The organism is Pseudomonas sp. W15Feb34 (genome assembly GCF_023127765.1).
Lineage (GTDB): Bacteria > Pseudomonadota > Gammaproteobacteria > Pseudomonadales > Pseudomonadaceae > Aquipseudomonas > Aquipseudomonas synxantha_A.
The window spans coordinates 348554-406224 of record NZ_SPKN01000044.1 but is presented as its reverse complement, the minus strand read 5'-3'; the positions used below and the strand labels follow the sequence as shown (position 1 = coordinate 406224).

At 57.7% G+C, this 57671-nt stretch carries 47 protein-coding genes and 2 pseudogenes (1 of these 49 cut by a window edge); 35 read left to right on the top strand and 14 right to left on the bottom strand.

Translation table 11 applies throughout. The annotated features are described in order from the left end of the window. On the bottom strand, positions 1–278 hold the 5' portion of the coding sequence (locus tag E4O97_RS21815; RefSeq protein WP_248162229.1) for a DUF3142 domain-containing protein. It extends 427 nt beyond the left edge of the window; the window shows 278 of its 705 coding nt (coding positions 1–278); its start codon is at positions 276–278; the stop codon falls past the left edge of the window. Then, on the bottom strand, positions 275–2437 hold the full coding sequence (locus E4O97_RS21810; RefSeq protein WP_248162227.1) for an outer membrane assembly lipoprotein YfiO: 2163 nt from the start codon (positions 2435–2437) through the stop codon (positions 275–277). Before E4O97_RS21810 ends, E4O97_RS21815 begins: the two co-directional genes overlap by 4 nt. Positions 2438–2616: 179 nt before the next feature. Here E4O97_RS21810 and E4O97_RS21805 point away from each other — a divergent pair, with 179 nt between their 5' ends. The 26 genes and pseudogenes from E4O97_RS21805 to E4O97_RS21680 form a co-directional block, all read left to right on the top strand. Continuing rightward, positions 2617–4197, top strand: a complete 1581-nt coding sequence (locus E4O97_RS21805; protein WP_248162225.1) for a glycosyltransferase family 39 protein — start codon at positions 2617–2619, stop codon at positions 4195–4197. Positions 4198–4234: 37 nt separating this feature from the next. Continuing rightward, positions 4235–4480 carry a DUF2789 domain-containing protein gene (locus E4O97_RS21800; protein ID WP_148854214.1) on the top strand — a complete coding sequence of 82 codons (246 nt, stop codon included), beginning with the start codon at positions 4235–4237 and terminating at the stop codon, positions 4478–4480. A 96-nt stretch (positions 4481–4576) separates the two neighbouring features. Beyond that, the gene (locus E4O97_RS21795; protein WP_248162223.1) at positions 4577–6070 is read left to right on the top strand and encodes a Fic family protein; all 1494 of its coding nucleotides are present in this window, start codon (positions 4577–4579) and stop codon (positions 6068–6070) included. Positions 6071–6143: 73 nt separating this feature from the next. After that, positions 6144–6797 (top strand): hypothetical protein, encoded by a 654-nt coding sequence (locus E4O97_RS21790; RefSeq protein WP_078819973.1) that lies wholly within the window; start codon positions 6144–6146, stop codon positions 6795–6797. Beyond that, positions 6794–7210, top strand: coding sequence for a hypothetical protein (locus E4O97_RS21785; protein WP_078819974.1), 417 nt, complete (start codon positions 6794–6796; stop codon positions 7208–7210). The genes E4O97_RS21790 and E4O97_RS21785 overlap by 4 nt, the downstream gene beginning before the upstream one ends. A 309-nt stretch (positions 7211–7519) precedes the next feature. Beyond that, positions 7520–7780, top strand: coding sequence for a short-chain dehydrogenase (locus E4O97_RS21780; protein WP_248162222.1), 261 nt, complete (start codon positions 7520–7522; stop codon positions 7778–7780). A 262-nt stretch (positions 7781–8042) separates the two neighbouring features. Then, the gene (locus E4O97_RS21775; RefSeq protein ID WP_005783580.1) at positions 8043–8462 is read left to right on the top strand and encodes a MarR family transcriptional regulator; all 420 of its coding nucleotides are present in this window, start codon (positions 8043–8045) and stop codon (positions 8460–8462) included. Then, positions 8459–10537, top strand: coding sequence for an FUSC family protein (locus E4O97_RS21770; RefSeq protein WP_005783581.1), 2079 nt, complete (start codon positions 8459–8461; stop codon positions 10535–10537). The genes E4O97_RS21775 and E4O97_RS21770 overlap by 4 nt, the downstream gene beginning before the upstream one ends. Continuing rightward, entirely contained in the window at positions 10534–10743 is a 210-nt protein-coding gene (locus E4O97_RS21765) for a DUF1656 domain-containing protein (protein ID WP_003187469.1), read from the top strand. The genes E4O97_RS21770 and E4O97_RS21765 overlap by 4 nt, the downstream gene beginning before the upstream one ends. Then, the gene (locus E4O97_RS21760) at positions 10740–11630 is read left to right on the top strand and encodes an efflux RND transporter periplasmic adaptor subunit (protein ID WP_032878498.1); all 891 of its coding nucleotides are present in this window, start codon (positions 10740–10742) and stop codon (positions 11628–11630) included. Before E4O97_RS21765 ends, E4O97_RS21760 begins: the two co-directional genes overlap by 4 nt. Beyond that, the gene (locus tag E4O97_RS21755; protein WP_032878497.1) at positions 11627–13069 is read left to right on the top strand and encodes an efflux transporter outer membrane subunit; all 1443 of its coding nucleotides are present in this window, start codon (positions 11627–11629) and stop codon (positions 13067–13069) included. Before E4O97_RS21760 ends, E4O97_RS21755 begins: the two co-directional genes overlap by 4 nt. Before the next feature lie 81 nt (positions 13070–13150). Beyond that, positions 13151–13783 carry an NADH:ubiquinone oxidoreductase subunit N gene (locus E4O97_RS21750; RefSeq protein WP_248162221.1) on the top strand — a complete coding sequence of 211 codons (633 nt, stop codon included), beginning with the start codon at positions 13151–13153 and terminating at the stop codon, positions 13781–13783. Between the two features lie 146 nt (positions 13784–13929). Next, a complete protein-coding gene (locus E4O97_RS21745) occupies positions 13930–15426 on the top strand; it encodes a YdgA family protein (protein WP_032878495.1) in 1497 nt (498 codons plus the stop codon). 338 nt (positions 15427–15764) lie between these two features. Continuing rightward, on the top strand, positions 15765–18245 hold the full coding sequence (gene pgaA, locus E4O97_RS21740) for a poly-beta-1,6 N-acetyl-D-glucosamine export porin PgaA (RefSeq protein WP_216090542.1): 2481 nt from the start codon (positions 15765–15767) through the stop codon (positions 18243–18245). A gap of 12 nt (positions 18246–18257) precedes the next feature. Beyond that, the gene (pgaB, locus tag E4O97_RS21735) at positions 18258–20261 is read left to right on the top strand and encodes a poly-beta-1,6-N-acetyl-D-glucosamine N-deacetylase PgaB (RefSeq protein ID WP_248133315.1); all 2004 of its coding nucleotides are present in this window, start codon (positions 18258–18260) and stop codon (positions 20259–20261) included. Positions 20262–20263: 2 nt separating this feature from the next. Next, a complete protein-coding gene (gene pgaC, locus E4O97_RS21730) occupies positions 20264–21604 on the top strand; it encodes a poly-beta-1,6-N-acetyl-D-glucosamine synthase (protein ID WP_032878491.1) in 1341 nt (446 codons plus the stop codon). 2 nt (positions 21605–21606) lie between these two features. Continuing rightward, positions 21607–22089 (top strand): poly-beta-1,6-N-acetyl-D-glucosamine biosynthesis protein PgaD, encoded by a 483-nt coding sequence (gene pgaD, locus E4O97_RS21725; protein WP_078819978.1) that lies wholly within the window; start codon positions 21607–21609, stop codon positions 22087–22089. A gap of 477 nt (positions 22090–22566) precedes the next feature. Next, entirely contained in the window at positions 22567–24288 is a 1722-nt protein-coding gene (locus E4O97_RS21720) for a ShlB/FhaC/HecB family hemolysin secretion/activation protein (protein WP_248162220.1), read from the top strand. 30 nt (positions 24289–24318) lie between these two features. Next, positions 24319–32232 carry a DUF637 domain-containing protein gene (locus tag E4O97_RS21715; protein WP_248162219.1) on the top strand — a complete coding sequence of 2638 codons (7914 nt, stop codon included), beginning with the start codon at positions 24319–24321 and terminating at the stop codon, positions 32230–32232. Next, on the top strand, positions 32232–32705 hold the full coding sequence (gene comJ / locus E4O97_RS21710) for a competence protein ComJ (RefSeq protein ID WP_116666376.1): 474 nt from the start codon (positions 32232–32234) through the stop codon (positions 32703–32705). The genes E4O97_RS21715 and comJ overlap by 1 nt, the downstream gene beginning before the upstream one ends. A gap of 243 nt (positions 32706–32948) precedes the next feature. Beyond that, the gene (locus E4O97_RS21705) at positions 32949–33305 is read left to right on the top strand and encodes a hypothetical protein (RefSeq protein ID WP_003187492.1); all 357 of its coding nucleotides are present in this window, start codon (positions 32949–32951) and stop codon (positions 33303–33305) included. A 234-nt stretch (positions 33306–33539) separates the two neighbouring features. Next, entirely contained in the window at positions 33540–34121 is a 582-nt protein-coding gene (locus tag E4O97_RS21700) for a DUF1629 domain-containing protein (protein ID WP_248162218.1), read from the top strand. 114 nt (positions 34122–34235) lie between these two features. After that, positions 34236–34679 carry a hypothetical protein gene (locus E4O97_RS21695; RefSeq protein WP_248162217.1) on the top strand — a complete coding sequence of 148 codons (444 nt, stop codon included), beginning with the start codon at positions 34236–34238 and terminating at the stop codon, positions 34677–34679. Between the two features lie 152 nt (positions 34680–34831). Continuing rightward, a complete protein-coding gene (locus E4O97_RS21690; protein WP_128876260.1) occupies positions 34832–35302 on the top strand; it encodes a DNA/RNA non-specific endonuclease in 471 nt (156 codons plus the stop codon). Continuing rightward, complete coding sequence (locus tag E4O97_RS21685) at positions 35299–35604, top strand: hypothetical protein (protein ID WP_122482199.1); 306 nt, start codon at positions 35299–35301, stop codon at positions 35602–35604. The genes E4O97_RS21690 and E4O97_RS21685 overlap by 4 nt, the downstream gene beginning before the upstream one ends. Positions 35605–35856: 252 nt before the next feature. Then, positions 35857–36093 (top strand): annotated as a pseudogene (locus tag E4O97_RS21680) (IS4 family transposase); the annotation flags it as partial. Positions 36094–36208: 115 nt separating this feature from the next. On the opposite strand, the gene E4O97_RS21675 reads toward E4O97_RS21680, so the two are convergent. Next, entirely contained in the window at positions 36209–36466 is a 258-nt protein-coding gene (locus tag E4O97_RS21675) for a hypothetical protein (protein WP_005783616.1), read from the bottom strand. A gap of 256 nt (positions 36467–36722) precedes the next feature. Here E4O97_RS21675 and E4O97_RS21670 point away from each other — a divergent pair, with 256 nt between their 5' ends. From E4O97_RS21670 to E4O97_RS21655, 4 genes are all read left to right on the top strand, one after another. Beyond that, a complete protein-coding gene (locus tag E4O97_RS21670; protein WP_216090549.1) occupies positions 36723–37415 on the top strand; it encodes a hypothetical protein in 693 nt (230 codons plus the stop codon). A gap of 359 nt (positions 37416–37774) precedes the next feature. Continuing rightward, entirely contained in the window at positions 37775–38455 is a 681-nt protein-coding gene (locus tag E4O97_RS21665) for a CsgG/HfaB family protein (RefSeq protein ID WP_005783620.1), read from the top strand. A 29-nt stretch (positions 38456–38484) separates the two neighbouring features. Continuing rightward, the gene (locus E4O97_RS21660) at positions 38485–38847 is read left to right on the top strand and encodes a DUF4810 domain-containing protein (RefSeq protein ID WP_248133311.1); all 363 of its coding nucleotides are present in this window, start codon (positions 38485–38487) and stop codon (positions 38845–38847) included. Further along, positions 38844–39494, top strand: coding sequence for a DUF799 domain-containing protein (locus E4O97_RS21655; protein ID WP_043049149.1), 651 nt, complete (start codon positions 38844–38846; stop codon positions 39492–39494). Before E4O97_RS21660 ends, E4O97_RS21655 begins: the two co-directional genes overlap by 4 nt. Positions 39495–39500: 6 nt before the next feature. Here E4O97_RS21655 and E4O97_RS21650 read toward each other — a convergent pair whose 3' ends face one another. Further along, complete coding sequence (locus E4O97_RS21650) at positions 39501–41702, bottom strand: M10 family metallopeptidase C-terminal domain-containing protein (RefSeq protein WP_248162215.1); 2202 nt, start codon at positions 41700–41702, stop codon at positions 39501–39503. 224 nt (positions 41703–41926) lie between these two features. Between E4O97_RS21650 and E4O97_RS21645 the strand changes: the two genes are divergently transcribed. The 3 genes from E4O97_RS21645 to E4O97_RS21635 all read left to right on the top strand — a co-directional run bounded on the left by E4O97_RS21645 (position 41927) and on the right by E4O97_RS21635 (position 44880). Beyond that, positions 41927–43555: a VWA domain-containing protein gene (locus E4O97_RS21645; RefSeq protein WP_248162213.1), complete on the top strand. Its 1629-nt coding sequence runs from the start codon at positions 41927–41929 to the stop codon at positions 43553–43555. A 153-nt stretch (positions 43556–43708) separates the two neighbouring features. Continuing rightward, entirely contained in the window at positions 43709–44281 is a 573-nt protein-coding gene (locus E4O97_RS21640; protein ID WP_032878478.1) for an RNA polymerase sigma factor, read from the top strand. Beyond that, the gene (locus tag E4O97_RS21635) at positions 44278–44880 is read left to right on the top strand and encodes a hypothetical protein (protein WP_248162211.1); all 603 of its coding nucleotides are present in this window, start codon (positions 44278–44280) and stop codon (positions 44878–44880) included. Before E4O97_RS21640 ends, E4O97_RS21635 begins: the two co-directional genes overlap by 4 nt. 244 nt (positions 44881–45124) lie before the next feature. Here E4O97_RS21635 and E4O97_RS21630 read toward each other — a convergent pair whose 3' ends face one another. Further along, positions 45125–45346, bottom strand: coding sequence for a hypothetical protein (locus E4O97_RS21630; RefSeq protein ID WP_248090709.1), 222 nt, complete (start codon positions 45344–45346; stop codon positions 45125–45127). Between the two features lie 151 nt (positions 45347–45497). Continuing rightward, positions 45498–45707, bottom strand: a complete 210-nt coding sequence (locus E4O97_RS21625; protein ID WP_056847258.1) for a DUF1508 domain-containing protein — start codon at positions 45705–45707, stop codon at positions 45498–45500. Positions 45708–46778: 1071 nt separating this feature from the next. Between E4O97_RS21625 and E4O97_RS21620 the strand changes: the two genes are divergently transcribed. After that, complete coding sequence (locus tag E4O97_RS21620; RefSeq protein WP_248162209.1) at positions 46779–47648, top strand: hypothetical protein; 870 nt, start codon at positions 46779–46781, stop codon at positions 47646–47648. Positions 47649–47771: 123 nt separating this feature from the next. On the opposite strand, the gene E4O97_RS21615 is transcribed toward E4O97_RS21620, so the two are convergent. From E4O97_RS21615 to E4O97_RS21605, 3 genes are all read right to left on the bottom strand, one after another. Next, positions 47772–48758 (bottom strand): restriction endonuclease, encoded by a 987-nt coding sequence (locus E4O97_RS21615; protein ID WP_248162208.1) that lies wholly within the window; start codon positions 48756–48758, stop codon positions 47772–47774. A 400-nt stretch (positions 48759–49158) separates the two neighbouring features. Further along, on the bottom strand, positions 49159–50184 hold the full coding sequence (locus E4O97_RS21610) for a hypothetical protein (protein ID WP_248162207.1): 1026 nt from the start codon (positions 50182–50184) through the stop codon (positions 49159–49161). After that, entirely contained in the window at positions 50168–52084 is a 1917-nt protein-coding gene (locus E4O97_RS21605; RefSeq protein ID WP_248162206.1) for a DUF3696 domain-containing protein, read from the bottom strand. Before E4O97_RS21605 ends, E4O97_RS21610 begins: the two co-directional genes overlap by 17 nt. A 122-nt stretch (positions 52085–52206) precedes the next feature. On the opposite strand from E4O97_RS21605, the gene E4O97_RS21600 reads away from it, so the two are divergent. Then, complete coding sequence (locus tag E4O97_RS21600; RefSeq protein WP_248162205.1) at positions 52207–52518, top strand: alkyl sulfatase C-terminal domain-containing protein; 312 nt, start codon at positions 52207–52209, stop codon at positions 52516–52518. Positions 52519–52955: 437 nt separating this feature from the next. Here the strand turns inward: E4O97_RS21600 and E4O97_RS21595 are convergent, their stop codons facing one another. The 5 genes and pseudogenes from E4O97_RS21595 to E4O97_RS21575 form a co-directional block, all read right to left on the bottom strand. Then, complete coding sequence (locus E4O97_RS21595; protein ID WP_248162204.1) at positions 52956–53135, bottom strand: hypothetical protein; 180 nt, start codon at positions 53133–53135, stop codon at positions 52956–52958. Positions 53136–53228: 93 nt separating this feature from the next. Next, positions 53229–54071, bottom strand: coding sequence for a chromosome segregation protein SMC (locus E4O97_RS21590; protein WP_348984554.1), 843 nt, complete (start codon positions 54069–54071; stop codon positions 53229–53231). A gap of 98 nt (positions 54072–54169) precedes the next feature. Beyond that, a pseudogene (locus E4O97_RS21585) lies at positions 54170–57058 on the bottom strand (DUF927 domain-containing protein). After that, positions 57055–57327 carry a DUF3077 domain-containing protein gene (locus E4O97_RS21580; protein ID WP_017735121.1) on the bottom strand — a complete coding sequence of 91 codons (273 nt, stop codon included), beginning with the start codon at positions 57325–57327 and terminating at the stop codon, positions 57055–57057. Before E4O97_RS21580 ends, E4O97_RS21585 begins: the two are co-directional and overlap by 4 nt. Then, positions 57324–57608 carry a hypothetical protein gene (locus E4O97_RS21575; protein ID WP_248162200.1) on the bottom strand — a complete coding sequence of 95 codons (285 nt, stop codon included), beginning with the start codon at positions 57606–57608 and terminating at the stop codon, positions 57324–57326. The genes E4O97_RS21580 and E4O97_RS21575 overlap by 4 nt, the downstream gene beginning before the upstream one ends. Positions 57609–57671: the final 63 nt, after the last annotated feature.

Sequence of the window (57671 nt, the reverse complement as noted above, 5' to 3'; positions counted from 1 at the left end):
TCCGGCCAGTGCAAGGTGTGGGCGCGATAGACCACCCAGATTTCGCCTTGGCTAATGCGTGGCACGCTGATGCCTTGGGCGATCAATTGCACGCCGCGCTGGGGGGCGCGGCGGGTGGAGTTGATCTGGCCTTGCAGGATGTACAGGGTTTTTGCCTGCTTGATCACAGGCTGCGGCGTGACACCACTCCACAGCCAGAAAGCGTCATAGTCGCGGGCGTCGACGGCGCCGAAAGCCGGGCTCGCCAGCAACAACAAGCCCAGCCACAGCGACTTCACCAGTAGTACTGCAGCGACTTGCCCCACTGGGTATCGGCAAAACCGGTCTTGAGTTGGCGGAACCAGGCTTTGCGCACCGCTGGCGCAACGTCTTCACCCCCGCAGCTGTTGTAACCGGCCGGCGCGTAGCAGTTGATGGCGCGGAACAACGCGTACGCCTTGTCGGTTTTCGGTGCTTTGGCGTTGGCGATCACCTGTTTGTAGCCGTCCAGCCGCGAGAAGGTTTCACCCTTGAACTGCGATTCGGTGCTGCCCAGGCTGTCGGCGGCGCGGGGTTGTTCCAGTGGCATGCCGTCCAGGCCGTTGCGCAGGATGAACTCACCGAAGCAGTTCAAGGCGTGGGGGTTTTTGGCCTCATCCTGCAAGGTCGCGGCGGTTTGCGCGATGCTTGGGCAGGCGTAGCCGGATTCGGCCTTGTCACCATTCCACTGGAACAGCTTCAAGGTCTGGCCGCTGGTGTAGGTGTAGCCCAGGCTGGTGCCGAGCTTGCCATCAGAGAGCGAGGCCTGCTTGAGGTCATCGGCAAAGGTCGCGAACTGGCGGTGCAGCAGGTCTTTGTAGAGCAGCACGAATTGCGCGCTCTGGCGTTCGGTCGGGTCGCTGGCGTTGGCGATCTGCTGGCGCAGCAGGTCGGGCCCGGCGACGTTGCGCAGCAGGATGTAGCGCACTTGCTTGGCGCTGATCGGCGAATCGGTTGCGAACACCTTGGCCAGTTGGCCGCTGCGCTCATAGTTCATCGCCAGGGCTAACTCCAGTTGGTCGCGTTGCAGCGGTTGCTTGGCCAGCGGTAGCATTTGCAGCCACAGGCTCTCGGCGCCCTTCCAATCTTGCTTGGCCTCCAGTGCCAAGGCGCGCAAGGTCTGCTGGCTGAAGGCAAAGTAGTCGAGGTTCGACGGCATATCCGCAGGCAGATGCTTGAGGGCAGCATCAGGTTGATGCTCGACGTACAGGGCATACGCCGCTTGCAGGTAGTCGAACAACGCCGGTTCGTTGGCGAATGTGCTCTTTTGCTTGTCGAGGTCTTCGCGGCTCAACAGGGGCGGCGTATGGGCGCGCATCGCCATCAGGTCGCTGACCACTTGCAGCATCGGGCTGTTCGCCGAGTTGTTGCCGACCATGAGCAACTTGAGGTCGGCTTCTTCGACCAACTCGTCGACGCTCACGTTACGCTGGGCGTCAGTGGCCTCGGTGAATTGCCAGGTGAAGTCTTCGGCGAGCTTGGCGTCGTCGTTCGCCAGCCAATGCACGCGGCGCAACAGGCCACGGGCGGACGCAACGTAATCGCCTTGTGGATAATGTTTCAGGTAACCGAGAAAGCCTTCTTCAGCGTCGCTCAAGGCAGACTTATCCACATGCTCGCGTTGCGGCATCCCGTACTCATCGAAGGCTTCGGCCTGGGCCCGGTTCAACGAGGTGCGTGCGGTCATGTACAGCGCGGTTTCTTTCAGCCAGGGCACCTCGCTGGTCGAGGCGGCGGCGAAACCGCGCTCGGCGTAAACGAAGCGACCGCCGTAGAAATCGGCGGCGGCCTGCAGGTAAGTGCGAAACAGCTGGGCATTGGCCGAGGGCGTCAACTGCGCGTCCACCACCTGGCCTGTGAAGTCACAGGTGGTCAGCAACTGCAACCGCGCTTTCACCAGCACGTCGCGCTCGGCTGGCGGCATATCGGCTTTGATCACCTGACTGATAAACGCCGTGGCGCTGTCATCGCTGTTGCTGCGGCAGCGGCTGCCTTCGCCATTCAGGAACGCTTCACCGGCAGTCTTGTATTCCTCGCGCTTGATGCCCAGCGGTTGGAGCAGGGTGTCGAGTTCGGCCGTGCGTGAATCGTCCGCTTTGTTATCGGGCTCATCATTCGCGGCCGGCACCGGCACCAGGCGATACACCGGAAACGGCACCGGGCCGAGACCCTGGGCCAAATCGTCTTCGCCCAAGGCATTGGGCGTCAGCGGCGCGGCTTTTTTGTCGGCCAGCAACAGGCGCAGGTTGACCCGGCTGTCGTTGCCCGGGCTGAGAAAGGGCTGGTTGCTGCACGGTTCGAGGCTGTCACGCGAGACGCGCCAGTCGGGGTAGCATGAATCGTCGGAACTGGCCTGGGCCTGTAGGGAAATACCGGCCAGCAGGGCCAGTGCCAGAGGTGACAAAAAACCGATGCGCATGACGTGTCCTTGATCCTGAGTCCTTGGAGGGCCCCAATAATAGCCTGTTCTGAGCGGTGCTTCGGTGAGGTCCTACGCAAAATACCGATTTGTCCGATTCCAGCGGCGAAGCCTGGGCTTTTGTCCTAGAGTGGCGGTGTTTGCGCTCAGGCAAGCGAGCTAATGCCAGGGGTATTGAAGTGCGTCGGTCTGTGGTTGAGCAAAACGAAAAAGCCGGAGCGCTGCCAGCCTTGCAGCGCCTGGCCTGGCAAGGTGCTGGTCGACTCAGCCGTCTCTGGTGGGTACCGATCTTGGCGCTGGCCATGGCCCTGCGGTTTTACCACCTCACCTCGGCGGCGATCTGGGGCGATGAAGGGTCGAGCCTGTTGCTCAGTGAATACGCCGTGGCCGACCTGTGGTTTCACGCGGCCCATGATGTGCATCCGCCGCTGTATTTCTTCCTGCTGCGCGGCTGGATCGAAGTGTTCGGCGACAGCATCGGGCCCATTCGCAGCATGAGCGCGCTGCCGGGCGTAGCCGTGGTTGGCTTGGGCATCTGGCTGACGCGGCAACTGTCCACCCGGCGCACGGCGGTGCTGGCGGGCATCCTGCTGGCGCTGTTGCCGACGGCGGTGCGCTACAGCCAGGAAGTGCGCATGTATTCGCTGCTGGGCGTGTGGCTGCTGGGCGCCACGCTGGCGCTGGTGTACTGGATGCGTCAGCCCGAACGCACGCGCTATTTGGCCGCGTATGTGCTGTTGATGAGTGCCGGTTTCTACACGCATTACTTCACCGCGCTGTGCGTGCTGGTGCATTGGGCTTATCTGGGGATGCAGGCGCCAGGCCAACGTTTGATAACGCGGCCTGCATGGTGGGCGGCCAACGTGGTGATCGTGTTGTTGTACCTGCCTTGGCTGCCGAACCTGTTGGACCTGGTGCAGCATGTCGACCAGCTCAAGGTGGGCGGCGACATCGGCTGGGAAGAGCCGGTCAACCTGCTGTCTGTGCCCTCGATGATCTGGCAGTTCGTGTTGCAGGATGCCGGCGATGATTTGTGGACGCCGCTGTTCTGGATATTTCCGCTGCTGCTGATTGCGGTGGTGTGGATGACGGCCTGGCGCCACCCGGGAGCTCGTTTGCCGGCGTTGTTTTTCTTGTTGCCGTTGCTGTTGGTGTATGGCGTGTCGTTTATCTCGCCGGTCTTTATCGAGCGCTACCTTACGGTGTATGCCCTGGGTTTGCCGATCGTCCTGGCGCTTGCCATCGACCGCTTGCCGTCACGCTTGTCATGGCTGGGCGCAGCGCTGTGGGTGCTGTTTGTGGGCATGGAACTGCTGGGCCTGAAGAACAACTTCGAGGTGGATGAGCACGACCAATTCAACGTGCCGGTGGAGTTCGTCAATCGCAATTACCAGGAAGACGACCGCATCGTCCTCAGCGATATGATGTGGTATCTGAGCTACGTGTACTACGACGAAACTGACGCCCAGTTGCAGCTCTACACCCCGCCCAAACCCGACGGCACGTCGACCCGGCCAAATGCCTACGGCTTCGGCACCCTGGTAGATCAGGATGGCGGGCGCATCTATCTGGATTCTTTATCGGCATTACCGGCCAATACCCGGCGCGTATGGCTGATCAGCAGCAATGAAGCACCGGACGACTTCGCCCCGCTCCCCGAAGGTTGGCGCGAGCTCAGTCGCCAGGACGGCGGTGGCGCACGGGCGCGTCTGTTCGTGCTGTGCAAGGTGCCGGCGCCGCAACCTGAGGGTTGCCGCTAGACTCGATTAACCCTTCTCTATCAGGCAGGAGCTCATCATGGAATCGCCAGTGCATAGCTTGCCGTCGTTGTTCAAACAGCTTGGGCTGGACGATGACCCGGTCAGTATTGAAAAATTTGTAGCCACTCATTCGCCGCTCAAGCCCGAATTGGAACTGGCGGATGCGTTTTTCTGGACGGCCAGCCAAAAAGCGTTTTTGCGTGAGGAGATTCTCGAAGATGCGGATTGGGCGGAGGTGGTGGATGAACTGAACTTGATGTTGCGCGGTGGGCGAGGGGTGTAAAAAACTTAGCCGTTACGCTGAAACTTGAAAAAATCTGGTGAGGCTTGAAAAAATCTGGGTTTTAATCGCTTCAGTGAGCTTTTTCTGAGGTTACGGATGTCTTTGGTCGGTTATGCCCATCTCCATCAGACCCTCGGGCTGAAAGCCATTGCGCCTGCCCGTACCGCAATGATCAAGCCTGTCACGCGGATCTCGATGATTGGCGATTGCCTGGCCGTTCCCCATGGAGTGGCGCCTGCTGCTGATTCAGTGCTCGACCATATTCTCTTTGCCCTCAAACACGAAGGCATCAACCTCGGCATCCTTGCCCAGGCACTTGAAGCGGTCAGCGCGGACCAACTGCTGCAAGAGCTGGATAAAGCACCCAACGGCGTATTCATCCGCAAAGCCTGTTATTTATGGGAGGGCCTGACCCTCCAACGGTTGGACTACAGCAAGCCAATCAACAGCCGCGTTTCCCCTCTGTTTGATCCGCAACGCTACGTAACCGGGCCTTCTACGCGAAATTCCCGCTGGCGGATCGACTTCAACGGTTTGGGTTCTTTGGCCTACTGTGCGACTGTTGAGCGTACGCAGGAAATTGATGCCTTGATGAGCCTCGATGTCCTGGGCCGTGCCAAATCCTTCATGGCCAGCCTCCCACCCGAAATGATGGACCGCGCCATCCAGTGGGCGTACCTGCACGAAACCCGCGATTCATTTGCCATCGAAAAAGAACAACCCAGCGAAGAAAAATCCCGCCGTTTCGTCCAACTACTGCGCCAGTCCCATGAAGGCCGTTTGCTCACCGAAGACTACTTGGTCGAACTGCAAAACAGCACCGTCTCCAATCCCTTCGACAAAGCCGTTGCGTTTCGCCACGAACAAAATCATCTGCACAACGGCCTGCGCGGCGGCGCCGGTGTGAGCTACGTGCCGCCAGCACCAGAGCTTTGCCAGGAACTGATGGAAGAGCTGATGGCCTTCGCCAACCAACCCGTGCGAGACGTTGATCCCTTGGTCGCGGCTGCCGTCACTGCTTTCGGCTTCGTGTTCCTGCACCCGTTCATGGACGGTAATGGCCGCCTGTCTCGCTTCCTGATCCACCAGACGCTTTGTCATTACGGCGCACTGGGAAATGGCTTGTTGCTACCAGTCTCCGTCGCCATGAAGCACGAGGAACAAGCCTATCTGGAGGCGCTCAAGACCTTCTCCCAGCCGACGCGGGAATTCTGGAACGTTACTTGGCTGGACGGCGACCACATGGCGTTCGACTTCATCGGCCACCCCTCGATCTACCGCTACTGGGACGCCACCCGCTGCGTCGAATTCACCCTGCAAATGGCCCGCCGCGCACTGGAAGTCGAACTGCGCGAAGAAACCGAATTCCTCGACCGCTACGACCGCGTGATCAAGGCCGTGAATCAACGCTACGACGTGCGTGGCAGTGATTTGTCGAAGCTGGTGATGATGTGCCTGGATAACGAGGGCAAGCTTTCCAAGCATCGGTGCAAACAGTTTCAGTACAGCGTGGCGGAGGAGGTGTTTGGGTTTATTGAGGAGGAGGTGGGGCATGCTCTGCGCGAAATCGGGAAATTTCCTATCGAGTAAACGGAAGTGGACGATAGTGGTCGGTGCGGCAGGTCGTTATTAACAGGCGCTGACTCCCTGCTCTGGACACAATATGAAACGCCTGATTCCCCGCGACGAAATTGAAAACTATGAACTCACAAAGATCGAGAGTCCCTATTTTGCGAGAATAAGAATAAGGGAGTTTTTTCGTGCGCCGTATGCGTTGCCCGGACTGCGTGGGCTGCTCAGGGAGTGCAATATTTCTCCGGTGTGTTGCTCCACGGAACAAGAGCAACGGCGGGTTATAGACAAACTGGCAGTTGGTGATTGGTTGTTTGTGACGGACCGCCCCTTTCTCCCCTTAAGTAGGGAATGTCGCGTCAAGTACGGATATTTAATGGGTCAGCGGCTGTATGTCGGGCCTGGCAAATGGGAGAAGGTAAGCATCGATTACGATGGAATTAAAAATACCGCGATTCTCGCCGCTAATCGGTTAGTTTCAGCAGCTGATGAGGGTCGGGTGTTTTTATCGGATGGAAAGGATCTTGCGAACACCACCAGAGTTATGACTCAGCGGTGGGTAAGGCTTGATAGTCGAGATGATCAACTCACCCACAGATCAGTTGAGCGTCGATATGGAGAGCTGCGGCATATAAAGCAGCGTTATTTGGAGGGCGATGACAACTGGCAAGTGGGTGGTAAGTCGTGGCATTGGCAGCCTGTAACACCGGATGTGGTTTATGAATACAAGGAGGCAGGAAAGTGACGCGCAAGCATGTTTTTTGGTTTTGGGGGGCAATGGATGCCCTTTATCTGATTCGGTATGCAGTGACCAGCGCAATGGAGGGAAGGATTCCTTATTTAAGCGATATTGAAAGTGCTTCGTGGGTGCTGCGTGAGCATAGTGTTGTGCAGTTGTACATGTTCGGTTTTGCCATGCTGCTGCAAGTTTCCATCGTTCTCTCGTGTCTGCTGTTCTTTCTTGGTCGTGAACAGGTGAGGTGGGTTACTTACTTTCAAACACCCTTGCGATTGGCTTTTATTGTGCCTTCTGTTTCGCTGTTGCTGGTAGGTGCTCAGCTTGTTCCTAACTACAATGTGGTGTTGATGGCTGTGCTAGTGGCTGGCTCTGAAGGCGTTAAGGTGTGGAGCGTATGGCGATGGAGGAAAAAATCTTGACCAGCCAAGAGGCATGACGATCAACCGAGCCGGTTGCACATCCTCGACCATCCCCCCTATAGTTCGCCCCGTCGCCGCACATCGGCGATCGGATTTGGCGATCCGCGTTCTACGAAGCGTTACAGCGTTCAAATTCCGTGCTTTCCCCGTGGGTGAAGGCACGCAGTTTTATGGCGGCTGTGCGCGGGAGATCTTCGGATCTGCCGGGTTTCGTAGATTACCGGTTCGCCAACCTGCGTACAGCTGCCACCCTTTCTCGTTTGGCGACGAGCAATGGTGATTTTGAACTCAATCTTCGAGATTTAACTCATGGAACAATTTTCTGCTTTCAAGTCCAACCCCACCAGCGTTCCCGTCCTCGCCTTCAACACCTTTGCCCCCTCGCATTTGCTCCACGAAACAGCTCGCAGTCGCGTGCGTATCGGCACTGAGCTTTTGGAGACCCTCGTCTCAACAAGCGACAACCCAAACCTCCATCACTTGGTCACTGCCGCATTGGTTTCACTGCGCGATGGCCTGGACATGCTGGGCGAGATCCAGCGTCGCCTCGATGGTCAGGCTGAAAAATAGCCCGGGCATCCGACGCTGATCCAAATGTGGGAGGGGGCTTGCTCCCGATGAGGGCGTGTCAGTAAATGCATCAGTGGCTGACCCCTCGCCATCGGGAGCAAGCCCCCTCCCACATTCGCCCGGCGGTGTAGCCGCTGAATCGCTCCATCCATCGAGAAATTGTTTCAAAACTTGACGGCTCTTCCTCCCTCCACCATATTAATAGTTAGCAAACTAACTGTATGCGAACTATCCAGTGTCCCAATCCCTCGAACAACTTCAGATGAACCTGAGCAGCAGCATGGTGGTGGGCGCCCGTAACTGGCGCAAAATCTGCCAGACCACGCTGGTCAGCTATGGCATCTCCGAAGCCTGCGCCGTGCCGTTGTTGATGATCGGTCGCTTGGGTGACGGTGTGCACCAGGTCAAAGTAGCCCAGGCCTCCGGCATGGAAAGCCCGTCATTGGTGCGCCTGCTCGATCGTCTGTGCGGCGACGGCTATGTGTGCCGCACCGAAGACATCCACGACCGCCGCGCCAAGGCCCTGAGCCTCACCGAGCGCGGCCGTGAACTGGTGCAGGCGGTAGAAGCCCAACTGGTTCGCCTGCGCAAGGAAGTCCTTGTGGATATCGCGCCCACCGACCTGGAAGCCGCACTGCGCGTGCTGCGCGCCTTCGAAGCGGCCGAGGCTGTGGCGCCTTGAACGGATTTTTTACCGGCTTCCCGCCCGCCCGCGACTGGTTCTACGGGGTCCGCACGTTCGCCGCGTCGATGATTGCGCTGTACATCGCCATGCTGATGCAAATGCCGCGTCCGTACTGGGCGATGGCTACCGTGTATATCGTCTCCAGCCCGTTTGTCGGGCCCACCAGTTCCAAGGCTTTGTACCGCGCCATTGGCACCTTTATGGGGGCAGCGGCGGCGGTGCTGTTTGTGCCGATGTTCGTGCAGTCGCCTTACCTGTTGGTGGTAGTGATTGCGTTATGGACGGGCACCTTGCTGTTCCTCTCCATGCACCTGCGCACGGCCAATAATTACGCCCTGATGCTGGCCGGCTATACCTTGCCGCTGATCGCCCTGCCAGTGGTGGATAACCCCCTGGCGGTGTGGGACGTGGCTGAAGCGCGTACCGAAGAAATCTTCCTTGGCATCGCGGTCGCAGCGGTGGTGGGCGCAATGTTCTGGCCACGGCGCCTGATGCCGGTGTTCGATGGCTCGGTGGCCAAGTGGTTCAGCGATGCTCAGGTCTATAGCCAACGCTTCCTCACCCGCCAGATTGACCCTGAAGCGGTCAGCAACCTGCGCGGTGGCATGGTTGCCACCTTCAACACCCTTGAGTTGATGATCGGCCAGTTGCCCCACGAAGGCGCGCGGCCGCAAACGGTGCGCAACACCAAAGAACTGCGCGGGCGCATGATTCATCTGCTGCCGGTAATCGACGCGCTGGATGACGCGGTGTACGCCATCGAGCATCGCGCACCGGAGTTTCTCGACCGGCTCAAACCGTTGCTGGAGGAAGCCAACGCCTGGCTGCAAAGCACCACTGAACAAGCGCCCCTGGAACGCTGGCGTGTGCTGCGTGACCAGATCGACGCCGCGCAACCCCAGGGCGAGGCGCTGGATGACCGCCACACGTTGCTGTTCTCCAACGCCCTGTACCGCCTCGGCGAATGGGTCGACTTGTGGCAAGACTGTCGCAGCCTGCAAGCCGCCATCCAGTGTGAAAGCCAGGACACCTGGCGCGCCGTCTACCGCCACTGGCGCCTGGGCCGGCTCACGCCATTTCTCGACCGTGGCCTGATGTTCTACTCGGCGTTTTCCACCGTGACCGCGATCATCGTCGCCTCGGTGCTGTGGATTCTGCTGGGCTGGACCGATGGCGGCAGCGCCGTGATCCTGGCCGCCGTCGCCTGCAGCTTCTTCGCTTCGATGGACGACCCGGCGCCGCAGATCTACCGGTTCTTTTTCTGGACCGCCATGTCGGTGCTGTTCGCCAGCCTGTATCTGTTCCTGGTGCTGCCCAACCTGCACGATTTCCCCATGCTGGTGCTGGCCTTCGCCGTGCCGTTTATCTGCATCGGCACCCTCACCGTGCAGCCACGCTTCTACCTGGGCATGTTGCTGACGCTGGTCAACACCTCGTCGTTCATCAGCATCCAGGGCGCCTATGACGCGGATTTTCTCAACTTCGCCAACGTCAACCTGGCTGGGCCCGTGGGCCTGCTGTTCGCATTTGTGTGGACCTTGATCGCCCGGCCCTTCGGCGCCGAACTGGCGGCCAAGCGCCTGACCCGTTTCAGCTGGCGTGACATCGTTGGCCTGACCGAGCCCGCAACCCTGAACGAACACCGGCACATGGCCGCACAAATGCTCGACCGCCTGATGCAACACCTGCCGCGCCTGGCCCTTACCGGCCAAGACACCGGCAGCGCCCTGCGCGACCTGCGCGTAGCGCTGAACCTGCTCGACCTGCTGGCCTACTCGCCGCGCATCCTCGGTGTGCCACGGGTGTTGCTCAACCAGGTGGTGGAAGGGGTGGGCGGTTACTTCAAAGCGTGCCTCAAGGCCGGTGAACGCTTGCCCGCACCCAGCGGTCTGCTGATGACCCTGGACCGTACGCGCCGCGCCCTCAACGGCCAGGGCCTGCAAGACGAAGACGACACCCGCCTGCACCTGCTGCACGCCTTGGCCGGCCTGCGCCTGGCGTTGTTGCCCGGTGTGGAATTCATTGGCGGCACGGAAATGGAAGCGCCGCTACCCGATGGAGCGCCTTTATGATCGGTGATCTGGATATCAGCGGGGTGTTCCTGCCCACGCTGCTGGTGCTGATGGGCATTACCTATGTGTTGTTTCTGGTGGTGCACGGGCTGTTGACGCGCATGCACTTCTATCGCCTGGTCTGGCACCGGGCATTGTTCAATGTGGGGCTTTACGCGCTGTTGCTGGGCGCGGTGGACTCACTCAGTCGATATTTGATGACATGAAAAAACCTTTTTTGACTATCGGCCGTGTCGTCCTGACGTTGTTGATCGTGAGTTTCGCGGTCGTCGTTGTGTGGCGCATGGTCATGTACTACATGTTTGCCCCCTGGACCCGTGACGGCCACATCCGCGCCGACATCGTGCAGATCGCCCCGGACGTCTCCGGGCTGATCCAGCGGGTGGACGTGCGTGACAACCAGTTGGTGACCAAAGGCCAGGTGCTCTTTGCCGTCGACCAGGACCGCTTCAAGCTGGCCCTGCGCCAAGCCCAGGCCGCCGTGGCCGACCGCCAGGAAACCCTGGCCCAGGCCCAGCGCGAGTACAAGCGTAACCGTGGCCTCGGCAACCTGGTGCCCAGCGAGCAGTTGGAAGAAAGCCAGTCCCGCGTGGCTCGCGCCCAGTCCGCCCTGGCCGAAGCGCAAGTGACGGTGGACTCCGCCCAACTCAACCTCGACCGCTCGGTGATCCGCAGCCCCGTGGACGGCTACGTCAACGACCGCGCACCGCGCACCCAGGAGTTCGTCACTGCCGGGCGCCCGGTGCTGTCGGTGGTGGACAGCAACTCCTTCCACATCGACGGCTACTTCGAAGAAACCAAGCTCGACGGCATCCACGTCGGTATGGGCGTGGACATCCGCGTGATCGGCGACAACGCTCGACTGCACGGGCATGTGCAGAGCATCGTCGCCGGTATCGAAGACCGCGACCGCAGCAGCGGCTCGAACCTGCTGCCCAACGTCAACCCGGCGTTCAGCTGGGTGCGCCTGGCCCAGCGGATCCCCGTGCGCATTGCCTTTGACGATGTGCCGGCGGACTTTCGCATGATCGCCGGGCGCACGGCGACGGTGTCGATCATCGACGACAAGGTTAAAGACGGGGACAAACCATGAAGCGGCTTCTGGCAACCGCTTCCCTGGGATTGTTGCTGTCGGCCTGCCAAGTAGTGGGCCCGGATTACAAACTGCCGGAGCAGGCCGCAGTCAACCGTGGCGACCTGCAAGGACCGATCATGGGCGAGGGCAGCAACGTGGTCTCGGCGCCGGTTCCGGCCGATTGGTGGAAGCTGTATAACGACCCGCGCCTGGACCAGCTGGTGCAGCAGGCCATGGCCTCCAACACCGATCTGCGCGTGGCCGCCGCCAACTTGCAGCGTTCGCGTTACCAGGTGCAGCAGGCTGAATCCGCCGGCGGCTGGAGTGCCGGCGCCAAGGCCGAGGCCCAGCGCTTGCAGGAATCTGGCGAAGCATTTTTGCTGCCGGACAAAGTCCCGGTCGGCAACATCGGCAGCGTCGGCATCACCACGTCCTATCAGTTCGACCTGTTCGGCACCTTGCAGCGCGGCATCGAAAGCGCCAAGGCCAGCGCCGATGCAACCCAGGCGGCGGCGGATATCGCTCGCATCACCCTGGTGGCCGATGTGGTGCGTTCCTACACCCAGGTGTGCGCGGCCAACGAAGAGCTGGCGATTGCCAACGAATCCCTCGATCTGCAAGCGCAGAGCACCAAGCTGACCCAGCGCCTGCGGGATGCCGGGCGCGGCGACGAAACCCAGGTGACCCGCTCGCAAACCCAATACAAATCCCTGCGCGCCGACATTCCGCGCTATGAAGCCTCGCGCCAGGCCGCACTGTTCCGCCTGTCGATGCTGCTGGCCAAGCCCGTAGACCAACTGCCGGCCGGCACTGGCACCTGCGCCGAGCTGCCACACATCGCCCAGTTGCTGCCGGTGGGCGACGGTGCCACGCTGCTCAAACGTCGCCCTGATGTGCGCCAGGCTGAGCGCCAGTTGGCTGCCGCGACCGCACGTATCGGCGTGGCCACCGGCGCGCTGTATCCGGATATCAGCATCGGCGCCACGGTAGGCACCGTGGGCCTGCTGGAAAACCTCGGCACACCGGCCACCAACCGCTGGGGCTTTGGCCCGATGATCAGTTGGACCGTGCCGACCAACGGCGCCCGTGCGCGTATCCATGAAGCCGAAGCTGCGACCCAGGGCGCTTTGGCGCACTTCGACGGCGTGGTGCTCAATGCCATCCGTGAAACCCAGACCGGCCTGGCGCAATACACCGCGGTGTTGCAGCGCCGCGACGCCCTGGCCGAAGCCGAACAGTCGGCGCGAGAAGCCGCAGGCCAGACCCATCGCTTCTTCCAGGCCGGCCGCGAATCGTTCCTGGCCGACCTGCAAGCCACGCGCACCTACACCGATATGCGCGCGCAATTGGCGACGGCCAACACCCAGGTTGCCATGAGCCAGATCGATCTGTTCCTGGCCCTGGGCGGCGGCTGGGAAAGCGGACGAACGCAAGGGGTAAAACCCGGCAAACCGTGAGGTGATTGCTATGCTTTGTCAGGTGAGGCGCCGTGACGTCTCACCCGACAAAGCTCGCGTTTGCTCATGGGGATTCCAATAATGAAAAACCCTTATGCTCCCGCTTTCTGGTGCGTGCTCTTCGCACTGGTATTGTTATCGGCCGCGTATTTCTACGGTGTCATGCTCGCCCATCAACTCGACAAGGCCATGGTGTTCCTGGACAGCGCCTGCCTGGTGATCGGCACCTTGTCCATCGGCGTGGTGGCCTGGGCGTCTTATCAAAACCAGCGAGTGAAGAAAAAGCTCCTCGAACAAGGCAAGACCCGCGTCGCGATCTGGGACACCAAGGTTGCCCTGCGCCGCGTCGAAACCGTATTCGACCGCTATTTCTGGGGCAGCTACTGGCAGCCCGGGCGCACCTTCCAGGAGGTCATGGGCGACCTCACCGGCACGCCGCTGGAAAAAAGCCTCGAAGTCCTGAAAAAGCAGTGCGTGCTGCTGGATCGACAGGTCGCAGACGGTAGGCACTGGCTCGATAACGCGCGGGAATTGTCCGACGTGGCCACGCAAATGGCCCGCGAGCGCTACCAACTGGATTTTTTCGACCCCAAGACCGACACCCCCGGCAATGCCGTGATCCACCGCGAGTTCGAGGTGCTGGTGTACACCTGGACCGCCCGCTTGAAGAGTTTTGATCACCAGTTGGATGAAGTCGAACAGGAGTACTCCTGAACTCCTACGGAACTGATCCCTCTGAAAGGCTGGGCCGTTTGCGCTCGCCAGTGCTAATCTTCCCCCGTTTTCGGCGGGCTTGAGCCAACCCCTTCGGGGTTCAAGGAAGACAGCCCACTTCTCACAGGATTTGATCAGGTCACTTCATGAATAAGCCAGCAGTTGTTTTCTTGGGTTTTGTTGTCGCCATCGGCGCCGTCAGTGCGGGCGGCGCCTGGTACACCGGTAAACAACTGGAGCCGGTCCTGCAAACCGCCATCCAGAACGCCAACAAAGAGTTGCAGACCTCCATGGCCGGCGTCGACGGCAGCGTGGCTCTGGAACTGGTGTCTCTGGACCGTGGCGTGTTCAGCAGCACGGCGCACTATCGCCTCAAGGGCCAGGGCAGCGTGTTCGGTGAAGACAACCCGAACCCTGAGTTGCTGTTCGTCGACCATATCGAGCACGGCCCGCTGCCGTTCTCGCGCCTGGTGACCCTCAAGTGGTTGCCGGTCATGGCCACCAGTCACTACGAACTGGAAAAGAACCCCACCACTGAAAAATGGTTCGCCGCCAGCAAAGACGTGTCGCCGCTCAAAGGCGTGGCGAACATCGGCTACAGCCGTTCGGTCAGCGGCAACATCGAATTGCTGCCGCTGGAGTTCAAGGACGACACCTCCTCGGTGAGCTTCTCTGGCGCCAACCTGGAATTCGACAGCAGCGCCGAAGGCCAGAAGGTCAAGGCTGATGGCTTCATGAACAGCCTCAAGGTCGCGGCGATCGATGCCAATGGCGCACCGTTCGAAGCGGAACTGGCTGGCCTGACTGTTGCCAGCAACCTGGAGAAATCCACCTTTGGCTTCTACACCGGCCAGAACACCGTGGAACTGACCGATACCAAGGTCACCTTCGGCCCGCAGAAAGCCGTGCTGACCCTCAAGGGCTTCGAGCAGAAAGACTCTACCCAAGCCAAGGACAACAACCTGGCCGGTCGCGTCGACTACAAGATCGACGAGATCGGTTATCAGGGCAAACCAGTCGGCTCGGCTGCCATGGCCGTGAGCATGAAGAACGTCGATATCCCGGCGATGCTGGTGCTGACCAAGCTCTACCAGGACAAGATGCAACCGGTGCAAGCCGCGGCCGCCGCTGGCCAACCCGTGCCGGAACTGCAATTGACCGAAGCCGAGCAGGCCCTGGCCGAAGCCAACGTCAACCAGGTACTGGCTGCCAAGCCGCAACTGGCGGTGGAAAACCTGTCGCTTAAAACCACCCACGGCGAAAGCAAGTTCAACCTGGTTGTGGACCTGGCCAAGCCGACGTCCATGGAGCTGCCGCCGGTTGAACTGGGCAAGCAGATGATTGCGCTGCTGGATGCCAACCTGACCCTGTCCAAGCCAATGATCAGCGACGTAGCCGCCCTGCAAGCCCAGGTCGGTGGTGTGACTGACCCCAAAGCCATCGAGCAGCAATCGCAGATGGCGGCCGAGATGGTCAGCGGCATGGCAGTCGGCACGCAACTGGCAACCCTGGTGGGCACCGATGTGGTTTCCAAGCTGCACTACGCCAACAACGAAGTGACCTTCAACGGCCAGAAGATGACCGTTGAGCAGTTCATTGGCTTTGTGATGTCGAAAGTCGGTGCGGTGAGCGGCGCCCAGTAAGCGCTGAAAATGCAGTAAAAAAATGTGGGAGCAGGCTTGTGTGGGAGCTGGCTTGCCTGCGATAGCATCGCCCCGGTCTGGCTGAACGACCGCGGTGCCTGCATCGCGGGCAAGCCCGACTCCCACACAAACCCGGCTCCCACATTCGTTTTGTGTGAGGGCAAAAAATCGCGACCGCACAATTCTGAACAATTGTTCTGAATTGTACTTCCCCCTACTTTGCTAAGAGATAGTTCTTACAGGAAAGCTAGGTCGGGTCCCGAGACGCCGACACCCTGATGCGTTTTGCTCAGGACCATCTATCGTTAGGGCTTTCCGTGTGTAAGGAAGCTCACGATATGCTGCGAAACCTCCCCTACAGTGCTTCAGGCCGGTTGCGTCTGCTTATCGGGGCCGCCCTGTGCAGCCAATTGCTGGTTCCTGGCCTCGCATTTGCCGATCCCGCCTACGATGCCCTGATCATCCAGGCCCGCAACGGTCACTTCACGCCGGCGTTGACGCAACTGCGCCAACTGTCTGCCGAACGCCAAACCCCAGGCCAGGTCAGTGACCACCTGGTGATTGCCGGTTGGGCCGGGCAAGACGACGAAGTGCTCAAGGTGTACGAAGCACAAGGCAAGCACCGCAACCTCACCACCCAGGCACTTGCCACGGTGGCGCGCACCTATCGCAATCAAAAACAATGGGCTCAGGCCGAAGCGGTCTATCGCCAGGCTCTGCTGCGTGAACCGAATAACGTCGACTTGCAACTGGGCCAGGCCCTGACCCAGGCCGATGGCGGCAAGGCCAACGAAGCGGTGCAACGCTTGCGCACGATGGTGGCGGCGCAACCCAATGACCCGAACCGCCGCATGGCCCTGGGTTATGCGCTGACACGCGCCGGCTTGAATTACGACGCCTTGTTCGAGTTCGACCAAGCCTTTATCCGTGCCGGCGACAAACCGGAAGTGGCCCGTGAATACATCGTCGCCCTGCAAAAGGCTCGCTTGCCCGAAGCCGCCCTGCGTCTGTCGGCCAAGCGCCCGGGCCTGGTGGACGCGGTCACCCAGCGCCGCCTGGAAGGCGACCTTGCCGCCGAGCGCGTGCGCATGGCCGAGTTCGCTACGCGTACCGAAAAAGAACGCTACGTCATCGCCGATCGCGCCCTGCAGGATTACGACAAGCTGATCAGCCGCTGGGCTCCGGACGCCACTGCCCACGACGACGTCGTGCGCTGGCGTATCGACCGGCTTGGGGCACTCAAGGCCCGTGCACGCACCGCTGAGGTGATTCGCGAATACGAAGTGCTCACCGCCCAAGGCGTGCAGTTGCCGACCTACGCCGTGCGCTGGGTCGCCGCATCCTACCTCGACCAGCGCCTGCCGGAAAAAGCCGCGCCGCTGTATCGCCAGGCGCTGACTGCAGCGGATGCCGACGTCGGTGATCATGTCAAAGACAGCACCGCCCTGTTCTACGCCTTGTTGGAAAACGATCAGGTGGATGAGGCGCGTGCGGTCGCCACGCAGCTGGCCAGCACCGAGAAACCTCGGGTTGAACTCAAGGGTTTGCCTATCGGCAACCCTAACGACGAATGGATGGACGCCCAGCAATTGGCGGCCCAGGCCGGTACCTATGGCGCCGACCTGAATGCCAGCGAACAAGCGCTGGAAGACCTGGGGAGCAAAGCTCCCGGCAGCATCGGTGTACGTTTGGCCCAGGCAGAAATGTACCGTGCCCGTGATTGGCCAAGACGCGCTGAAGACTCCCTCAAGGAGACCGAAAACCAGAGCCCCCGTGACATCGGGGTGGAAATGTCCCAAGGCTTCACGGCCTTGGACTTGCAGGAATGGCGGCAACTCGACCTGCTCACCGATGACGTCGTCGCCCGTAACCCGGACAACCGCCAGGTACAGCGCCTCAAACGCCTGCGCGACGTGCACGACATGGCCGAAGTGCGGGTGGAAGCCTACACCGGTAAAAGCTTCGGAGGCGGCAACAACCAAGAGGCCGGCGCCGTGTCGGGTAGCCGTGACTGGGGCATAGAAAGCGTGATCTACACCCCACCCATCGACGAGGACTGGCGCCTGTTCGCCGGTGTCGGTTATGGCACTGCCGATTTCGCCGAAGGTACCGGCCATCACCGTTGGCAGCGTGTGGGCGTGGAGCGGCGCACCCGCGACATGACCATCGAAGCCGAAGTGTCCAACCATTCCTATGGCGATGGCGCCAAACAAGGCGCGAGCGTGTCGATCGCCCGCGACATCAACGACCACTGGCAGTACGGCGGCAGCCTTGGCTACCTGCTTAATACCACACCGTTGCGGGCGTTGAATGAAGGTGTCACGGCCAACGGCGGCAGCGGTTTTATCCGCTGGCGCGCCAACGAAAGCCGGGAGTGGAAACTGGCCGTCAGCCCGTCGCATTTCAGCGATGGCAACGACCGCGTCGAAGCCTTGCTCACCGGTCGCGAAGGCATCTACAGCTCGCCAAAAGTGCAAGTAGAGCTGGGCCTGGAAGTCGGTGCCAGCCGCAACAGCAAGGAAGACACGATCTACTTCAACCCCAAGTCCGACTTCAGCGTGTTGCCCACCGTCAACGTCAACCATGTGCTTTATCACCGCTACGAAACCCAGTGGAGTCAGCAGTTCCAGCTCGGTGCGGGTACCTATAGCCAAAAGGATTACTCCACCGGCGGCGTCGGCTTGATCGGGTACGGCCAACGCTTTCGCTGGAATGACGTGCTGGAAGCCGGCGCCAACCTGAGCCTGGTCAGCCGACCTTACGACGGCGAGCGCGAACGCGATTTGCGCCTGCTCCTGGACCTCACTTACCGTTTCTAGAAGAGCCTGACCATGACCCTCCTCAGTCGTTTTTTTCTGGTCCTGGGTGTAATGCTGGCCGCCGCATGCGCCCAGCAACCCGCGCCATTCGTTCCACCTGCCGAGCGCCCGACACTGGCCAGCGAAGCACCATGGCCGAAGAACCATTTCCTGGGCATTGCCTACCACGACGTCTCGGACAACGACCCTGACCAGGCCGTGGTGGCGGTGCGTACCGAGCGCTTGATCGAGCAATTGGCCTGGCTGCGCGAGAACGGTTACCAGGCGGTCAGCGTCGACCAGGTGCTCGCTGCACGCCGTGGCGGGCCGACGCTGCCACCCAAAGCGGTGATGCTCAGCTTCGATGACGGCTATTCCAGCTTCTACACCCGCGTGATGCCGATCCTGCGGGCCTATAATTGGCCGGCCGTGCTGGCGCCGGTGGGCAGTTGGATCGACACGCCGCTGAACCAGCCGGTGGACTTCGCCGGTACGCCACGGGCACGGGGCGACTTCCTGACCTGGCAGCAGATTCGCGAAGTGTCCCGATCGGGCCTGGTGGAAATCGCCGCCCATACCGACGCCAATCACAAAGGCATACTCGCCAATCCCCAGGGCAACCTTGAACCCGCGGCCACCACGCGCCGCTATGATCCGGCGACCGGTCGCTATGAAACCGAAGCGCAGTTCCAGGCGCGGATGCGTACTGACGTAGCAGCCATTTCCAATAAAATTCGTACCGTCACTGGCAAGGCTCCACGGGTATGGGTATGGCCGTATGGCGCGGCCGATGGCACCACCCTGGCGGTGGTCGGTGAACACGGCTATGAGATGGCGCTTACGCTGGACGACGGGTTGGATGATTCCAACAAGCTGATGAACAGCCCGCGCTTTTTGGTGGCCTCCGACCCGGATGGGGAACACTTCGCCAGCAGCATGGTTTCGGTTCAGGCCAAGGCTCCGTTGCGCGTCGTGCATGTGGACCTGGATCACGTCTATGACCCCGACCCGGTCCAACAGGCGCACAACCTCGATGTGCTGGTGCAGCGCATAGTGGACATGGGCGCCGTCACGGTGTTCCTGCAAGCCTACGCCGACCCCAAGGGTGATGGCCTGGTGCATTCGGTGTACTTCCCCAACCGCCACCTGCCGATGCGCGCCGACCTGTTCAACCGCGTTTCCTGGCAGTTGCATACCCGTGCCCACGCCAGCGTGTTTGCGTGGATGCCGGTGCTCAGCTTTGCCCTCGACGCCAAGCTGCCACGCGTGACCCGCTGGGACCCGCAGACCGGCAAGGTTGCTACCGATCCGGATCAATACAAGCGCCTGTCGCCCTTTGATCCGAAAGTGCGGCAGCTCATCGGTGAGATCTACGAAGACCTGGCGCGTACCAGCAACAGTGCCATCGACGGCGTGCTGTATCACGACGATGCGCTGCTAAGCGACTTTGAAGACGCCAGCCCCGCCGCACTCAAGGCCTATGCTGCCCAGGGCTTGCCGGACAATATCGCTGCGCTGCGTGCCGACCCTGCAGTGATGCAGCGTTGGACTCGCTTCAAGAGCCGCTACCTGACCGATTTCACCAACGAGCTGACCGTGAAGGTGCGCGCCATTCGCGGCCCGCAGATCCTCACCGCTCGCAATATCTTCGCCGAGCCGATGCTCAACCCCGGCAGCGAAGCCTGGTTTGCGCAGAACCTTGATGACTTCCTCAAGACCTACGACTGGACGGCGCCCATGGCCATGCCGCTGATGGAAGGCCAGTCGCTGAAAGACTCCAATGCCTGGCTGGAAAAGCTGGTGGCCACGGTCAAGGCACGCCCCGGCGCACTGGAAAAGACCGTCTTCGAACTGCAAGCCAAAGACTGGCGCACCCAGGCCGCGCCGGATATCAGCGCTGAGCAATTGGCAGAGTGGATGGGTGTACTCAAACGCCAGGGCGTCACCAGTTTCGGCTACTACCCGGACAACTTCCTGGAAAACTCCCCGGACTTGAAGACGATACGTCCGGCCCTCTCCAACCAATGGAATCCTTGATCATGTTCGACAGAATCCTGGCTCTATTCGTGTTGGCGCTGGTATTGGGCTTGCCTCTGGGCCTGATCTTCCTGATCACCGGGCAGTTCCTGATGGACTTCGTGTTCTTCTACCCGCTGTTCATGTCGGCGCTGTGGATCGCCGGCGGCCTGTACTTCTGGCTGCACTGGGAGCGCCATTGGCCGTGGGAGGAAGACACCCCGGCGCCGACCCTGGCCGGTAACCCGCTGATTTCGATCATCATCCCTTGCTACAACGAAGGCGATAACGTCGCTGACACCATGGCGGCCGCGTTGGCCCAGGTGTACACAAACATCGAAGTGATCGCGGTCAACGACGGCTCCAGCGACAACACCGCAGCGGTACTCGATGCCCTGGCACTGCAACACCCACGCCTGCGCGTGCTGCACCTGGCGCAGAACCAGGGCAAGGCCGTGGCCCTGCGCATGGGGGCGGTGGCCGCCCGCAGCGAATACCTGGTGTGCATAGACGGCGATGCGTTGCTCGACAAGAACGCGGCGGCCTACATGGTCGCGCCGATGCTCGACAACCCGCGCCTGGGCGCCGTCACCGGCAACCCGCGCATCCGTACCCGCTCCACCCTGATCGGGCGGGTTCAGGTCGGCGAGTTCTCCTCGATCATCGGCTTGATCAAGCGCACCCAGCGGGTGTTCGGACGGATCTTCACGGTCTCGGGTGTGGTGGTGGCGTTTCGCAAGAAGGCGCTGGACCGCATCGACTACTGGAGCACCGACATGATCACCGAAGACATCGATGTCAGTTGGAAGCTGCAACTGGATCATTGGTCGATCTTCTACGAGCCGCGTGCCCTGTGCTGGATCCTCATGCCCGAGACCGTCGGCGGCCTGTGGAAACAGCGCCTGCGCTGGGCCCAGGGCGGCGCCGAAGTGCTGTTCAAGAATATTCGCGGCATCTGGCAATGGCGCCATCGCTACCTGTGGCCGCTGCTGTTCGAATACTGCCTGTCCACCGGTTGGGCCTTCACCTTCCTGCTGTCGGTGATCTTCTGGGCCGTGGGTAAATTCGTCACGCTGCCGGCGGCGATTACCGTGGACTCGTTGGTGCCACCCGCGTTTACCGGCCTGGTGCTGGCGATGGTGTGCCTGCTGCAGTTTGCGGTCAGCATCCTGATCGACCGGCGCTACGAAAAAGACCTGTGGAAAACCCTGTTCTGGACCGTGTGGTACCCGATGGTGTTCTGGCTGGTGAGCCTGTTTACCACCCTGGTCAGCTTTCCCAAGGTGTTGTTCAACCAGCATCAAAAACGCGCACGCTGGGTCAGCCCGGATCGCGGAATTAAACCTGCCGGAGAGGAGGCGTGAGCATGAAACTGGTCAGAACTCGCCAGAGCCCTGTGATGTGGATCATCGATGTGTTGCTGACCCTGCTGGCCTGGGGCGGGCTAGTCTGGCTGCTGGCGCGTGGCATCGGCGCCATGCTCGAAACCCATGGCGGCCCACGCATCGAGGCGCCGATCTTTGCCGCGCTCAACACCTTGCAGATCTACCTGTGGATCGCCTTGTTCAACGCGTTGATCCTGATCGGCTGGGCGCGCTATCAACAGCGCCGCGGCCGCCAGTTTGCCCAGCGCCGCGCAGAGGCCAATGCCCTGAGCGACAAGCACCTGAGTGAAAGCTTCAACCTGGGCGATGGCCACCTGGAGCAGTTTCGCAAACCCGGCGTGCTGGTGATCCACAACGACGAGGAGGGCGGAGTGGAAGACGTGAAGTCCCATGTCTCCCGCGACGTCGAGCGCCCCGGTCTGACCCTGGTGCCCGGGGCCGACAAAGACAAGGGCATTGGCTGACATCCTCAATGCTGCGAGTACACAATGTGGGAGGGGGCTTGCTCCCGATAGCAGAGTGTCAGTCACCAGATATATGACTGACACACCGCTATCGGGAGCAAGCCCCTCCCACATTGGTTATTTCCCACCCCTTAGATTGCAGTGATCCAACCCTCTCCTTGGAATTCCGATAAATGGGATCCAATTCACAAAACCCCCGCGAACTTTTCTCCTTTCCTCGGTACTAACCTAACTCGACGAAACTTGATGGCTAAATAATGGCAATCAAAAAACCCTTCGTCGAATTGCCATCAAAATCGCTGCCACTTGTCGGAATAATCACTTCCGGTGAAAAGGCTTGGCCCTTTTGATGAAAATTTATCTTTATTAATCAATAGCTTGAAGACTATTTCAGCGAGCGACCCAACTTCGCCCGTTTCTAGGCTAGCTGGAAGTTCGATGTTAGTTTCGCGGCCCTTGATTTTCGATGGATCGAACATGTCTTCGTTATTGCCACGGACTCGGTTTCTTCTCTGCACGTTCCTGCTCACCTGCCTGAGCCTGAACAGTGCATCCGCCGCCCCCACGCCTGGCGATCAGGACTTGATCCGCGACCGGCAGAATCGTCTGCTCGAAGAGCAACAGCGGCGTCTGCAGGAACTCCAGGACCTGCCCGGCAAAGCGGAAAAGCCCCAAGCCCCGGCAAGCCCTGCCGACACTCGGTGCTTCCCGATCAAAATCATCGAACTCAAAGGTGCTGACAGCCTGCCGGCGCCCGAGCGCGAGCGCCTGCTCAAGCCCTACATCGGCCAATGCCTGGGCGTGTCGCAGCTTAACGATTTGCTCAAAACCATCACCGACTACTACCTCGGCAAAGGCCGCGTTACCAGCCGTGCCTACCTGCCGCAACAGGACCTTTCCACCGGCCACCTGCAAGTGCTGGTGGTGGAAGGCAAACTCGAAGCCTTGCGCAGCGCCGAAGGCAGCACAGTGACCGACCGCGAACTGGCCATGGCCTTTCCCGGCAAGGTCGGTGAAGCGCTGAACCTGCGCGAGATCGAGCAACTGGTGGACCAGCTCAACCGCCTGCCGTCCAAACAAGCACAGATGGAGCTCACCCCCGGCAAGCAGATCGGCGGTAGCGACGTGGTGGTCAAGAACACCGCGCAAAAGCCCTGGCGCGCCAGCCTGTCGCGCAACAACGACGGGCAGAAAAGCACCGGTGAGCAGCAATGGGGCGCCGGCCTGGAGTGGGACAGCCCACTCGGCCTCGGCGACCAACTGATGCTGCGCGGCGGCCACGACGCCATCAGTGACCACCAGAAAACCTCGAAAAACACCATGCTCTACTACAACGTGCCCTGGGGCTGGTGGAACTTCAGCTACACCTACAGCGAGAGCGACTACCGCACCTACGGCATCGCCGACGGCTTCAAATACAAGCAGGACGGCGACAACCAGAACCACCAACTGCGCGCCGAGCGGGTGATCCATCGCGACGACGTCAGCAAGACCTCGGTCAACGTCGGCCTGGCGCACCTGCGCACCAACAACTACATCCTCGACGTGCGCACCGCACCCAGCAGCAACCGCCTCAGCGAACTGCAACTGGGCGTCAACCACGGGCGGCGCATCGGCAGTGCCTTCGTCAACCTGGACCTGGGCATGCAAAGCGGCATCGGCCTGCTCGACGCCCAGGCCCAAGACGAGCGTGACCCAGCAGGCCGTCGCCAACCGAACTCGCGCTACCGCAAATACACCGCCACGGTCAGCTACCTGCAACCGTTCAGCCTGTGGGGCGAGTCGTTCAGCTTCAGCAGCCTGGCCACCGGGCAGCGCAGTGAAGACCCGCTGTTTTCGCCGCAGCGTATGAGCCTCGGCGGCTCGGCCTCGGTGCGCGGTTTCAAGGACCAATTGCTGACCGGCGACAGCGGCGGCTACTGGCGCAACGAAGTGCGCTGGGCACGCCCGGTGACCCTCGACTGGATGCGCCCGGCCTTCTTCGAATACGGCGCCAGCGTCGGTTACGACCAGGGCGTGATCCGCAACGACCGCTATAACGACAACGTTCATGGCCGGGTGTCCAGCAACTCCCTGGAGCTGTTCGCCCGTGGCAAACACGTGAGCACCAGCGTGACCTTTGCTCATTCGTTAGAAAGACCCGGTGTAGTCACCGAGCGCGAAGCGCCGATCTACTTCCGCATGGATTTTTTCCTGTAATTCAACGCCCCGCTGCATGAGAGCCTGACAATGGATGTTCGCCAATTCGCCTTCCTGGCCCGCCAACCTTCTGCCGCCCTGAAGCGCCGGGACGCGTTCTTCGGCCTGCCCAAGCGCGGGCTGGCGTTGATCCTTGCCAACGCATTGTTCTGGCAGCCGCTGCTGGCCCAGGCCGAGGGCATTGTGGTCAGTGCGCCGGGCACCACCGTGGGTGCGGCGGGCAATGGCGTGCCGGTGGTGAACATCGCCACCCCCAACGGCGCGGGCTTGTCCCATAACCAGTTCAAGGACTACAACGTCGGCCCCAACGGCGTGATCCTCAACAATGGCAACGGCGCCATGGTCAACACCCAACTGGGCGGGATCATTGTCGGCAATCCCAACCTCAAGGGCGGCGCGGCGAACGTCATCCTCAACGAAGTCAACGGCGGCAGCCCCAGCCAGTTGCGCGGCTACACCGAAGTGGCGGGGCAGTCGGCCAAGGTCATCGTGGCCAACCCGTACGGCGTGACGTGCAGCGGTTGCGGCTTTATCAACACCCCCAACGTCACCCTCACCACCGGCAAACCGGTGCTCGACGCAAGCGGCCAGTTGCAGCGCTATGAAGTGGACGGCGGCGCCGTGACCATCGACGGCCAGGGCTTGAACGCCAGCAACGTCGAACGCTTCGACATCATCACCCGCTCGGCCAAGATCAACGCACAAATCAACGCCCGCGAACTCAACGTGATCGCCGGGCGCAACGACGTCGACGCGCAAAGCCTGAAAACCACCGCCCGTGCCGACGACGGCAGCGCCAAGCCCGAGCTGGCGATCGACTCCTCGGCCCTGGGCGGCATGTATGCCGGCGCGATCAAACTGGTAGGTACCGAGGCCGGTGTGGGCGTGAAGCTCGACGGCACCCTGGCCGCCAGTGGTGGCGATATTCAGCTCGACGCCAACGGGCGCCTGAGCATGGCGCAGGCGGCGGCCACCGGTAACGTCAAAGTCACCGCGCAAAACGTCGACCTCACCGATAAGATCTACGCCAACGGCAACGTGCAGGTCACCAGCGCCCAGGCTTTGGTCAACCGCAAGAGCATCGCCGCCGGCCAGCGCATCGAGATCAACGCGGCCAGCGTAAACAACCCCGGCATCATCGAAGCCGGCGTCGCCGCCGATAACAGCCGTAACACCACGGGCGATCTGGTGGTGAACGCGCAAACCGTCACCGCCAGCGGCAACCTGCTGGCCAGCCGTGCACTGGCGATCACCGCCGCGCAGGCGCTGACCAACCAGGGCGCGATCATCCAGGCCAAGACCGTCGAGGTCAGCAGCGCCAAACTCACCAACCAGGGCGCCAGCGCCCGCCTGTTCGGCGAGCAGAGCCTGGCGATCAACTCGCCGGCCATCGTCAACCTCGGCGGCTTGATCCGCTTCGGCGAAGGCCAGGTCGCCACGCTCAACAGCGCATCGCTGGACAACCGCCAGGGCCGTATCGAAATGGCCGGCGGCAGCCTGGTGCTCGCCAGTGCCGATCTGAACAACAGCGGCGGGCAAGTTATCGCCAACGACCTGACGGTCAACGCTGGCAAGCTCAATAACCAGAACGGCGTGCTGGTGGCCAAAACCGCGACCGTCACTGCCAGCAACCTCGACAACAGCCTCAAGGGCTTGATCCAGGCCGACGGTGGCGCACTCAACCTCGCCATTTCCAACACCTTCAACAACAACCAGGGTTTCGCCCAGGCCAGCACCGATCTGAACGTTACTGCCGGTACCCTCAGCAGCAACGCAGGCGGCGTACTGAGCGCCGACACCGGCAAGCTCACCCTCACCGCCGCGCAACAGCTCAACAACGCCCAGGGCCGCTTGCAGGCCGGGCAGGGCGATATCGAACTGCACGCCGCCCACCTGGATAACCAGAGCGGCACGATTGTCGGCAAGCAACTGCTGCTCGACGTGGCCGGCGGCGATATCGACAACCGCGCCGGGCGCGTGTTGGGCGACCACCTCGACGTGCGCGCTTCCGGCCTCGACAACCGCAACGCCGGCCTGCTGGCCGGTGGCGCCCAGGGCGTAAGCCTGCTGCTCAAGGGCCCGGGTCAGTTGCTCAACGCCCAGGGCCGCATTCAGAGCGAGGGCCTGCTGCAGCTGCAAGGCGAGCGCTTCGACAACAGCGCCGGCATCCTGCTGGGGCAGACCGTCGACGTGACCGCGCAGACCTTCAACAACAGCAACAAAGGCGCGCTGGTCAGCGATGGCGGTGATGTGGTGTTCAAGGTCAGCGACCTGCTCACCAACGTCGGTGGCCAGATCGACGCGGGTGAACGCAGCGTGCTGGTCAAGCAACTCACCACCCTCAACAACGACGGCGGCACTCTGCGCGGCAAGCGCCTGGACATCGCCGCCCAGCACCTGAACAACGACAACGGCCAACTGCTGGCCGGCGCCGAAGGCCTGAGCTACAGCGGCCAGGATGTGAGCAACCGCAAGGGCCTGATCCTCAGCGGCGGCGCCCTCACCGAACTGAACACCACCCGCCTGGATAACCAGGGCGGCACCGTGCAGGGCGACAGCCTGACCGTCACCGCGAACAGCGTCGACAACGCCAGCGGCGGCCTGATGGCAAGCCTGGTCGGCAACCTGCAACTCACCGTCGAAGCCCTGGCCAACCGTGGCGGCAAACTGTTCGGCAAAGAACAAGTGACCGTCAGCGGCGCCACCCTCGACAACAGCGCGGGCCAGATCAGCGGCAATCAGATCAACCTGACCTCACGCGACACCCTCACCAACCAGGGCGGTTTGGTCGAAGCCAACCAGGGCCTGGCCCTCACTGGCGGCAACCTCGATAACAGCGCCAACGGCCAACTGCGTGCCCTGGGCGGCGCCAGCAGCCGCGTCAACCTCAGCGGTGCGTTGAACAACCAGAACGGCACCCTCGAATTCGGCAGCCAGGCCTTCAGCCTTGACGCCGCCAGCGTCAACAACCAGAACGGGATGCTGCAACACGCCGGCACCGGCCTGTTCCACCTCAACACCGCCAGCATCGAAGGCAGCCAGGGCAATATCCAGGGCATGGGCAGCGCCGACTGGGCCTTCGGCAACGTCGACGGCCTGGGCCGCGTGCAACTCAACGACGTGCTCACCTACAAGAGCGACCAGGGGCTGGCCCTCAAGGCCGGCGACCGCATGGCCAGCGCCAAGGGCTTGATCCTCAACGTGGCCAGCCTGGACAACGGCGGTGAACTGCTCAGCGACGGTGACATCAGCATCACCACCGGCGATATCACCAACAGCGGCCGCGTCTCGGCCCTGCAAACACTCACCGTCGCCGCCAACAACCTCAGCCAGAACGGCGGCCGCCTGGCCGCAACCAATGCCCGCCTGACCCTGGGCGGCACCCTGGACAACCTCGGCTTCCTCACCGCCCGCCAGCAACTGGACATCGCCGCCGCGCAAATCAACAACCGTGGCACCCTCGGTGCCCAGGGCGCAGTGAACCTCACTGCGGTCAACGGCATTACCAATGCCGCCGACACGCTGCTGTTCAGCGGCGGTGACATGACCCTGCGCAGCAATGGCTTCAGCAACAGCTATGGCGATGTCTACAGCAAAGGCAACCTGAGTTTCGCCGCCCGGGATGGCGGGCGTGCCATGCTGTTCAGCAACCGCTCCGGCACCGTGGAAAGCGAAGGTTCGATCGGCATCAATGCGGGCTTTATCGAAAACGCCAAAGACGAATTCGAACTCGGGCAGACACTGACCACCGGCAGCTTGAGTTGGATCTGTGGCCAGCACTGCGGCGAGAGCGACAACTGGGAACGTGGCGAGATCACCATCTACGAGACGTACCTTGAGGCGGCGACCAAGGACTCGGTAGCGGCGCGCCTGGTGGCGGGCAAAAACATGCTGCTGCAAGGCGACAATGTGCAGAACCGCTACAGCCTGATGGCCGCCAATGGCGACCTGAGCATTACTGCCGGTGACCTGCTCAATCAGGGCGCCGCCACGCGCACGGGCCAGCGCAAGCTTGTCATCGGCACCCCAGGTCACGTCTCCGACGATTTGTTTGAACGCATGCAATATGTCGACGTGCCCGCGTTCAATGCGGCCACGGCGGCCGGGAATTTCGACAAGGCGCGCTTCGAAGAACTCAAAAGCCGCTCGCCCAATAGCCTGCCGTTCGCCTACGCAAGTGACGTCACCACCTGGACCAACAACAGCGGCCCCGGCTACGACGCCACCCTGCAAGCCGGCGGCACGGTCAACCTCAACGTCGCCCGCACCCTGCAAAACGGCACGCTGCACAACAACACCCTGGCGCAGTTGACCGGCACCCTCGGCGACGACCAGACCGGCATCCCCGTCGGTGGCATCAACATCAACCTGAGCAAACACGCCAACGACCCGAGTGCCCAGGCGCCAGGCAGCGTGTTGCCCGTAGTGGGCGTGGCCCCCGGCGGCGGCTTCGTGCCCGTGGACTACACCGGCACCGCCTTCGCCCCGGTCGACCCCACCACCTCGCCGACCTTCCAACTGCCCAAGGGCGAGTACGGCCTGTTCGTCAAAAACGCCGACCCCACCAGCCACTACCTGATCGAGACCAACCCCGAATTCACCTCGGCGTCGGGCTTCTTCAGCTCCGACTACATGCTCGGCAAACTCGGTTTCAATGCCGACAATGCCTGGCGCCGCCTCGGTGACGGCCAGTACGAAACCCGCCTGATCCGCGACGCCGTCCTCGCGCAAACCGGCCAACGCTTCCTCGCCGGCGGCCTGTACAGCGACGCCGACCAGTTCCGCTACCTGATGGACAACGGCCTTGCCAGCAAAGACGCCCTGCGCCTTAGCCTGGGCGTGGCGCTCACCGACCAGCAAGTCGGCGCCCTGACCCACGACATCGTGTGGATGGAAAACCGCGTCATCGACGGCCAGACCGTGCTCGTACCGGTGCTGTACCTGGCCCAGGCCGACTCGCGCAACGTGCGCGGCAACAGCCTCATCCAAGGCCGCGACCTCAACCTGGTCACCGGCGGCGACCTGATCAACGTCGGCACCCTGCGCGCCAGCAACAACCTCTCCGCCATCAGCAGCGGCAGTATCTACACCGGTGGCCTGGTCGAAGCCGGCAACAACCTCAGCCTGCTGGCCCAGGACAGCATCCGCAACGCCATGGCCGGCGAAATCCGCGGCAAGCAAGTCAGCCTCACGGCGCTCAAAGGTGATATCACCAACGAAACCACCGCCATCCAGGTGCGTGACGGCGCCGGTATGCGCACCCTCACCGACACCAGCGCCGGCACCATCGTCGCCCGCGAAAACCTCGCCATCGACGCCGGCCGCGACCTCACCAACCGCGGTGCCCTGGTAGCGGGCAACGACGCGAACTTAACCGCCGGCCGCGACCTCAACCTCATCGCCGCCAGCGACACCAGCGTCAAACACGAGAGCCGCGACGGCGGCGAGAAATCCAGCATCACCACCGACGTCAAAAACCTCGCCGCCAGCGTCACGGCGGGCGGCAACCTCAACATGCAGGCCGGGCAAGACGTCAACATCATCGGCAGCAATGCCACCGCCGGCAAAGACCTCAACATCGCCGCCGGCCGCGACCTCAACGTCGCCTCGGTCAGCGACATGCACAACGTCGAGGGCAAGGAAAAGGACGGCAAAAAACGCATCAAGACCTCGGACGACCAGACCACTCAAGTGGCGAGCGTGCTGACGGCGGGTGGGGATTTTGTCAGCCAGGCTGGGCGTGACACCACGATTGTGGCGAGCAGGATCAGTGCGGGGAATGAGGCTTATCTGTATAGCGGGGATAAGTTGAGTTTGTTGGCGGCTGAGAACAGTACGCATACGTTGTATGACATGAAGGAGAAGGGAAGCTGGGGCGCTAAAAAGGCGCAGATGGATGAAGTGACCCGCACCACCCAGGTAGGGACCGAGATCAAGACAGGTGGCAACCTAGTCCTTAAAAGCGACGGCGACCAGCTGTATCAAGTTGCGAAGCTTAATAGCGGCAAGGACATCATCCTTGATAGCGGTGGTGCAATTGTCTTTGAAGGCGTCAAGGACCTGCACGATGAGAGCCACACTAAGAGCAAAAGCGACCTCTCGTGGTTCAGCGCTAAGGGCAAAGGTAATACAGACGAAACCTTGCGTCAGAGCGAGTTGGTTGCCCAAGGACAGCTTGTCATCAAGGCCGCCGAAGGCATTCGTATCGACGTCAAACAGGTCGATCAGCAGACTGTAAGCCAGACCGTTGATGCGATGGTCAAGGCTGATCCTAATTTGGCCTGGCTCAAGCAAGCTGAGGCACGTGGCGACATTGATTGGCGCCAGGTGAAAGAGATTCACGAGAGCTTCAAGTACGACAACTCGGGGCTGGGTGCCGGTGCCAAGATTGCGATTGCGATCATGATGGCGGCGATTATGGGGCCGGTAGGATTCGGGTTGCAGGGAGCCACCCTTGCGGTGAGCACCAGCCTGAGTACGACGGCAGTCACCAGCACCATCAACAACAAAGGCAATTTGGGTGCAGCGCTTAAGGAAACGGTCAGCGCCAATAGCCTGAAAAGCGCAGCAGTCGCCGGGTTCACGGCGGGGGCTCTTGAGTATGCCGACACCAATTGGTTCGCTGGTGCTGACGGCGCAGGTGCAGGCACAAGTACAAGCACAGTCCAAGGTGTTACCCCGAGTACGGGTTCAACCTTGGCGGTTACGAACTCCTCCAAAGATATTTTCACCTGGACGTCAGCGGGCGATATCGCGCTGCGTACCGGTGGCCGGGCGGTGATCTCTAGCGGAATATCGACGGCCATTCAAGGGGGAAGCTTTGGCGACAACTTCAATGCGGCCTTGTTGGGAGAGGCTGGCAACGTTGCAATGGCTACCGGTTTTAATTGGGTGGGTGATTACGTCACGTTCCCCAATGGCAGCCCTCAAAAGATTATTGCGCACGCTTTGATGGGGGGATTGCTGGCTGAAGCCACAGGTAGCGATTTCAAAACCGGTGCTGCCGCTGCCGGGCTGAATGAGGCACTCATCAATCAGTTGGTGTGGGCTGCTCAAGGCAATGACGACATCACGCTGATGCTTTCACAACTAACAGGCTTGCTAGCGGCAGCGGCTGTCGACGGAGATTTGGACAAGGGCTCTCAGATTGCTCAGAAGGCAACGACGTTTAACTATCTTTACCACGAAGAAGTCGAGGAAATGCTTCGGGAGGTAGATAGCAAGACTACCGAGCAAGAGAAGCGTGAGGTCAGGCAGCGTTATGCGGAACTTGATCAGCGGAGAAATGACGAGTTGGATGCGCTTTGCGCACGCGATCCGCAACGCTGCCGAGGTATTGCTACTTCCTTGGCGAACGATGACCAGAAACTTGTCGATCTGGTAGGTAGGCTTCGATCCGAAAAGCAGGGTGGCGCTGCCTCCGCTGTAGGTTTTGTGATAGGGAACAACCTCGACGCTTCTAGCAAAATTGCAGCAGATATCAGCTCTGCAGGTGGCGGAGCATTGGTTAAACTGGGTGCAGAGGCTATAAAGGCTGGAGTCGGAGTAGCATTGCCGTCTCGCTCTGGGAAAGGGAAAGCTACTCAGGGTGAAACTGCGTCTCCTGACGTACCGTTAGTGTCAAAGGAAATATTAATATCCCGTGGGAAATATGGGGAAGCGGCAGAGCATATTTCAGATGCGCAAAATGCCGGTCATCCTGATGTATTAACAATTGATAGGCCTGGTGCTCCCGGAAACAGAAAGGACTCTATTGGTGGTCTTCCTAAGGTCCCTGGGAAACAGTTAGATGAGTATCCACCGGCAATGTTTAAAGAGGGTGGGACTGGAGCGAGTGTTAGACCCATAAGCCCGAAAGATAATATGGGGGCTGGCGCATGTATAGGTAATGCATGTCGCGGACTGCCCGATGGCGAGAAAGTCAGAATTAAGGTGGTGGACTAATGGCTAGGTTTAGAGAAAGTATATATTTGTCTTATTCGCAATTTTGCGTGTTTTTGAGTTCGCTTGATCAGCCGTATAATGATTGGAGTGATCGTAGTTATGCGCAAGGATTTGCGTGGAGGTTAGGGAGTGTCTCTTTTAGAGCTTTGATTGACGAAGGGGATCATATAATTAGCTTTTTCATTAACGAACAAGTGCCCGCTATAAGCGCAGACGTGGTTCGGGCCTTTAAAGTTCCCTTCTCGGTAATAGATAGAAATATTGAGGTTGGTAGTATTTCGAGTACGGTTCCTCTAGAACTGCCTGAAGGAGATTATTCTCTTCAGGTCGAATTTATAAGACCCTCCTCAAGTGCAGTGTATGAAATAAATGTCCATTTGAATTTAGGGGGCTGCGATTTTGAGGTGTTGAGAGCGGACGTCGAAATTGACGAGCAAGGTGAGTTTGATATCGATGCGGTTCCTGCGGGATAAAATTTCGGAGAAATGGGGGCGGATTTATTTTAATTCGAGATAGCGGTAATAAAGCCTATTAAATAAATCTGTCCCCTTTATTCTTGGATTTTCCCATTTTGTTGTGGTCGACGGCATTACGACCAGAAATGGCATTTCTGTCGTAGCAATTCGTGATCCTCATGGTAAGCAGTATTTTAGCCCCGCGACTACTTTTGAAAAGAATTTTTCAGGTTATGTTGTTGTTCCAAAGGATGCTCTGAAATGAAATTAAGCATTAAGTTTCCCGAGAATTTGTTAACCCACAGCCTGCTCGAGCAAAGGCTGATTCCTTGCATTTGCAAAATTGCAACGGAGTTTGAAATTGAATTTTTGGACCCTTTGCCAGAAGCTGCAGGAACCGTTCTGGAGTGGGATCGTGCAGAACTTGAAAAAAGAGCGATAGGTGGGGTAGGTGGGCAATACTCTCACTATGCACACGGTCGGGTGTCGTTAAAAAAAGTTGATATTGATATCTACCAAATATTGGATCTTGAAATGTTTTATAGGCTTTTTGGATGGTGCAGCATCTTGGAAGATGGCAACTATGCGCCGCCGGGGCAGTTTTGGGATGATGAATAAGTTTAAGAAAAGGGGACTGAAGAAAAGGGACAAGAAAAGAGGGCAGATTTATCTAGACTAGAGTTTAAAGGCTGTTTAGTCCTGAAGCAGGTGTAAACCTATTTCAGGACTAGACAGTCCCCTTTTTTCGTTGATTCGTGACAAAAATATTGGAAGGGATTAAGTCAGAAGCAGTAATCGTGGGTAGTGAAGTTGATAAATGGCTTACGAGGGACTGAAATGAGATATTACTTAATGCGACAAGATGTAACTGTCTGCGATAGGTGGGTGCTCGGAGATGTACATCATGTAGATAACTGGCATTTCAGTGATCCTGCAGTTAATTTTACGGAGCCAGGCACATATACCCTCGATGTAAGGTTCGACGGTAAAGAAGTTGATTATTCCCTCGCTGGATACGCCAGTGTTCCTGTTTTAAGCGAGAGGGCAAAAAATTCGCTCGCCGGTTTGCCAGAGATAGACGAACTTTATCAGCATGTCGTTTTTGAGCCGGTTAAGATAAACAATAAAGTGGTTTGCCAGAGCTATTTTTTGATGATTATAGAAACGCAAATCGATTGCGTGGATGAAAAGCGCTCTCGCTATAAAAAGTTTGAGGTAGATGATCCTGTTAGGCCAGATATGGCCGGCAACTATCGTGCTTTCTACAATTTGGTAGTTGACCCGGGCAGGGTCGGATCAAGTCATATATTTAGACTTAAAAAATATTTGGGTGCGGTCATAGTAAGTGAAGAAGTGAAACGGCGATTTATGGCGGCTGGTGTTGTCGGCGTACTGTTTGATTCTGTTAATGGTGATCAAGAAACCGTTACCTAGTTGTTCAGGTAGTTTGGGGAAGGCGGCGAATTTGTTTAATTCGTGGTGGTAGTGCAAAGACCATTGATTAAATCTGCCCCCCTTTTGTTGTATTTAATTACATAGGGGCGATTTGTGTCGGACAAACAAGTATATGAGCTAACGATTGATGATCTTGATAGCTATAGCGTTTGGTTTTTTCCGATGGACGACACCGTGGAGGATGAATCAACTGTACGCCCCCTCGCCGAACAGGAAACGTGCTCAGATTTTCAGATTATCGTTCGAACTGATTTTCTTGGTGAAAGTGGCGCTGTGTATCGCGGTTATTTATATTGGGACTCCAATGCCGTAATTGAATACGTAAAGCCTTTTATATTGTCTGATAAGGGGGGCACAGTAAATTTTTGGAGCGGTATAGTAACTCCCGCGTGGGAAAGTTCGGAGTTCGCCGGTTTGATTAGATCCGAGTTGCCTATTTCTTATGCCTCAGAACCGGTTTTCGGTCTTCCTTCCATTTGCGGAAAGCTGGAGGGACTTTATTATCTTTCTGATGATCAGGTGTGCTGTGTTAAATGACGCGAGAAAAGGGGGTGCTGATTTATTTAAATTTGCGCTGGGAGCTATTAAATAAATCTGTCCCCTTTTGTTAGAATCGTCAAGACACACCAACGGCTGAAACAATCAAAGTCGACAGCAGTAAGCCAGTCAAAGGATCGCCTGAGTACGAAATGCTCAACAATCCAGAAGCACGTATGCCCAACCAGCGTTATGAGCTGGACAACGGCACTACTTTTGTAACCGACAGTAGAGGTCTAGTCGAAGAGCTCACGTTCACCCCGGTTGATATCAAGGTTCCACGGGACGCGAGGCAAACTGCTGCTGGGAAGACCGGTAGAGAAACTGATGTAGGCGGACACGCACAAGCGTGTAGTCAGGGTGGGACATGCGATGGTTACAACTTGTTCGCCCAAGATCAGAATTTCAATAGCTCAGCGTATAAGGTATTTTACGAACACAAAATCAAGAGCGCTTTGAACGATCCAAATAAAGTAGTAGGACCGACAACTATAAAATTTAATCGCGAAGATCCTCGATCGTTGCGCCCAGATACGTTGGATGTTACTTATATAATCGATGGAAAGCGTCAAACTGTTCGATTTGAAAATGAAGCTCGCAGAATACCGGAGCATAAAGAATGATTACCAAAGATATAGAAATTGTTAAAAGTATATTTGAATTGCTTCAGTCAGGAATTGTTGAAGATTATGATGCCTTCAGGTATGAGACTGAGGTGTGCGATGGATACATGGTTGAAGAAATCTCCATTGAGAAAAATGGCGTGGTAAATGAGCAGCCGCAAACTGATTTCAATGGTGCTGTTTTGTATCGATTAATTAAGGAGTTGAAGGCTAGCGCAGCATCGCGGGGTGAGAACTGGAGTTCTTTTGTGATGAGTTACGATGTTGGTGGGCAAGTAAAGACGAATTTCGTTTATCCGTGAGTAAAAGTGTGAAATTAATTTTTGAGTGTGATTGATTGTCCATTTGATTTGTGTCAAGGAGGGTTATATAAAAGGGGTGGGTTTATTTGAATTTGTAAAGATAGTAGAAAAAAGCAAATTTAATAAGTTCGCCCTGAATGGCACTTCCTTAACAGCTAACCAGCTGATATGAATAAAGAAAAATGAAAAAAGGCCGTCCTTGGTCTACGGTGATAGTTGCGAACACACACCACTCGAACAAGGACAGCCCGCGTGAATCGTAGACGTCAAATCGTCAGGTATCAACAGCAGCGCATTCAGCAGCCCGCCAAAAACAGCAACGCCCATGCATTCTTTAAGCTGCTAGCCGATCCGGCGCTGCTACAGCGTGTCGAGTCAGTGATTCCCAAGCATCGTCAACGCTTGTTCCCGCCGACTGAAACGCTGTCGATGTTTCTGGCCCAGGCCATGAATGCCGACCGTTCTTGTCAGAAGGCCGTGAATGATTTTTAGCAGAAAAGGGGACAGGTTTATTTAAATTAGGAGGAAGCAGATAAGGGGACCGGTTTATTTGGTGGATTGCTCACGCACAAAGCGGGCGACACAAAGGCCGCCCGATTTTCACTCAGGACGGATCGGCATTCAGCCTGCGACTGATGACATCCAGCAAGTCACACCCATCGCGCAGCGGAATGGCCAGCAAATGGGCGAAGTCTGAAAGTACTACGGCATCGCTGCTGAGTTGTTCGCGAAAGGCCAGGTTTTCCAGCAGTTGGGTGACGGCCCGAATGCGGTGCACGGCGGCGTCGTGAAGGACGTCGAGAGGTGCCTGGGTGTCGATGATCAGGGCTGGGACGGTGCAGTCGTGGCCGGTGAGGGGGATGTATCGATTCATCATTAAGCTCTCTATTGATTATTGAGGGCTCGTTCTTCGGGTCGCCAAACCCGGTCGCTTTTTGAGCGACGGCCGGACTATAAGCCGCACCACCAAGCCCGCGCAAGGCATCAAAATGCCGCTGCTTCGGAGCGTGCCCGCAGCCGCTAACGTCTTGCCACCTATTGCCTACATACTGCCCACGAACAAACGCACTACGACCACGCAAATCCGAAAGCCTCACCCCAAACATTAAAGGACCAATGTGAAAAACCTCCTCCTCATTCTCTTCGCCACCCTCATCCTCGCCGGTTGCGTCAGCCACCCCCTCACCCCCGAAAACCGCGCGCAGATCAACACCGTCAAAGTCCTGCCCGTGAAGTGGGAAAAGAACATGGTGTACTTCGGCCGTGAACAAGCCTGGGGCGCGGCCCTGGGTGCCGGGGTTGGCGCCGGTGTTGGCATGGCCAGCGGGGCGTCCAAGCTGGGTACTGCGGCGTTGAGTGGCGCCGGGTTTGCCGCGGGCATGAAGCTCGGGCAGTTGGCCGAGATGCCGACGCCGGTGGCTATTCTGACGGTGATGGAGGCGGAAAAACTCGATGTAGGCGTGTTGCTCAAGCAGGGCTTTGTCGATGAGTTGGGTAAGACTTCGACGCTCAAGGTGGTCGGCGACGATGAGCCCGCCGATGCGCAGATTCAGCTGACCGTGTCCGAGTGGGGTTTTCGCCTGACCCAGGGTTTCAGCAGTGTGATTTATCCGACCCTTAACGTGTTAGCGCAGATGGATCGCGGCGATGAGATGATCTGGCGCACCTTTGAAGCGGTTACGCCGTTTAATGGTCAGAACGTTTATGGCTATACGCCGTTAACCTACCGCACGGACCCTGAAGCTTTGCGCCGGGCGTTGACCGGGATTACGCAGATTTCTGCGCAGTACCTGGTGAAGGAGCTCAAGTAGGGCTGTGCGAAGGCTGGCGGCTGTTGGTGGGCGGGCTTGGACTAATGCCAGTCAGGGTTAAGCGCAGTTCCCCTGTGGGAGCGGGCTTGCCCGCGAAGGCGGTGTATCAGTCGCTGCATCTGTTGCTGCACTATCGCTTTCGCAGGCAAGCCAGCTCCCACATTGGATCTTCGTTGCTTTGAGTATTGCGGTCGGCAGTCATACGGCCGAAACAACTTGAGAACCGCTCTCAACCCCGTAAAATGCCGCAGCCGTTGCATCACCGTCTTTCAGGGAAGAATTCAGGCCAGCGCGTTTTCAGGCTGCCTAACTCCTTGGAAAACCCGGCAACGCTGATTTTCTCACCCAAGGAGCACCCTGTGAAGACACTGTCCAAAATCCTGCTGTCGGGCCTCACCGCCGCGGCGCTGTTGACCGTGGCCGGTTGCGCCACCGAGAGCAACCGCGCGATGCCGGTGGAGCAAGTCGCCAGCGCCCACGTGGCCTATTCCGGCGTGCGTGTGCCGATTGCCGTGGGTAAGTTCGATAACCGCTCCAGCTACATGCGCGGCATCTTCTCCGATGGCGTCGACCGTCTCGGCGGCCAGGCCAAGACCATCCTTATCACCCACTTGCAGCAGACCAACCGCTTCAGCGTGCTGGACCGCGACAACATGGGCGAAATCTCCCAGGAAGCCAAAATCAAAGGCACCGTGCAGAAGCTCAAGGGCGCTGACTATGTGGTGACTGGCGATGTGACCGAATTCGGCCGCAAGGAAACCGGCGACCGCCAGCTGTTCGGCATCCTCGGCCGTGGCAAGACCCAAGTGGCCTACGCCAAAGTCGCGTTGAATATCGTCAACATCAACACCTCCGAAGTGGTGTATTCCACCCAGGGCGCCGGTGAGTACGCGCTGTCCAACCGTGAAGTGATCGGCTTCGGCGGCACCGCCAGCTATGACTCCACCCTCAATGGCAAGGTGCTGGACCTGGCCATGCGCGAAGCGATCAACCGCCTGGTCGACGGCATCAACGCCGGCGCCTGGAACCCGCGTAACTGATCAGCCACACCACAAGGAGCAGTACACGGATGAGCAAGGCAGTGAAGTTGGCGCTGACGCTGACAGCAATCGCAACGGTAACCGGGTGCCAGACGGCGCCCCAGCCCCTGTATCAATGGGAAAGCTACCAGCCTCAGGTTTACGAGTACTTCAAGGGCGAACCCAAGGAAGCGCAGGTGGAAGCACTGGAGCGCGATCTGCAGAAGATCAACGCCAGTGGCCGCAAGGCCCCGCCGGGTTACCACGCGCACCTGGGCATGCTGTACATGAACATGGGCAAGGATGACCAGATGGTGCAGGAGTTTCGCACCGAGAAGGCCCTGTTCCCTGAGTCCGCTGCATACATGGACTTTCTGTTGAAAAACGCCAAAGCCGGAGTCGCCACCAAATGAGCCTGTTAAAACTCACCGGCGCCTTGCTGGCCCTGGCGTTGCTCGGCGGTTGCGCCGCGCCCAAGACAGTTGATTATTCGGCGTACAAACAGGCGCGGCCCAAGTCGATCCTGGTATTGCCGCCTATCAATGAATCGCCGGAAGTGCAGGCGTCCTACAGCCTGGTGTCGCAAGTCACCTACCCACTGGCCGAAGCCGGCTACTACGTGTTGCCGATTGCCCTGGTGGACGAAACCTTCCGCCAGAACGGCCTGACCACCGCCAACGATATCCAGGCCGTACAGCCGGCCAAACTGCATGACATCTTTGGTGCGGACGCGGCGCTGTACATCACCATCAGCGAGTACGGCACCCAGTACATGCTGATCTCCAGCGACACCTCGGTGACTGCCTCGGCCAAACTGGTGGACCTGCGCACCGGCACCACCTTGTGGACCGGTTCGGCGCGGGCGTCGAGCGAGGAGGGCAACAACAACGGTGGCGGCCTGGTGGGCATGCTGATCACGGCGGCGGTCAAGCAGGTGATCAACAGCTCTACCGATGCGGCGCATCCGATTGCCGGTATCACCAGTGCGCGCCTGCTGTCGGCGGGGCAACGCACCGGGCTTCTGTACGGGCCGCGTAATCCCAAGTACGGCACGGACTGAACCGCGTCACCTCTGACGACGGTGCTGTTGGATCAAGTCGATGCGGGTGGCCGTTCCCATGGAGTCGCGCTGCCCGTTCACACTGGTGCCGATGGAGCCGTTGTGCAAGGCAACGATCTCGCCCGTATCAACGCTGATCAGCGGTGAGCCGGAAGTGCCGGGCTTCTTGAAGGCATCATGGTAGACCGTGCCCTGATTACGGCTGTCCTGGTCGTATCCCTTGAGTGTGGTGGGTTGGCCCTTGGTATTTAGAAATGAAATGCCGAGGGCCTCTTGCCCATGGTTGGGCATAAAGACTTTCTGCCCAGGCGATACCTGGGGGCCGGAGGCCAGCTTCAGGGGCGGGAACTGCTCGGCCAAGGCTTTTTTCTCGCCTGCGGGCAAGTCGACACGCAGCTCGGCATAGTCCAACCGGGCGTCGCCACTGAGTGGCGTGGGGTCCAGCGGCACTTTGCGCTCTACCTTCATCCGGCCGCTGCTGTCTTGTTCATACCCCAGCCACAGTTCGAGCTTGCTGCCTTTGGCCAGCGCGTCGCGCACATGTTGGTTGGTCAGTACGCTGTTGCCATCATTGATCAGCGAGCCGGTACCCAACGAACGGGTATGCACCCGTTCATAGCCCCATGAGTCCCGTGTGACCGTCACTTCGCGGATACTGCCCACGGCCCTGGCCGCGGTATGCATCGGCGTGCCCTTAAGGGATGCGTTGGCGTAGTTCTGCAAGGAGAACGGCGCTTGTTGTGGGGCGAGCATTGGCTCGGGGCGGGGCTTGTACGGTGCTGTCTGCGCTGGCGTCGGCGGTTGCGGCGTAACTCGGGCGGGTGGGGTTGGCACACGGTTCGGCTGGGAAGCTCGGCTGATCACGTCGTCTGGCTTGATTGGCCCTTGGCTCTTGATATACAGGTCGGCTTGGCCCGAGCCGTCCAGGTCAATCGCCAGGCTGTGCTGGCGCGTGTTCGGCTCATAACCAAGCAACGCCTCGCCCGGCCGGCTGCTGAAGCGGCGCACAAACTGCAGGTCCTTGATACCCGCGGCCTGCAGCGCGGCAGCCACATCGATCTTGTCCTGCCCGCTGGTGAAATCGGTGATCAGGTCGGGGCGTTGCGCGGTCGACTCGCTGGCGTTGTTATACACAAAGGTATCCTTGCCCGGCCCGCCGGTAAGGGTGTCCTGGCCCAGGCCACCGGTCAGGCGGTTATCGGCGTGGTTGCCGATGAGTCGATCAGCACCCGTGCCGCCGATGGCATTTTCCAGCGTCACGCCTTTGGCAATGGAGACGTTGCCTTTCATGCCGCCCACATCGGAGAAGTGTTCAGCCTTCAGGTTGATGGTCTGGTCCTGATGAAACCGCGAGAAATCCAGGGTGTCGTTGCCGCCCCCATCCCACACGCTGAACACGGGCGCGTCGTCCGCTGAGTTGAGGCTGAGGAAGTCACGCCCGGTATTGGAGTTGAAGCCGTAGACCGTGTCGGTGTCGCGGGTTTTGTAATTGGCACCGTAGAGCTTTTGGATGGCGGTGATGTCGTCCATCAGCGGCGCGCTGGCATAGTGAGTTTGGCGGTTTTTGTTGTGATCATGGCCCAGATGACCTGCCCACCAGTAACTCATCAGGCTGTAGGCGCGGTTGTCCTCGGCGTAGCGGGCGTTTTCAGCGTAGCTGCCGCCATTGTTGTATTTGCCGGGATGCATGAGGCCCAGGGTGTGGCCGATCTCATGGGCCAGCAGGTACCGGCTGAAACTACCGTGAGTGAAGGGTCGATTCATGCCGTCTGACGCGAACCAGGCTTGGGTGCCATCGCTGTAGATGCCCGGATAAGACGCATGGCCCGACAGGCCGGTCTGGTTCGGGTCATTACCCAGTAACAGCTGCCCATTGGCCTCGGGTGCATTCTCAGTGAAGGAGATATTGGCGACATCCGCCCAAGACTGCATGGCGCGCCTGGCCTGCTCTTTTTGCGACGGTGAGAACTCGTTAGCGCCGGTGGGTGTGCTGTAGGTGGCTTGTGAAGGTGTGAAAAAACGATAGCCGATAGGTGTGGTGCCGTCTGGGTTCTGCACTTTCCAACGATAGCCCGTTCGAGTGATTTGCTCTGCCGCTTGCTCGGTGGCGTAGGACAGCTTGTCTGAAGCGGCCCCGGCATAGCTCGGGCGTTCGGCGAATGAGGGCGGCTCATAGCGGTGTGTTAGGTTATTTTTTACGGAGTTCATCGCGATTTCTCTGATGTAAAAAGGCTCCAAAGACGTCAAGAAACAGGCTGTTCTGACAGGGAGGCGAACTCTCGATATGTGGCTGGTGGTAATGGCAGGTTCACCCGGTTGTGTCTCGAAGTGTGACGCAGCAATTGGGCGAAGAAATATCCGTGGTTAACCCGTACCGGTGCAGCCTCACGTCTGATCTGTTGAACGGCTCATTCACTCACGAGGTTCAGCCCATGTCCCGCTCTGTGCTCTTGCTGCGTCCTGCTGCCCAAGGCTTTGCCGTCACCCTGCTGGTGGCGCTGGCTGGGTGTGGGCTGTCATCGTCCCCCGACGTCGCCAAGCCGATTGAACCCGCGCCTCTCGCCGAACTTCACAGCGCGCCGATCCAGAATGCAGTGGTCAAGCGAATGGCGATGCCGGCACCGATGGCGGTGCGAGAAATGGCGACGATGGACTACCGCAGCGAACCCCGCGAGCAATACGCCAACCTGCCGGATAACCCGGTGCATCGCGTCGCCGAAACCCCGGTCTCCACCTTCAGCGCCGACGTCGACACTGGCAGCTATGCCAACGTCAGGCGCTTCCTCAATCAAGGTCGCCTGCCGCCCGAAGACGCCGTGCGATTGGAGGAAATGGTCAATTACTTCCCGTACAACTACGCACTGCCCACCGATGGGTCCCCATTTGGCGTCACCACCGAGCTCGCCGCCACGCCCTGGAACCCGCGTACAAAACTGCTGCGCATCGGTATCAAGGCCTCCGATAAAGCCGTGGCAGAATTGGCGCCCGCCAACCTGGTCTTCCTGGTGGACGTGTCCGGCTCCATGGACCGCCGCGAAGGCTTACCGTTGGTCAAAAGCACGTTGAAGTTACTGGTCGATCAACTGCGCGATCAGGACCGCGTGTCACTGGTGGTGTACGCCGGTGAATCCCGCGTGGTGCTCAAGCCCACCTCGGGCGCTGAAAAAGCCAAGATCCGCAACGCCATCGACCAACTCACCGCCGGTGGCTCCACCGCAGGCGCGTCCGGCATCGAACTGGCCTACCAGATGGCCCGCGAAGGTTTTATCGACAAGGGTATCAACCGCATCCTGCTGGCCACCGATGGCGACTTCAACGTGGGCATCAGCGACTTTGACAGCCTCAAGCAAATGGCGGTGACCCAGCGCAAAAGCGGCGTATCCCTGACCACCCTCGGCTTCGGTGTGGATAACTACAACGAACACCTGATGGAACAACTGGCCGATGCGGGCGATGGCAACTACGCCTACATCGACAACCTGCGTGAAGCGCGCAAGGTGCTGGTGGAGCAACTCAGCTCGACCCTGGCGGTGGTGGCACGGGATGTGAAATTGCAGATGGAATTCAACCCCGCCCAGGTCAGCGAATACCGACTGCTGGGCTATGAAAACCGCGCCTTGAAGCGTGAGGATTTCAACAACGACAAGGTCGATGCCGGCGAAATCGGCGCAGGCCATACAGTGACCGCGCTGTACGAAATCGTGCCCAAGGGCGAGAAGGGTTGGCTGGAGCCGTTGCGATATGCCAATGCACCGACGGCCGAAGGCAAATCCGCCGAGCTGGCGATGCTACGGGTGCGCTACAAGCCCGCTGCGGGCGGCAAGAGCCAATTGATCGAGCGCCCTATCGCCAACCAGGCCACCCCGGCCAGCGACGACCTGCGCTTCTCCTCAGCCGTTGCCGCGTTCGCCCAACAGCTCAAGGGTGATGGCCGCTACACTGGCAACATGAGTTTGCAAGATACCGCCAAACTTGCCCGCTCGGCCCGCGGCGATGACCCGTTCGGCCTGCGCAACGAATTCGTGCAACTGGTGGAACTGGCCCAAAGCCTCAAACCCTGATCTGGCCCACAACGATGTTCAAATGTGGGAGGGGGCTTGCTCCCGATGGCGGTGTGTCAGTATCCGATGTGCTGTATGACCCACTGCTATCGGGAGCAAGCCCCCTCCCACAGTAATCCTGCTTCGGCTGACAAAAAGGAGTTCGCCCATTACATGGCCGTCCCAGACGATCCACCCAGCGACGAATCGCTGTTGGCCCGCTACCGAACCGGCGACGCTGGCGCATTTGAAGCCCTCTACACGCGCCACCGCCAGGGCCTGTACCGCTTCCTCGTGTCCCTGTGCAACAAAGCCGAACTGGCTGAAGAAATCTACCAGGACACCTGGCTCAGCCTGATCCGCAGCACCACCCAGCCACAAGGCCGGGCGAGTTTTCGTACCTGGCTGTTCCAGATCGCCCGCAACCGCCTGATCGACCACTGGCGCAAGCACGGCATCCACAACCCCCTGCACGACAGCTACGACGAACAGCTGCACGCCCAACCCGACGACAGCGCCGGCCCCGAGCAACAACTGAGCCTGAGCCGCGACCAGGCGCGCCTCGACGCCGCCCTGCAAGAACTGCCCGAAGACCAGCGCGAGGTGTTTTTGTTACGCCTGCATGGCGACCTCGAAGTGCCGCAAATCGCCACCCTCACCGGCGCCCCGCTGGAAACCGTAAAAAGCCGCTTGCGCTACGCCCTACAAAAATTGCGGCGCCTGCTGGCCGAGGAGGTACCTGTATGACTGACCCCCGACATACCCCGGACGACGCGCTGCTCCAGCACTACCGTCAACACAGCACGGGCGAACCGCCCGCGTCCCTCGACGCCTTCATTCTCAACGCTGCGCGCCGCGAAGCGCCGGTGCCGCAACCCAGCCTGTGGCAACGCTGGCTGCAAGCCTGCCAACGCCCGCGCTGGCAAATGGCATTCGCCACCGTCGCCGGGTTGGCGCTGATGATCGGCGTGGTCATGCGCTCCCCCGTGCCGCAGCCCGAAATCTCAACCGCGACATTCTCCGCCCTGCGCCACGAAGATGCCGCCCACCCAGCGCCGCAAGCGTTTTCCGCCCCAGCGCCAATGGCCCGCATGGCGATGGCGCCACGGGTTGAAAGTGCTCCAGCCCAGGCTGAAATCGCTGACGTAATGGCGGCCCCGCCAGCGGAAAGACTCAGCAAGGCGGCGCCGAGTGCGTTGCCATCGTTGGAGCAGGAGTTGCAGGCCATCGTGAAGCTGCGTGAGGCGGGGGAGAGCAAGGCGGCTGATGAAAAGCTGTTGGCGCTGCATAAGCGCTTTCCGAAGGAGGATCTGCCGGCGCGGTTGGAGGTGTTGCAGAAGCGCTGAATCAGCACGCACAAAAAAGCCCTGGGTCTCACGACCTGGGGCTTTTCCATTTCATATCTGGTGCCCCGGCGTCGTTTGAACTGGTCAGCAAAAGGCCCGCATTCATTGGGTGTGCTTGGTGGTTCTTCGGTTAGGCATACACGTGGGCATACACGGCGCTTCCTTCTGCCCTCTTTTTCGAGGTATCCCCGTAGGGTAAAGCAATACCAAATGTTGGCTGATGTGTTGCCATCCAGCAGAGTAGTTACTTCTTGGTTCGACCTTCTGCCGCCAGTGAGGCGAGCCCAAGGGTGATGAATCCTGCATTTCCATCCAGGGTATCCAGTGCCCCTCGAATGTTCTGTGCCACTTCTGTAGATCCTCTTTGCTCAACCCAGTTTGACAGCTCCTCGATAGCTGCCCCCAGCGCCAGCTGGTTTTCATTCATGCGCTTAAGCAATGATGCGAGCAATGAGACATCTTCCATGAGTGTTCTCCAAGGGATGGGATCGTTTGAACTTGGCTCAGAATCATCAGCAATGATTGGCTTACGTCAGGTTCTGGAGATGGGAATACAGCAGGGGGATACACGCCGAAATACCTGCGGTAACGCATCCCCGAACTGTATTACTCAATCACTATTTTCTGAGCTTGTCGTACTCATCGTCCCCAATCACTGGCGCTGTCGGTGATTCGGATTTGATTAGGCTGACAGAGTCTTCGCAGTCAACGAGGTTGTTATATCCCTCGGAGCTTACGGCGATGATCTTTCCGTTCTTAGCTGTGAACCTCCACCGCCACTCGCCAGCCGTGTCTTTATAAATCTTGAAGTACGATACGCGACTCATGATCCTTTCCTTCTTCTATAGGTGAAAGCGAGCACTGATCCAGTGTTTGTATTAGCACTCCCTCATTAGCGTCCGTGCAGTTCCCACAGCAAAAGGGATACGCTCAACGGCGCCGATTCGACACTACCGGTTCCCTTGCCCACATGTCCATGAACCGAACGAGGATGACGGTAGAGATGGGGCGAGTGGAGCGCTGCCCTGAAACGACGAAAACTGCTGGGGCCCCTGGCTATTTGTGCGTCACACGGGGCATGAAACCCGCGGGATCGAGTTAGTGGGAGGTGCCGGAAGTTACTGAAATTTCAATCGTTGAAATTGAAAGGATCTTGAAGAAACAGGGCCATCGTTACAGCTTCGGTAAAGGTGGCTGTATTTGTTGCGGATAGTGAACACCTGCATGGCGTCAACATGTTGATGGGTGTCAACCACGTCAACCTGTCAACCAACTTAAAAAATCCAGCCGCTAACACGAACGCGCGGGTTCTTTGCCCCGTGTCTATCCGAATGCCCAGGGTCCCCAGCGGCTTTCCGACTCATAGGGCATATGCACCGGTGAACAGCAGTTCACCCGGTTCACCTGCTCACTAAGCTGGGTACCTTTCCGCTGACACGATCACGCGGGTTTCCTACCCCGTATCTTCAAGAATGCGCGAGGGTCCCCACTATCGAACCAAAGCCAAGAGCATGATCGATCTCGCTTCGCTGGAGGAGCAATACTAATGGGGCTAGGGGGATACTCTAACAAACCGTGTTACGGGTGTTACGCGTGTTACATTATTATTTAACTGTATGATTTTAAATGATTTATATTGCGTTACACAGCTTCGACTGGTTTGCCGATATACGTGTTACATCGCAAATAGGTGTTACAACAATGGTGCTCTGGAGCAGCAGTTTGTGATGATTGAGGCGGGAGGTCATTGACCTAGGGGCTTTCGCCTATAAGGGCAGCTACCGGCCATAAGGGGCTATTCGATGCGAACCGCATTTGGCTCTCGTAGGCTATTATTTTTTTTGATGCATGCTGACCTTATGGCGAATTGACATAGGGGACATGGAATGCACTAATCGTTGACACCTATTCAAACCCAGCTAGAAGCTTTGATTGCACAGATAGGGGGCAAGATGGTATCTGGTGAAGTGCAGATGCAAGCGATACCTGATCGCATGCCTAACAAGCAATGTTGGATGCTGTTCAAGGTGGCTAATCTAGATCGACTACAGGCGCTGCAACGTGGTCTGCTTTACATGAATAGCGTCGACTATTTCGCGAAGCTTGAAGGTGAAGCCTGCGCTGCACTTCGAAGGGACGAGCTTGAAAATGTGTACCTTAAGCTCAGCTCTGGCATGAGGGATGGGGTAGTGAGCGAGCTCGCACTTCAGGTTGAAGGTCACGACGAAATCGTATTGAACCCTGAGACAATCATGACCCTGAATTTACCTCGACCTGAAACCGTCATGGTGTACTGCCTAGGTTCTGTATCAGCCGGACATGACGGTCAGATTTGGGGACTCGACAACGGAATGCTGCAATTCAGTGAACGTTTCCGAGAGTTTGGTACCCATGTCCTTCGTATTACGAACCATGCAGAGTTTTCTAGAAGGCTTTCACAAGCCATCGCGACACACCCTCTCCTTTATAATTCTCCCTTCTTTGAAGGTGGCTACGGCCAGGTCGATTACGTAGATTTCAGCGACTACAGCGGCCCGATAGGATTGTTTCGCAAACCCATTGAGTATGCTTGGCAACGAGAGTACAGACTATGCTTTGGCGCTGAACCTGAGGCTCTAAATGATCGAGGGGCGTTAGAGCTAAATATTGGAGACCTATCGGACATCACTCAGATCACAACGGTAGAGAGTTTCACGTCGAACCCGATAAAAATCATTGAAAGGAACTACAGGATAGTCGACGGCAAGCCTGTGCAAGTTCCTAGCTAAACTTACGTTTCAGACCGGCTACGTGTAAATAAAGAGCGTAAATAGTCCACGTAAAAAAATAAAAAAGCGAAGCCAAATCAATGGCTTCGCTTCAGATGTTGTCAATTCTTAGCTAGCTGTTTTTCAGAACTGTATATCATCGTCGAAGGTGGCTGTAACTTTCGGGAGAGGCAAAGCGCTCTTTGGTAATGGCAGATTCGTAACAATGAAAAGATTGAGTATGTCGTCTCGGTCCATAAACATGATCTGAGAGCGCTTCGTGGCATCTAGCTTGTTGCCTATCCAGTTTCTTGCCTGTTTTGTTATCTCGCCGCCCGCGACGATGAATGCGTGGTCAACCAAGACTCGGCGATTCAGTTCCGAATCGAAAATCTCGTGGCCAAGCATCATGTTCACCTGATTGTGAATCTCGGCGACATTCGATGAACCAGGTCTTCCTACGCCCGCTGAGTCTAGCTTGCCCTTTTTTGCTTGGATGCCGAAGTAGAGGACATGGAGAGTCGGCAGGGTGTATTTCATCCACACGTCCTTGCCATATTCCAACGCCTTATCTTTGTGACCCGTTACGGTTACGCGATGAAACCCAAGCTGACGGAATAACGGCAGCAGCACCTCCTCGATCAGCTCATCTTCAGAGCACTTGTCGAGGTATGTGGTGAGTAGCTCTCGGCGTTCCATCTCCGCTGGTGTAAGCGGCCGATGCGGGTTCGCCATCTGCGCAATGGTGTTAGTGGCATTGTGGCGCAACTGGCCGAGGCCGTGCTCGTCGAAGAACGCTTCCCAACCTTCGCGCACCAGCACAGCGTTAAGCGCGGCAAGCGCTCTGCTCCTGTCCGGATCGCCCTCCTGCGCGTCGCCCTTGTCGAGAGTTGCACGGATGATCCGAATGAAAGCATCAGGTGGAACCGAAGGACTGGCATGCGGGAGAGCCAACACCTCCTCCAGTCTGCTTGCAACCCATGCCCAGCGGGTTGAACCGTCGTGGGTGTAATCTAAGTCACAATCTTGAAAGAACTCAGTGATGTAACTGCTTGAACGATACCGAAAGTGCTCAGAGTCGCCACAAACAATGTGGGCGAGTTCTCTTAGATTCCTGCTCTTCCATTTCATTTGCGTTCCTAGATTAGGCGGAGTGAGGCTGAAGCACAGCAGACATAAGACAGTCAGCAGATAATGATCGCCAGATGTGGGTAGATAGCTGCCGCTGACAATATAGGGTCGTCAGCTTTTTCAGTGATCGATTGAGCATAGCTTCCCATCGGCCCCTCGCTTTGCTGGCACGAAAGGCTCCCAAGCCTGGCCGTTATCGCAATTTCTAAGGCGCTACACCGTTTAGTGTAGTGCTTCTACCAACCTTCTCCGTGCGGACTCAGACGCGACCCCGTTCAGGATTCAGGACCACGCGCAAATCGGGTACCCGAAGCACGCCATAGGGTTACTCGAAGACCTGCAGGGTTTTCGAGCAAACCTTGGTTTTTATTTGGGTCACTTAGGCAGAGTGTCGGTACAACTATTCAGGATCCGATATTTCCAGTTCAAATTTGTTTCCGACGTTCGCAAAAATAGTACTTCCATTTTTCGACCGCCACAACATTAGACGAAGTCCGCGACCTGACCTGGTTAAGTGCGTTCTGTATCCAATATAGCTACCAAAAACTCTTGGTTCTTCAGAGTTTATGGTCGTTGTAAATATACTCACGGCAGACTTCGCAGATCCAGCCAGAATGTGTGAAATTGAATCTAGTAATACTGAGCCAAATCTATCCCCTGGCATACATTGATTTCGAACCAGTGAAGCTAAAAAATCCGGAGATATATTAAAGTCATCCCAGTGCAATAGGCTGGCATCACCTCCAGACTTATAAATCAGAGCCATAGCGCCAGCATAAAATGCACACTTAAAATCACCAGTAGAGCGAGCATTGTCAAATAAATCACTAGCAGTACTATCGGCGATGAAATCAGAGTATTTAAAATAAACGGGTAGTTTGTTCAGGAACTCAGCTGGCAGGTTCTGTTGAACTTCTGGATAGACCTCGTTCACGACTCCGGAAATAGAAACTTCTTTAGCGGCGCCTGACTCTTCACAAAAGGAAAGGACTGAGTAATCTCGTTTCTCGAAAAAGCAACTTAATGATAAGGTTTCAAAAAAGCCAAATAGTTTTTCCAATCGCGGCCCCGAAAAATTTGCAAATGGTGTCATCACAACTTTGTCTTGCCACTCAGCCAGCCGTTCTGGCTCCACGGTGGAAATACAAGCTGTTTTTTCCAATATTCGGTTTACCATTCTGACTACATCATCAGGGCCATACGGGCAATCTTCTAGCTTTGATAGTTTTTCTTTGAATAATTTTGTGCTCGGATAGTAACCCTCTTCCTGCATTGCCCACAGTATTTCTTGCTCAAGAAATGGAGGTGCAGACAGGTTCGTCACTTGGTCAGCGAGCATTCTTAGTTCATCAATTGACTCTATAACGTCGTCAGTTTGAGCAAAAGCCGGAGCTAGTAGAAACTCAAAATTAATTACTGCTCGCATGACGACTCTTCTCCATTCGTTTCTTTCTTGCGCCCTCTATCAATATGTTTTCTACTTCGCGATCAGTTTGATCAAAGAAGTCCTCGGGCCAGTTTACGATGGAGCCATACTTATTTAGGGAGATTTGCTCATATACAGACGTTCCATTTTTTTTGTTGATAAAAAATACGGCCGAATTTTCGATCTTTTTAACTTCGTCGTCCTGGGCAATCCTTAGTCGAAGTCTATTTATCAAATATTCACTATGTGTCTCAATGATGCATTGCCGCTGATCTGCGGCCATAGTAAGGAACAGGTCGCACAATCTTGATTGGACTTTTGGATGTAGGTGAAGCTCTGGCTGTTCAAATATTAATATGTCATTAATGGTTGATAGTAAAAACATCAGCACAATAGGCAATACTTGACTGACCCCCACCCCTACGTGAGTTAGGTCTTGCCATTGCTCACCTTGGGCCGTCTTCACAAAAAGCTCGTAGCCGAACTTGCCTTTATCTCTTGTGTGGAAATCCTCAATTACACCTAGGTAAGATAGCCATTCCTGACATGCCTCTTTCAAAGTGCCGGATTTTTGAATGGACTTGAATTCACCGCCAACTGCTAATGGCGAACTATACTCGATGACTCTATCTTTATTAATGTGGAGAACCGCAGCTGTGAACTCACCTTTCAGTCCCACTGTGTATGTATCTATATGACCTAGGGACGCATACACTGCTTGCGGTTCATTTCTAAGAGGCCCAAGATACTTCACAGAGGTTGAGAAGTAGTAATTCAACATTTCGCCAGCAATAGAAAAAATTCTCGAGGTGTAGTTTTCTTCTTTGAAGATCTTCTTTGATCCTTGATACCATGCTTCCTGGAATTCAGATCTGTACTTATCTAGTAAGTCGACTAGATTTTTTCTACGCTTTATGTCAAGTGTTTGTACAAATAGCTTCCAGTCTGAAAGCTCGACCTCTTCGTCAAAAAAGAGCCCATCCTGTATATCGTCAGGCTGCAATGCAAATGTTGCATTAACAAAATGTTTTTTGATTGTAGAATTTGGCAAATGTTTGAGTTGGTCATCTCGTTGAAAAGCTTCCAGGATTTCTAATGGCACATCAGTCGTAGAGATTAAATTTTCGCGTTCTCTATTGATTATTTCTTTAAGCTTTTCGAAAATAAGCTTTGGAAGTTTTATCTCCGACTCTTCAAGGTGGGATTCTCGGAATTTTTTTCTACCAGGACCTTCCCCGATGATCATACTAACAATGTTAGCGCTAAGTTTTTTTGTGTAATCATATTTGATTTTGAATGCTCGCGGGACGATACCTTTCTTAAAGGCACCAAGCATCTTAAATCCAGGGTACTCAGCCCTTGTTTTATCTATATCTGAGAAACCAAAAGCATCGACTATATAAAGCGATCCATCATCATCTGCTATCTCTTGTTCAGTTGACGGCTGTCGAAAATGGACATAGTCGATTACTTCTCCTTCTTCGCCGCTACTTAGTAGTTCGTATTTTGCACTTAAAACGATTGGGTGGAAGTCGTCTTCGGCTTTTGACTTGTTCTTTTGTTTTCTGCCAAAAACCAATTCACACGAAACTTTTTTTATATTGCTTCTGAAAGAGCTATCGCTCGTAAAAGGAATGGAGAACTTAATTGTAATGTTTTCTGAGTCTGAAAGATGCTTTTTAATATCATGAAAAGAGCCTAGGCGAACCATATGCCCATTTAGCACAACAGAGTCATGCTGGTGGCGCCGCGCAAATGTTTGGCAAAGCATTAATATAGCTTGAATAAGAGAGCTCTTGCCGCTACTGTTTGAACCGCACAAAATTGAGCAGTTTTTCAGTGCGATTGGCGCGCTCATATCTATAGATTTAAAATTACTTAGAAACAAGTCTTCGAGCATGCAAATCCCTCCGCAATCTGAGATTCACCGGTTGTGAACGGCTGCCGGTGCATTCTGAGCTAGTACGGTATACAAAACTTCATCGCAACGTCTAGATATTTCGTGGCTAAGTGCTATCTGCCATGCGCTTGAATGGCCCCAAAGACGACGACGAGCGTTTAAAGCTCAATTTCGATTCACCGATCTCAAACAGAAATGCTCGATGGAGATGGAGAATGGGTTTCTCAATTCCACCTAGTGTTGCAGTAAAAGATGCCTATTCCACGGTGACCCTAGCCCGCGACACGATGAACTACATCGCGTTGAAAGAGATCGCGTTGCAGAATGCGCTGGCCTCGAGTGATATCAAGATAGACGATGCGCCAGGCAAGCTGGAGGAACTGATGTCGTACATGGACAACATCGATTTTTGGCTCAACATCGTAACACCGTAATGAAAATCCAATCACGTCGCCGGCAGCTATGGGACAGCCCCTTCCGCCCTGGAAGACGGCAGCGTACGAAAGTGCTGCCATCAATCCAAAAAGCTCAGTTGACCTTCTAATATTTCGATTTGCTCGGACGTCCGCTATTGGCCGATTGTGTTGAAAAAGTCGGCTTGCCCAAAACGCTCGAATACTGATGGGGGAAAAGACCTCTTTTGCACGCTGCTACGTGAAATCCGAGGTCCGAACCTACTGCCAAAAATTCAGATTTCAATCTCAGGCGCGTACTTTTCTGCCGTGGAATTCGAAGTTGACTTTTTCAACAGAATCGGCCGAAAGCGGTCATAAGCCCACAGCCGCCACAGATCAGAAGCCGAAAATCTGAAGCCTTGCTTGTAATTGGAGGATCTAACGACGCGGAAGCTGCTTAAGCTTCCGCTTCTTCATCAACCGCTCTTTCTTTTGAGCTGGAGGTCTATGAAATCAAGCTCTGCCTTGATTGCATCAATCGTGAGCGTCTCAACCTTGGTGTCTTTGTTTGCTCTTGCGTTGAGCTTTTTCACTCCAGCCATGCCGACAATTATCCCGTTCAAATGCAGCTTTCGGGCCTTTAGGTAGTCAGGCATCTGAGCACTGTTCTGTAGTGTTTTGTTCATTGTTAAACCGATGGTAGGCCCGAATCAACCGGCCCTCGCCGGTTGCTTCGGGGAAGGTTTGAGTTAGGCCGCCAACAGGTCAAGCAGGCTGTGTTGGTGTGAGCGAGCCGCGAGTTCTCGCCAGGTCCAGCTTCCAAAGTGCTCGCCCAGTTCAGGGATATCCAGCTTCATCAGTGCAACCGGGTCACGACTAATCAGGTTGCGTGCGGCCCACAGCTTGCCGCCGGTCTCCAGCAGTGTTTTGGCGGCCTCATTCCACTGTTCTTCCAGCACAGTGTTCGCCAGGTGAGCCGCTTTATTCTCGATCTCGGTGCGTTCCTTTTGTGCCTCTGTGATATGCAGATCAATCGTCACCAGCTCCTGCTCCAGTGCGGTGATGAGCAGTTGTTGGCGGCGGTGATGCTCAGCCGCAGCCGTGAGGTTTTTTGCTGCCTTTTGAGCTTCTGCGTTAGCCGCTTTTTCGCCCTCTACATCGCCCCAGGCGACAGCCTGTGCATAAGCGGTGGCCGCGTCCGTTTCAGCTTGTCGAGCTTTTGCCATGTCTTCCTGATCGCTCTGGCGGACCTGCTGCAACCGGGTCTCGATGCTGCTGCGCTTTTCGTTGAGTTCCATCTCGTCGGCTTTCCAGTTCGCCATATCGCTGAGATATCCCGCAGCCAAGCTCTCACGGTTTGCCAATCTCTCAAGGCGATGAATCTTTTGATTCAGGTTGCTGATCTCCAGATTTCGCGAGTCGATGCGTCTTTTGTGATCGTTGATTTCATCCTGCACGGCTCGTTGACGGCCCTGCTGGATAACCTCCGGGCTTTCCAGCGCCTCTTCGAAGGGAGCCAGGTCACCCTGAATGCTCTCCACTTCGAGGGTCAGTTTGTCGCGGCGGTCTTTCAGTTCTTGGATAGTATTCATCTGTATTGTCTCTGGGTATTGCGGTTGATAGGGATGGTTGTCGAACGGCTGGCGAGGCCGGTAATGAGCCGGCGCTACCTCGATCAGCAGGCATGCCATCAGGCGGCCTTGGCCTCGCTTTCATCCGTTCCAGGAACTGTCTTCACCACATAGCAGCGTTGAGGTCCTAACCCGGGCAGGCGAATCAAGCTGTACGCCTTGCCGTCGCTTCCCGGTTCGAGTACGCCCCGTTGCAGCAGCTCCTTGTTCACCGCACTGATGTTCATGCCCTTGAAGATTTCGGCCCTCCAGGCTTCAGGCAGCACGTAGTAAGTGTTGGTGGTGTGCAGGGCATCGCCCATGCCATGTTCGAGTGTCTTGCGAAAGCCCAATCGATCAATCGTGCGTGGGCCGTGCTCATCGATCTTGGCGGCTGCAGATTCCCAGCGGGTAAATCTGCTTTCTCCAAAGCGCTCGATGACCTGCCTCAGCCGCGCCAAAATCGCATCGCCCTCGAAATTCCCGGCGCCGCCGCGTTCGGCCAGCCACGCGTGCAGACACACTCGTGCAGCGGTCGTGGCCGTACCATCGGGTCATCCAGTAACGCCGAAGGCGGTGGCTAACTCTCCGGCCGCTGCTGCGAGGCCAAATCGAAGGGCGGCGCGCTGCGCCTGACCACTGGCCGAAACGGGCAGGTTTTGGGTGATGAATTGCTCCACCGTGCGGCGGACGATCACCGACCATCTGAGCATTTCCCCAGGCGCACACAGAGCGTGCAGGAAGGCGGTGAGGGGCGTGCCGTAGTATTTGGCTACACGGGCCTTGAGCGCATCGGAGAGGGCCGCAGCGTCCTCAAAACCATTCAGCACATCGAACATGCCGAGGCCTTTGCTGGCATCCGCAGGCACGGCGAGCATGCGCACCTCCATACCGGCTTTCAGCTCCTTGTTTGCATCCGCCATGTGCTGCGCCAACGTCTTCTCGCCGGTCGAGAGAAACAGCAAACGCCACTCCTGCACCTGTCGGCCCGCTTGTCCTCGATCATTCGCCCGTGCCTTGCCGGTGCCATTGCCGAGCATGTAGACCGTCTCGCCGATAATGCGCGGGTCGCACATGCCGATTTCATCCAGCACCAGGAGGCCGTCTGAGTGCGCAGCGGCGATGGACTCCAAGGCGTTATCTGTCGAGCGCCACGAACGCACCAGACGAGGTCCGCCATAAACCGAGGCAGCGACCTGCAAGTGGGTAGTCTTGCCCCCGGAACTGTCGCCGTAGAGATGGAAGCCGCCCGACTCATGCCCGAGCAGGTTGAGCAGAGGTCCTGCAAAGGCCACAGAGACGACAAACGCCAAGCGATGGTTACCAACGCACAGCGCGCCGATTTGCTGCTGCCACTGCTCCAGAGAGCCCGCCTCGCTGATCGGTGGCAACTGCGCACCTGCCTCATAAAAATGCAGGTGTTCGGCGTGCGAGCCAATCTGTTGTTCGGGCAATAGAAACGCCTTGTCGTGCCAGCCCAAGCGCGTCACCAAGCGTGCTCGCTGGGCGCTGTCGAAGCCGCCGAGATAACTCTGCAGATCATTGCGTGCGTTGCGCCCAGATCGACTTCCGGCAAGGCGCAGGCCCATGTCTACCAAGGGGCCGAGTACGTCTTTGCCGAAGTCGCCGGTCATGGTTCGGGCTGGAATGTTCCAACGTTTTTTAGCGCCGTCCGGGTCATCGAACTCAACCAACAAGCCCCAGTTGTGGCCCTTGTCGTCGCGAGTGCGAGCGATGATTTCGAGAGGCGAACATACGGGGCGTGCCTCGCCATCATCGCCTGAATAAAACACCCCTTCAGGCGTCAGGCGAAAGCCGCCGGGCAACAGGTCATTTTTCGATTTCGCAGGGCGTTTGGCGGGCGCTTTGGCCTTCGATTGTTGAGGTTCAGTGGTCTCAGCAACACTGCCGAAAAGCTCTCCGTTGCGCACCAGCTCGGCGACGTGGTCAGCGGTCCAGCCTTTGGCTAACGCATCCGCTGCATCGTCGCCGTCTGCCCATTTCCCACCCTTGATGAGCGTGGGCTTTCCGCCTTTGCTGCTGGGCTTGAACTTGAATACGTCGAGCGAGATTCGTTGTACCGAAGCGGTGCCCAGCTCAATCAGCTTAAGCTCGATGGCGTCCATGCAGGTCTTGCCGCTGGCATCGTTATCCGGCCACAGTACTACCGTGCGCCCTTTGAGTGGCGTGAGGTCGGCCTTGTGCCAAGAGTTGGAGCCGTTCGGCCAGCAGGTGGCGACGTAGTCGGGCATTAGCTCAGCGGCGGCGTCAGCAGCCTTCTCGCCTTCACACAACACCACGGGCGCATCGGGGCGCTGTGCCAGCTCATCCAGGCGCAGCAGGGGCCGAGGTTCCGGCAAGCCTTGCCAGCGCCATTGGGTGGCTTGCCCATCGGAACGCTTGCACCAGGTCAACGGCGCGAAAACCTTTCGCGGTTTGCCGTCTTCATCTGGACCTAGGTCGAAACGATACAACGCCATGATCGGCCGGCCCTGAGCATCACGATAGATCCATACCTTGGACGGAACACCCTGTTGCCGGTGTTTGGCAGGGCACTTGTTCATGGCCTCGGCCGGGATCGGTTGAATCGCAATCCACTCCGGCGTTGCGCTCTTGGCTGGCGTGCTTTTGGTGGTTGCAGATCCTGCGGAAACGCTGAGCAGATCCGCCAGTTTTTTACAGGCCTCAACGTCCGTGCCGCCGTCGATGTAACGCACCAGGTCGATCAGGTCGCCGCCCTTATCACCGGTGGCAAAGTCCGCCCAAGTGCCCTTGCTCAAACTGACCTTGAGTGAGCCTGCGCGTTTATCGGTGCGTGTGGGGTTTGGTGCGGTGTATTCCTTGCCGCCATCGACGCGTTTGCCGTTCGGCAGCCAGTGCGCAAGTACGCGGTCGATGTTCTTCAGAGCAGCGCTTTTTACGTCGGCAAAGCTGGGGCGTTTTGAGGTCTTGCTGGTGCGCTGAGTCATGGCGCTGTCCTCGTTGCATACAGCGCATCGTTGACGTCATCAATCAGCGCTTTTGCCATTTCGCCCAGGTAGAGAGCGGGCCAACTGAACCGCTCGCCCTCGTTACTCATGGCTGCATCGAGGGTCAGTTGATTGGCGTAGTACTGAAACAGCGATATGGCCTCAAGTGCGTCCTCGATCGGCACGCCTGCATTGACCCTAAACAGCTTTTGAGTACCGCTGGCAACGCATGAGAATTCGGCACGCCCGAGAGTGTTGGCAGTGTTCACAGGGCACCCCCTTTCTGGCTCACTGGCACAGAGGAGGCATCACCGTACATGGTGAGTGTTTTGATCAAGCCCAAGGTCCCGCGCACGTCCCAAATGACGGATGACAGCACGCGGTTGGAAAGCAGGGGTTTATCGCCGTCTAAGTGATCCTCCAATAGCATGAGAACTGAATCGGCACGGTCGAGCGCACAGGTGATGGCGTCGATAGGCAGACCGGCTTCGGCGTCTTGGCTGACGCAGAGTAGATCCTCGGGTAGTGCAAAGCCTGGGAGTATGCTCATTGGGCACCCCCTGCGGCTTCCAAGGCTCGCGCTTTGGACATATGGGCGTTGTAACGGGAGAGA

Excerpts from the sequence above, each read along its gene's own strand:
- comJ (WP_116666376.1), top strand. The coding sequence starts at position 32,232 with ATGGCTAGGTTTAGAGAAAGTATATATTTGTCTTATTCGCAATTTTGC.
- E4O97_RS21750 (WP_248162221.1), top strand. The coding sequence starts at position 13,151 with ATGAAAAACCCTTATGCTCCCGCTTTCTGGTGCGTGCTCTTCGCACTG.
- pgaA (WP_216090542.1), top strand. The coding sequence starts at position 15,765 with ATGCTGCGAAACCTCCCCTACAGTGCTTCAGGCCGGTTGCGTCTGCTT.
- E4O97_RS21755 (WP_032878497.1), top strand. The coding sequence starts at position 11,627 with ATGAAGCGGCTTCTGGCAACCGCTTCCCTGGGATTGTTGCTGTCGGCC.
- E4O97_RS21660 (WP_248133311.1), top strand. The coding sequence starts at position 38,485 with ATGAGCAAGGCAGTGAAGTTGGCGCTGACGCTGACAGCAATCGCAACG.
- E4O97_RS21655 (WP_043049149.1), top strand. The coding sequence starts at position 38,844 with ATGAGCCTGTTAAAACTCACCGGCGCCTTGCTGGCCCTGGCGTTGCTC.
- E4O97_RS21800 (WP_148854214.1), top strand. The coding sequence starts at position 4,235 with ATGGAATCGCCAGTGCATAGCTTGCCGTCGTTGTTCAAACAGCTTGGG.
- E4O97_RS21745 (WP_032878495.1), top strand. The coding sequence starts at position 13,930 with ATGAATAAGCCAGCAGTTGTTTTCTTGGGTTTTGTTGTCGCCATCGGC.
- E4O97_RS21635 (WP_248162211.1), top strand. The coding sequence starts at position 44,278 with ATGACTGACCCCCGACATACCCCGGACGACGCGCTGCTCCAGCACTAC.
- E4O97_RS21600 (WP_248162205.1), top strand. The coding sequence starts at position 52,207 with ATGCGCTTGAATGGCCCCAAAGACGACGACGAGCGTTTAAAGCTCAAT.
- E4O97_RS21640 (WP_032878478.1), top strand. The coding sequence starts at position 43,709 with ATGGCCGTCCCAGACGATCCACCCAGCGACGAATCGCTGTTGGCCCGC.
- E4O97_RS21650 (WP_248162215.1), bottom strand. The coding sequence starts at position 41,702 with ATGAACTCCGTAAAAAATAACCTAACACACCGCTATGAGCCGCCCTCA.
- E4O97_RS21690 (WP_128876260.1), top strand. The coding sequence starts at position 34,832 with ATGCTCAACAATCCAGAAGCACGTATGCCCAACCAGCGTTATGAGCTG.
- E4O97_RS21705 (WP_003187492.1), top strand. The coding sequence starts at position 32,949 with ATGAAATTAAGCATTAAGTTTCCCGAGAATTTGTTAACCCACAGCCTG.
- E4O97_RS21610 (WP_248162207.1), bottom strand. The coding sequence starts at position 50,184 with ATGCGAGCAGTAATTAATTTTGAGTTTCTACTAGCTCCGGCTTTTGCT.
- E4O97_RS21790 (WP_078819973.1), top strand. The coding sequence starts at position 6,144 with ATGAAACGCCTGATTCCCCGCGACGAAATTGAAAACTATGAACTCACA.
- E4O97_RS21685 (WP_122482199.1), top strand. The coding sequence starts at position 35,299 with ATGATTACCAAAGATATAGAAATTGTTAAAAGTATATTTGAATTGCTT.
- E4O97_RS21630 (WP_248090709.1), bottom strand. The coding sequence starts at position 45,346 with ATGGAAGATGTCTCATTGCTCGCATCATTGCTTAAGCGCATGAATGAA.
- E4O97_RS21715 (WP_248162219.1), top strand. The coding sequence starts at position 24,319 with ATGGATGTTCGCCAATTCGCCTTCCTGGCCCGCCAACCTTCTGCCGCC.
- E4O97_RS21575 (WP_248162200.1), bottom strand. The coding sequence starts at position 57,608 with ATGAGCATACTCCCAGGCTTTGCACTACCCGAGGATCTACTCTGCGTC.
- E4O97_RS21615 (WP_248162208.1), bottom strand. The coding sequence starts at position 48,758 with ATGAAATGGAAGAGCAGGAATCTAAGAGAACTCGCCCACATTGTTTGT.
- E4O97_RS21605 (WP_248162206.1), bottom strand. The coding sequence starts at position 52,084 with ATGCTCGAAGACTTGTTTCTAAGTAATTTTAAATCTATAGATATGAGC.
- E4O97_RS21775 (WP_005783580.1), top strand. The coding sequence starts at position 8,043 with ATGAACCTGAGCAGCAGCATGGTGGTGGGCGCCCGTAACTGGCGCAAA.
- pgaB (WP_248133315.1), top strand. The coding sequence starts at position 18,258 with ATGACCCTCCTCAGTCGTTTTTTTCTGGTCCTGGGTGTAATGCTGGCC.
- E4O97_RS21780 (WP_248162222.1), top strand. The coding sequence starts at position 7,520 with ATGGAACAATTTTCTGCTTTCAAGTCCAACCCCACCAGCGTTCCCGTC.
- pgaC (WP_032878491.1), top strand. The coding sequence starts at position 20,264 with ATGTTCGACAGAATCCTGGCTCTATTCGTGTTGGCGCTGGTATTGGGC.
- E4O97_RS21700 (WP_248162218.1), top strand. The coding sequence starts at position 33,540 with ATGCGACAAGATGTAACTGTCTGCGATAGGTGGGTGCTCGGAGATGTA.
- E4O97_RS21810 (WP_248162227.1), bottom strand. The coding sequence starts at position 2,437 with ATGCGCATCGGTTTTTTGTCACCTCTGGCACTGGCCCTGCTGGCCGGT.
- E4O97_RS21590 (WP_348984554.1), bottom strand. The coding sequence starts at position 54,071 with ATGAATACTATCCAAGAACTGAAAGACCGCCGCGACAAACTGACCCTC.
- E4O97_RS21625 (WP_056847258.1), bottom strand. The coding sequence starts at position 45,707 with ATGAGTCGCGTATCGTACTTCAAGATTTATAAAGACACGGCTGGCGAG.
- E4O97_RS21760 (WP_032878498.1), top strand. The coding sequence starts at position 10,740 with ATGAAAAAACCTTTTTTGACTATCGGCCGTGTCGTCCTGACGTTGTTG.
- E4O97_RS21765 (WP_003187469.1), top strand. The coding sequence starts at position 10,534 with ATGATCGGTGATCTGGATATCAGCGGGGTGTTCCTGCCCACGCTGCTG.
- E4O97_RS21795 (WP_248162223.1), top strand. The coding sequence starts at position 4,577 with ATGTCTTTGGTCGGTTATGCCCATCTCCATCAGACCCTCGGGCTGAAA.
- E4O97_RS21720 (WP_248162220.1), top strand. The coding sequence starts at position 22,567 with ATGTCTTCGTTATTGCCACGGACTCGGTTTCTTCTCTGCACGTTCCTG.
- E4O97_RS21595 (WP_248162204.1), bottom strand. The coding sequence starts at position 53,135 with ATGCCTGACTACCTAAAGGCCCGAAAGCTGCATTTGAACGGGATAATT.
- pgaD (WP_078819978.1), top strand. The coding sequence starts at position 21,607 with ATGAAACTGGTCAGAACTCGCCAGAGCCCTGTGATGTGGATCATCGAT.
- E4O97_RS21645 (WP_248162213.1), top strand. The coding sequence starts at position 41,927 with ATGTCCCGCTCTGTGCTCTTGCTGCGTCCTGCTGCCCAAGGCTTTGCC.